Here is a 55,234-nt window from a genome sequence, read left to right as displayed (position 1 = left end):
GCGGCCGGGCACTCGGCCGGCGGGGTGACCACGATCGGCCTGTTCACCGCCGGTCGGGACGAGCGGCTGGACGCCGGGGTGGTGTTCGCCGGCACCGCCCTCGGGGTGGGCACCGGCTTCGCCGGGGCGGCGGCCCCGCAGCTGTTCGTGCACGGCGAGGCCGACGAGGTGGTCGGGTACGCGGCCGGCAAGGCGGTCTACGACGCCGTGCCGTGGCCGAAGGCGATGCTCAGCCTGCCGAAGGGCGACCACGGCCGGGCGCTGCTCACCGACGGCGCCGCGCTGCGGGTGGTCGCCGACACGACGACGGAGTTCCTCCGCTGGACGCTCTACGGCGACGCGACGGCAAAGCGGCGGCTGCCCGCCGAGGCCACCCGGGACGCCATCGCCACCCTCGACGACCACCTCTGACCGGCCCGCGCGCCCGCTCAGGCGGTGTGGTCGAGCACCACCTTGCCGAAGACGTCACCGGAGTGCAGCCGGGCGAAGGCGTCCGCCACCTCGCCGAACGGCAGCACGCTGTCCACCACCGGGCGCACCTCGTGCTCGGCGCAGAAGGCCAGCAGTTCGGTCAGCTCGCCGGGGGTGCCCATCGAGGTGCCGAGGATCTCCAGCTGCATGGCGAAGACCCGACGCAGGTTGACCTTCGGCTCGTGCCCGGCGGTCGCGCCGGAGACCACGATCCGGGCCATCGGGGCGGCCGACTTGAGCGAGTGGTCGAAGGTGGCCGCGCCGACCGTCTCGATCACCACGTCGACCCGCTCGGGCAACCGCGCGCCGGGCTCCAGCGCGGTCGCCCCGAGCGCGGCGATCCGCTCCCGCTTACCGGCGTCGCGGCTGGTCGCGTACACCCGCTTGCCGAGCGCCACGCCGAGCGCGACGGCCGCGGTGGCCACGCCCCCGCCCGCGCCCTGGACCAGCACCGACTCGCCGTCGGCGATCCGGCCGCGGGTGGTCAGCATCCGCCAGGCGGTGAGCCAGGCGGTCGGCAGGCACGCCGCGTCGATCGGCGACAGGCCCACCGGCAACGGCACCAAATTCACCCGGGGTACGGCCACCCGCTCGGCGAACGTGCCGGCGTAGTGCTCGGAGAGAATGGTGACCCCGCGGGGATCGCCCGGGGTGGGCACCACCGGGTAGACCACCACCGGGTTGCCGTCCGGGTCGGTGCCGACCGCGTCGCAGCCCAGGATCATCGGCAGCTGCGCCTCGGTCAGGCCGATCCCGCGCAGCGACCACAGGTCGTGGTGGTTGAGCGAGCTGGCTGTCACCTGCACGGTCACCCAGCCCTCGTCCGGGGTCGGCTCGGGGCGGTCACCCACAGTGAGCGCGGCGAGCGGGGTGTCGGCGTCGAAGCGGGAGGCATAGGCGGCACGCATGCCCGGCACGGTAACAAGGACCGCGGCCGTCGAGACAGTGCCGGGCGGGCGGGGTCCCCGGTCACCGGGCACCCCGCCCGGCGGTCAGCGGCGGGCCACGCCGTCCCGGCGGGCCGCCTCGGCGACCGCCTCGGCCACCGCGGGGGCGACCCGCGGGTCCAGCGGGGACGGCACGATCGCGTCGGCGGTGAGCGACTCGGCGACCACCCCGGCGATCGCGTCGGCGGCGGCCACCTTCATCCCGTCGGTGATCCGGGTGGCCCGGGCGTCCAGCGCGCCCCGGAACACGCCGGGGAAGGCGAGCACGTTGTTGATCTGGTTGGGGTGGTCGCTGCGCCCGGTGGCGACCACCGCCACGTGCCGGCCGGCCACCTCCGGGTCCACCTCCGGGTTCGGGTTGGCCAGCGCGAACACGATGCCGCCGGGGGCCATCCCGGCCACCGCCGCCTCGGGGATCCGCCCGCCGGAGACGCCGACCAGCACGTCCGCGCCGCGCAGCGCCTCGGTGACGTCGCCCTCGCGCCCCTCGGCGTTGGTGGTTTCGGCCAGGTACGCCTTGGTCTCGGTGAGGTCGGGGCGGTGCCGGCCGATGATCCCCTTGGAGTCGCAGACCACCACCTGGCCCGGGTTCACCCCACCGGCCACCAGCATGTGGGTGACCGCCACGCCGGCCGCGCCGGCCCCGCTGACCGTCACCCGCAGGTCGCCCAGCTTGCGGTTGAGCAGCGTGGCGGCGTTCCGCAGCGCGGCCAGCACCACGATCGCGGTGCCGTGCTGGTCGTCGTGGAAGACCGGGATCGGCAGCGCCTCGTCCAGCCGGCGCTCCACCTCGAAGCAGCGCGGGGCGCTGATGTCCTCCAGGTTGATCCCGCCGAACGACGGGGCGAGCGCGGTGACCGTCGCGACGATCTCGTCGACGTCCTGGGTGTCCAGGCAGATCGGCACCGCGTCCACGCCGCCGAACTGCTTGAACAGCACCGCCTTGCCCTCCATCACCGGCAGCGCGGCGCGCGGGCCGATGTTGCCCAGCCCGAGCACGGCCGAGCCGTCGGTGACCACCGCGACGGCGTGCGACACCCAGGTGTACTCGTCGACCAGGGCCGGGTCGGCGGCGATCGCCTCGCACACCCGGGCCACCCCCGGGGTGTACGCCAGGGACAGGTCCTCCCGGCTGGTCAGCGGGACCGTCGAGGCGACGGCCATCTTGCCCCCGACGTGCAGCCGGAAGACGGGATCGTGGGGATCCACGGTGGACGCGGGCATGGTGACTCCAGGTCTCGTCGAAACGGACGGGGCAGGCCGGCGCGGGCGCGAGGTGGTGCGGCGGATCCGGCGGCGCGCGGTGCGGGGGTCACCCGGGCACAGGCCGAGCATAGTGCCGAGCCCGGCACCCGGATGTGAGCAGGCTCATAACCGTACGGGACGGATCGGGCCGGGGCGGGGCCAGTAGCGGGCCACCACCCGGCCGAGCACGTCGGCCACCCCGTACGCCCGGGAGTCGTCGGTGACCAGGTCGTTGTCCCCGCGTACCCACCAGCCGCCGTCCTGCGGGCGGACCGCGCGCTTGACCACGAGCAGCCCCGGGCGGGTGCGGAAGACCGCGACCACCACGTCGCCGGCGCGGACCGGGCGACCGCCGCGGCGGACCAGCAGCGCGTCGCCGTGCCGCAGGGTCGGCGACATGGACGGCCCGGTCACCCCGACGGCGGTGAACGGCCGGCGCAGCCGGACTTCCTCGACGGCCACCAGGTTTCCCCTCCGCCCCTGCCGGGGACCTCTCCAGGAGTAGTGTCGGGTTCGATCATCGCAAACATCCCGTGGAGGACACTGATGCGACTTCCCCGCATCCTCACGCCCCGTGTGACCGTCAGCGCCCACTGTGACCTGCCGTGCGGCGTCTACGACCCGGCGCAGGCCCGGATCGAGGCCGAGTCGGTCAAAATGATCTGCGAGAAGTACCAGTCGAACACCGACCCGGAGTTCCGTACCCGGGCGATCCTGATCAAGGAGCAGCGGGCCGACCTGGTCAAGCACCACCTCTGGGTGCTGTGGACCGACTACTTCAAGCCGGCCCACTTCGAGAAGTACCCGCACCTGCACCAGCTGTTCAACGAGGCCACCAAGGCCGCCGGCGCGGCCGGCGCCAAGGGCGCGACCGACCCGGCCAAGGCCGACGAGCTGCTGCAGAAGATCGACGAGATCTCGAAGATCTTCTGGGAGACCAAGAAGGCGTGACGCCTGTTCCTTCGGCGCCGACGATCCGGCCGGCACGTCCCGAGGACGTGCCGGCCGTCGTCGCGATGGTGCACGAGCTGGCCGACTACGAGCACGCCGCCGATCAGTGCGGGCTCACCGAGGCGCAGCTGACCGCCGCGCTGTTCGGCCCCGCGCCCGCGCTCTTCGGGCACGTGGCGGTGGACGGTCACGACGAGCCGGTCGGCTTCGCGCTGTGGTTCCTCAACTTCTCCACCTGGGCCGGTACGCACGGCATCTACCTGGAGGATCTCTACGTCCGCCCGGGCGCCCGCGGCACCGGGGCGGGCCGGCTGCTGCTGGCGGCGCTGGCCGACATCTGTGTGCGGCGGGGCTACCAGCGGCTCGACTGGTGGATGCTGAACTGGAACCCGGCCGCCGGCTTCTATGCCGCGATCGGCGCCGACCGGCTGGACGAGTGGGTCCCGTACCGGCTCACCGGGGCGGCGCTGCGCGACCTGGCCGGGCAGGCGGGGACCGTACCCACCCGGTCGGCGGCCCGTACGGGTAGAGTCCCCGACCGGAGGGGTGAGGCGTGACTCAACTGACCGGCCGGCCGACCACCGACGACGACGTGGTGCACCTGACGGTGCCCGCCGACGGCGGTTACCTCGGCGTGCTCCGCACCGCCACGGCGGGTCTCGCGGCCCGCCTCCAGTTCGCCCTCGACGAGATCGAGGACCTGCGGATCGCGGTCGACGAGGCCTGCGCCATGCTGCTCGCCATCGCCACCCGGGACGCGGAGCTGTCCTGCCGCTTCGCGGTCACCGAGGACGCGCTGTCGGTCGAGGTCACCGTGCCCACGGTGCGCGGCGCCACGCTGCCGTCCGAGTCGTCCTTCGCCTGGAAGGTGCTCACCGCGCTGACCACCGGCGCCGCCGCCCGGGCCACCGACGGCCGGGCGACCATCTCGCTGCTCACCCGCCGCTCCACCGGCTACTGAGCCACCGCCCGCCTCGGCCCGCCCGGCCGTGATCTCGGCCGGGCGACGCCGGTCGGTTCACTCGAAGCCGAGCGCCCTGGTGGTGGGCGGGCTGACCAGCAGCGCGCTCACCCCGACGCCGAGCAGGATCAGCGGCACCCCGAGCCAGCCCAGGCCGCCGGAGATCATGAACCAGCCCACCGGCAGCAGCAGCAGCTGGAGCACGATGGCCGGTGCCCGTGCGCCCGCGCGGCGACGGGCCAGCGCGCCGCCGAGGGCCCAGAGCGCGACCGCGCCGGCGACGGCGAAGCCGGTCACGAAGAGTGCGGACACCAGGTCGGTCCGGCGTGCGGTGAGATCCGCCCAGACCAGCCAGGCGGCGAGCAGGGCCACCGCCACCGCCTCGCCCCGCAGCAGCCGTACGGCCCAGCGGAGGGTGTCGGGAACCGGGCCGGAGTCGAACGTCACGGGCGACACGATACCGGGGTCGCCGCGCGGTACAGTGCCGCCCATGCGGGCCGTCCTGCTGGTCAATCCGAAGGCCACCACCACCAGCGAGCGCAGCCGGGACGTGTTGGTCCGGGCGCTGCGCAGCGAGGTGGAGCTGTCCGTGCGCTACACCCGTCGGCGCGGGCACGCGATGGACCTGGCGCGGGAGGCGGCCGAGGAGGGCGTCGACGTGGTCGTCACCCTCGGTGGTGACGGCACGGTCAACGAGGTGGTCAACGGGCTGATGGCGGCGCAGCCGCCGACGTTCCGCACCGGCGGCACCGCGGCGCAACGGCTGCCCGCCCTGGCGACCGTGCCGGGCGGCTCGACCAACGTGTTCGCCCGCGCCCTGGGCCTGCCCCGGGAGTGGCCCGAGGGCACCAGCATGATCCTGGAGGGGCTGCGGCTGGGCCGCTTCCGGACGATCGGGCTGGGCCGGGCGGACGACCGGTACTTCACCTTCTGCGCCGGCTTCGGGGTGGACGCGGCGGTGATCCACCGGGTGGAGCAGGCCCGGCGACGGGGTCGGGTCTCCACCCCGTCGCTCTACGTACGCTCGACCCTCGGTCAGTACTTCCTCGCCTCCGACCGCCGGCATCCCGCGATCACGCTGGAGCGGCCGGGTGAGGAGGGTGAGGGCAACCTGTCCACGGTCATCATCCAGAACACCGCGCCGTGGACGTACCTGGGCGACCGGGAGATCAATCCGAACCCGGAGGCGTCGTTCGACCTCGGGCTGGACGTGCTCGCCATGCGTCAACTGCGGGTCGCCAGCACCGCACGGACAGTGAGGCAGTCGCTGGCCCGACACGCCGACCCGCGCGGGAAGCAGGTGCTGCGGCTGCACGACGTGCCGGAGTTCACCCTGCTCTCGGCCCGTCCGCAGGCGTTCCAGCTGGACGGGGACTACCTCGGCGAGCGGGACAAAGTCAGATTCACCTCCGTACCCGACGCACTGAGAGTAATCTGCTGAGGTTCGGGTAACGCCCTAGGTCGAGCGGCTCCGGTCACCCCACGACGGTGACCGCGACACTGAGGGGAAGGTGCCGGAAATGTCAGCAATGTCACGCCGAGTGTACTATATTGATCCTCGGCTGTGGTACGGCGGGTAACCAGGGACGCCTGAAACCCGGACAAAAGGGTCGTGAGCTTGCTCACCGTCCGGAGTTTTTCCGAGCGGCACCCTTGACATCGACACCGTTCGTGAAAGTATTCACAAGCGAACTTGAGTTACCGGGACATTGCCTGGATATGCTCGTCAGGTTGAGCACTTCCAGGTGCGCCCCAGGTGCCAACAGAGCCTGCTCACGCACTGCCGAATAGTCGGACGCGAACCGTTACGACCGGCACTGCGGATGCGTATAAGAAAAAAGCACGAGCGTTATCTGCCACCCATCCAGAATGAGGAGTGTTGCCGCCATGGACTGGCGCCACGATGCCGTCTGCCGCGATGAGGACCCGGAGCTGTTCTTCCCGATCGGGACGTCCGGCCCGGCCCTCCTGCAGGTGGAACAGGCCAAGGCCGTCTGCAGGCGCTGCCCCGTGACCGACCAGTGCCTGCAGTGGGCGCTGGAGTCCGGGCAGGACGCCGGCGTCTGGGGCGGGATGAGCGAGGAGGAGCGCCGCGCGGTCAAGCGCCGCGGCGGTCTCCGGGTGTTGCGCGCTCACTCCGCCTGACCCATCACACAGCCGTACGCCCCGGTGGCCTCCCAGCCACCGGGGCGTCCTGCTGCCCGGCAGCGTCCGGCCCGGTCGACGACCGGCCCGCCCTGCGCCGCCGCTCAGTGCGCGCCGGTCAGCTCGGGGCCGCGTCGACCCGGTCTAGCACCAGGTCGACCAGTTCGGGCGCGTCGGTCAACGGCCCGCTGACCGCCACCGCCCCGGCCGCCCGCCCGGCCGCCAGCACCGCGTCGTGGAACCGCCCGGGCGCGAGGAAATACGCCGCCACCGCCACCCGCCGGGCGCCCGCCGCCCGCAGCCGGGCCACCGCCGCGCCGGCCGCCGGTGGGGCCGCCGAGGCGTACGCCACCCGGCAGGGCACCCCGAACCGCTCCCCCATCGCCGCGGCGACCCGCCCGACCGAGCCACGGGCCCGCGCGTCCCGGGTGCCCGCCGCGGCCAGCACCAACGCGTCCAGCTCGCCCGGGCCGGCCGGCTCGCCCGGATCGGCCTCGGCGAGCCGTCGGGCCAGGCCGGCCAGCAGCGCCGGGGCGACCGGCCTTCCGGCCGGGCCGAGCACGTCGGTGATCCGTACCGCCAGGTGTGGCGCGGCCTCCCGGGCGGCCCGGACCGCCGCCGGCACGTCGACCCGGCGGTGGTAGGCGGCGGTGAGCAGCAGTGGCACCACGACGGCGCCGGGGTGGCCGGCGGCGCCCAGCGCGCGCAGCACCTCCGCCGGTCCGGGCTCGGTGTGGTCCAGCCAGGACGGCAGCACCCGAGCGCCGGGACGGGCCGCCTCGACGGCCCGGGCGAGCGCCCGGGTCGCCTCGGCCGCCCGCGGGTCCCGGCTGCCGTGCGCGACCAGCACCACGGGCGGTGTCGGGCCGGGTGTCCCCGACCCGACCGCCGCGTCCGTCAGACGTGCAGCCCGCACTCGGTCTTCTCGAACATCGCCCACCGGCCGGCCCGCGGGTCCTCCCCCGCCTTCGTCCGGCGGGTGCACGGCCAGCAGCCGATCGAGCCGTAGCCCCGGCTGAACAGCTCGTTGACCGGGATGTCGTACCGGGAGATGTAGGAGTCGACATCGGACTGGGTCCATGCCGCGATCGGGTTGACCTTGACGCGGCCCCGCCGGGCGTCGAACGTGACCACCGGGGTGTTCGCCCGGGTCGGCGACTCGTCCCGGCGCAGCCCGGCGGCCCAGGCGTCGTAACCGGCCAGCGCCCGCTCCAGCGGCTCGACCTTGCGCAGCTGGCAGCACTCGTCCGGAGCGCGGTTGAACAGCCGCGGGCCGTACTCGCCGTCCTGCTGCCCGACGGTGAGCCGGGGCCGGATCGAGCGCACGTTGACCGGCAGCCGGCGGGCCACCTCGTCGCGGACCCGCAGCGTCTCGGGGAAGTGCAGCCCGGTGTCGAGGAACACCACGTCCACCCCTGGCGCGACCCGGGACACCAGGTGCGCCAGCACGGCGTCGGCCATCGAGCTGGTCACGCAGAACCGGTCACCGAAGGTCTCGGCCGCCCACCGGGCGATCTCCAGCGCCGGGGCGCCCTCCAGCTCACGGCCGGCCCGCTCGGCCAGCGCGCGCAGCTCCTCGGGGGTGCGGCGGGTCGGGTCGGCGGTCTGCGGGCCGTCGAGCCCGACCAGGCCCAGGTTGGCGGCAGAAGCCAGCGTCATCGGGTCCGCCTTTCGTTCGCGACTGCGGGGCTCGCAAGCTCACTCCTCGCGCTCACCGGGTCCGCCTTTCGTTCGCGACTGCGGGGCTCGCAAGCTCACTCCTCGCGCTCACCGGGTCACCGCCCGGGAGAGCAGGCCGGTGAACTTCACCGTGAAGACGCGGGCGCAGGCGTGGCACTCCCACGCCCCGTGCCCGGCCTCGCTCGGCCGCAGGTCCTCCTCGCCGCAGTACGGGCAGTACAGCGGCGCGGAACGGGTCTCGCTCATCGAAGCTCCTCCTCGTCGACCCGGACAACCCAGTTGGCGAACGTCTCGCCCTCGCTCCGGCCGGCCAGGTAGCGGCGGGCCAGTCGTTCCACGTACTCGGGAAGCTCGTCGGCGGTGGTCTTCAGACCGCGCAGCTTGCGACCGAAGCCGGCGGTCTGCCCCTGCGCCATGCCGAGACCACCACCCAGGTGCACCTGGAAGCCCTCCACCTGCCGGCCGTCCGGGCCCACCACCAGCTGACCCTTGAGCCCGATGTCGGCGACCTGGGTGCGGGCGCAGGCGTTCGGGCAGCCGTTGAGGTGGATGGAGATGTCCGCGTCGAAGTCGCGCAGCCGCTCCTCCAGCCGGGCCACCAGCTCCTCGCCGCGGCGCTTGGTCTCGACGATGGCCAGCTTGCAGAACTCGATGCCGGTGCAGGCCATCGTGCCCCGGCGCCAGGCCGACGGCCGGGCCTCCAGACCGATCCCGCGCAGCGCGTCCACCAGGGACTCCGTCCGCGCCGGCGGCACGTCGAGCACCAGCAGCTTCTGGTACGGGGTGAGCCGTACCCGGTCGCTGCCGTGCGCCTCGACCACGTCGGCGAGCTGCGCCAGCTGACCGCCGGAGACCCGCCCGACCACCGGCGCGGCGCCGACGTAGTGCCGGCCGTCGGCCTGCTCGTGCACGCCGATGTGGTCGACCGGCTTCGCCGGCAGCTGCGGGGCGGGCCCGTCCAGCAGGGTGCGGCCCAGGTACTCCTTCTCCAGCACCTCGCGGAACCTCTCCACCCCCCAGTCGGCGACCAGGAACTTCAGCCGGGCCCGGTTGCGCAGCCGGCGGTAGCCGTAGTCACGGAAGATGCCGACCACTCCGGCCCACACGTCCGGCACCTCGGCCAGCGGCACCCAGGCGCCCAGCCGCTGCGCCAGCATCGGGTTGGTGGACAGGCCGCCGCCGACCCAGAGGTCGAAGCCGGGGCCGTGCTCCGGATGGTCCACGCCGAGGAACGCGATGTCGTTCGCCTCGTACGGGGTGTCCACCAGCCACGAGATCGTCGACTTGAACTTGCGGGGGAGGTTCGAGTACGCCTTGTCGCCGACGTACCGGCGGACGATCTCGTCGATCGCCGGCGTCGGGTCGATCAGCTCGTCGCGGGCCACCCCGGCGACCGGGCTGCCCAGCACGATCCGCGGGCAGTCGCCGCACGCCTCGGTGGTCTGCAGGCCGACCGACTCCAGCCGGCGCCAGATCTCCGGCATGTCCTCGACCCGGATCCAGTGGTACTGGATGTTCTGCCGGTCGGTGATGTCGGCGGTGCCCCGGGCGAACTCCCGGGAGATGTCCGCGATCACCCGCAGCTGGGCCAGGCTGAGCTGGCCGCCGTCGACCCGGACCCGGAGCATGAAGAACTCGTCCTCGAGCTCGTGCGGCTCCAGTACCGCCGTGCGCCCGCCGTCGATGCCCGCCTTGCGCTGGGTGTAGAGGCCCCACCAGCGGAACCGGCCGCGCAGGTCCTGCGGGTCGATCGAGGCGAAGCCCCGGTGGGCGTAGATGTTCTCGATCCGGGCGCGGACGTTCAGCGGGTCGTCGTCCTTCTTGATCCGCTCGTTGGCGTTCAGCGGCTCGCGGTGGCCGAGCGCCCACTGCCCCTGCCCACGGGGACGGCGAGAGGCCGGCGGGTTGTCGGGCCGGGCCGGGGTGCTGCTGACCGCCATCGCGGCGTCCTCCGTTGTTCGCGGTACGTCGGGAGGTGCACGAACGCGGCAGCCGGCGGAGTTCAGGGGCCGTGCGGGGGTCGGAACGGCCGGCGCGGATCACGCACCCGAGACAGAATTGTCGGGCGTCGTCAGTGGGCCGGACAGATCGCGCTGCGCACGCGGCCGTAGTCGACGTGGCGACGGGCCACGAAGCGGCGGACGACGGCGGCGGTCATGGCAACCATGCTCCCACACGCCCGGTTGACCGGCCAATGACCGCGTGCCACATCCCACATCACGGGCCCCCTGATCCGTACCCTTCACGGATGTTGGTGGGCGCGGTACGGCGGCGAGCCACAGCCGCGGGAACGAGCGCGATCTCGACGGTGTGGCGCGCGGGCCCCGCACGGGACCGGGCTGTGACACGCTCCAGGTGTGCCCGAAATGTTTGGTTGGCGGCATTCGCCACGCCGGTGGGACTGGCTGGTCTGGGCGGTGCCGGCGCTCACCACGCTCGCCGTCGGGCTGGTCGGGATCGGGCACGCCCAGCCCTGGCGGGATGAACTCGCCACCTGGAGCGCCGCCACCCGCCCGGCCGGGGATCTGCTCCGCCTCATCGGCACGATCGACGCCACCACCGGCGCGTACTACCTGCTGCTGCATGGCTGGACCGCGCTCTTCGGGGATTCGCCCACGGCGCTGCGGCTGCCGTCGGCCCTGGCCATGGCCGCGACGGGCGGGCTGACCGCGGTGCTCGGCCGGCGGCTGATCGGCGCCCGGGCCGGTCTCTTCGCCGGCCTGCTGCTCGCGGTGCTCCCGGGCACCTCCCGGTACGCCCAGGAGGCCCGCCCGTACGCGATCGCCGCGCTGCTCGCGGTGCTCGCCAGCCTGCTGCTGGTACGGGCGCTGGACCGACCCGGCCCGCTGCGCTGGGCCGGCTACGCCGCCGCCGTGCTGGGGCTCGGGCTGGCTCACCTGCTCGCCCTGAGCCTGCTCGCCGCACACGCCGCGGTCGTGCTGGTGGCGTGGTGGCGCGGCCGACCGGCCGCCGGCCTGGCCGACGGTGACCGGGCCGACCCGACGGCGCCCGGCGAGATCGTGCGCCCGGGCCAGCAGCGGGGTCGGCAGCGCCCGATCCGGACGCCGCTGGGCTGGGTGCTCGCCCTGCTGAGCGCCGGCCTGCTGCTGCTGCCGCTGCTGCTGGCCGCCCGGGGGCAGCGATCCCACCAGCTCGACTGGATTACACCGGTCCGCCCGTCGGACCTGTCGGGGCTGCCGGGCGGGCTGGTGGAGAGCAGCACGGTGGGCGGCCTGCTGATCGGACTCGCCGCGCTCGGGGTCGGCCTGCTCGGTCGACGGGCGCTGCTGCCCGCGGCGGCCGTGCTGCTGCCGGTGCTGCTGCTCTACCTCGCCGCGCTCGTGGTGCCGCTCTGGGTGCCCCGCTACCTGTTCTTCACCGTTCCGTTCGCGTGCCTGCTCGCGGGCACGGCGCTGGCCGGTGTGCCGGCGCCCGCCGCGCTGGCGGTGCTGACCGTCGCCGGCCTGCTCGGCCTGCCGGACCAGGAGGCCCTGCGCCGCGCCCACCCGCCGCACGGAATGGTCGACTATCGCGGTGCGGCCCGGGTCGTCGCGGCCGGGCAGCGGCCGGGCGACACGGTCGTGTACTCCCCACGCGACGGCTGGCTCTTCCTCGACCTCGGCCTGGCGTACCAACTCGGTGACGCCCGCCCCAGGGACGCGCTGCTCCGAGCCGACCAGCGACAACGCGGCGACTTCTGGGCCGGCGAGTGCGCCCGGCCGGCTGAGTGCCTGGCCGGGGTGCCCCGGGTCTGGTTGGTGGTGGGCGGGCGGCGGCCCGATCCGCTGACTGCCGTCACCAGCGCCAAGGGCGCCGCACTGCGGGACGGCTTCACCGTCGAGCAGGTCTGGCCCCGCGCGGGGGTGACGGTGGCGTTGCTGGAGCGCCGCCGCTGAGCGGCGCCACCGCGCCGGTCAGGGCTTGCGCTCCAGCCGGACGACCCGGACCCGGTCGAATCGCGTGACCTCCTTGACCAGGAACCTCTGCCGCAGCAGCGCCTCCCGGGCGGGCGGCAGGCCGGCCAGGCTGTCGTTCAGGTGGCCCGTCTCGACCAGCCAGAGCCGTCGGGTGTCGCCCAGGCAGACCACCGGGTCCCGGCACTCCCGTGCGGTCAGCCAGCCGGTCTCCCGCGCGGGAACGGCGACGAAGACGTCCCGGGGTTCGAGCCGGTCGCGCAGGCCGTAGCCGATGGCCTTGCGGGCCACGTCGCTGGAGCCGCCGAACCCGTCGTTGTAGGCCACCCCGTCACCCGGTCGCACCCGCTCGCCGAGGTAGCGCACCGCGTCCAGGTAGCGGGGCTGTCCGTCCGCCTCGTTGGAACGCACCTTCTGCTGGGCGGGCGCGACCTGCCAGACGAGCCCGGGCAGCAGCAGAGCGCCGAGGAGCCAGGCCGCCGGCAGCCGGTCCCGGGTCACCAGGCGGGCCACCTGGCAGACCCCGAAGGCGGCGAGCAGCGCCCAGGCCGGGAGGGTGAAGAGGAAGTACCGGGCCAGGAAGAGGTGCAGCCAGGCGAAGGTCAGATAGCCGGCGACCGGGGGCAGCAGCGCCCAGACCAGAAGCATCAGCACCGCCGGCCGGTGGGCGCCGGCGGTGGCCGACGCGAGCCCGGCCAGCACCACCAGCACCGCCAGGGCGGGCGTCGTGCCGGCCAGGTTCTCGAGGAACTTCAGCACCGCGTCGCCGTCGTTCTCCACCCAGGAGATCTGGCCGGACTGCCGGCTGCCGAGGATCAGCAGGGGCAGCACGAAGAGGCCGGCGATGCCGACGCTGGCGGCCCACCGCCAGCGGCGCTCCGCGTCCGCCCCGGCCCGCCAGAGGTGGAGCAGGTGGGCGGCGGCCACCAGCAGCGCGACGAAGTGCAGCCAGCCGACCAGCACCAGCACCGCACCGTACGCCCAGCCCCGGGCCCGCGAGGGACGGTCGAGCAGCCGGAGGTAGAGCCAGGTCGCCGCGGTCGCCGCGAGGGTGACCAGCGCGTACGAGCGGGCCTCCTGGGCGTACCGGGAGACGGTGGGGAGCAGCGCGAGGAGCAGGCCGCCCAGCACCCCGACCCCGGTGTCGAAGAGTCGCCGCCCGATCAGCGTGACCAGCCCCGCGGTCAGTCCGATCGCGATCACCGACGGCAGCCGCAGGGCGACCGTCGAGTCGCCGGCGAGCGCGGTGAACCCCGACATGATCAGGTAGTAGCAGGCATGCACCAGGTCGATGTTGCCGATCAGCATGCGGAACTGTTCGAGCGAGAGCGAGGTCGCGTGCCAGGTGACCAGCTCGTCGTTCCACAGGTCGCGGGTGTCGAGCCGCCAGCCGCCGAGGGCCAGCGCGAGGGCGGCCGGCAGCAGCGCCCACCAGCCGTCGCGGGACCGCCCGTCGATCGCGGCGGCGGCCGCCGCCGTCTCGGCCGGGGTGGCCTGCCCGGTCCACTCGACGACCGGCGCGGTCACTTCGCGGTCCGCACGTCGAAGCCGAAGACGTCCCGCGCGGCGGCCCGGCGGAACGCGCGCAGCGCGGCGGCGTCCCGGTCGATGTTCCACTTACCGGAACCGTTGATGTCGAAGTACGCCACGCCCACCATGTCCTTGCGCCGGGCGACGTTGGTGAGCAGGTCGGTGATCTGCCCCGGGCGGCGGGAACCGGGCTCCGCGCCGGTCTCCACGATCAGCAGCGGCCGCCGGGTGAAGGCGCGGACCTGACTGATGGTCGGCCCGAAGAGGTCGGTGAAGGTCTTCTGGCCCTTGATCGTGTAGTAGCCGTCCATGCCCACCCAGTCGACGTACGCGTCACCGGGGTAGAGCGCCCTGATGCTCGTCTTGCGCAGGTAGTTGACCACGTTCGGGGTCCACGTCCAGATCACGTTGGTGGCGCCCTGCCGGGCGAAGATCTCGTGCAGGTGCCGCCAGGCGGCCACGTACTCCGCGGCGGTGTTCGACTTCGTGCCCCAGGAGTACCAGTGGCCGTTCATCTCGTGGGCGAAGGTGAGCGCGATGGGCAGGTTCAGCGTCCGCACGGCCGCCGCGAACTCGGTGACGTACGCGTCGTGCTTGCCGGCGGCGATGTCGCGCAGCGGGATGTCGAAGGGCTCCCAGCGGATCACCGGGAGCGCGCCGTACTGGTGCAGCTCGCGGACCTCGCTGGCGGCGAACTTGTCGTCGAAGCTCTCGAAGACCGCGACCAGGTTGGGGTTCTTGCCGGTCTCGGCGGCGAAGGCGCGGACCTGGGCGAGGTCGGCCCCGCCGCGCACCGTCACGCCGAGGTACTTGTCCTTCGGCGCGCGCAGCGCAGTGACGTCGTACGCGGGTGGCGCCTCCTCGACCGCGGCGGGCGCGGCGCCACCCGGCGCGGCCGGGCCGCTCTCGGCGACCGTGATGTCCACCTTGCGCAGCACGGCGACCTCGGTGAAGGCCAGCGTGAAGACCACCAGGAAGGTGATCAGGTACTTCGTCCTCACCGTACGACCTCGACGTCCTGCTCGGGCTTGACCAGCAGGGCCTGCCCCACCACGGCCAGGTAGAAGACGGCGCTGAACAGGGCCGGGGCGAAGACCAGCGGGTCGGGCTCGACGAGCATCCGCCAGCCCGCCAGGGCGGCCCAGACGATCCCGCTGCCGGCGGTCCAGTAGCGCATGCCGGTCCAGAGCCGCTTGGTCTTGCTCTTCTTGGCGGTGCCGCCGGTGGGCTGCCAGCCCATCCGCCGGCCCCGGATGATGTCGATGATCGCGTAGGCGTGCGCCCAGCCGTAGATCATCTTGACCGTCCAGCTCTCCAGGCCGTACCGGTTGTGGTGCCAGACCGGGAAGATGATCATGTTGTAGACGATGCTCGGCAGGATGAGCAGATAGTTCGCGATCGCGATGTGGTGCGCGAACGCGGTGAGCATCAGCACCGGGATGATCGGCGCGACGAAGGTGAACAGCCCGGTGTGCAGGTAGTAGCAGAACCCGGAGATGTAGCTCAGCCGGGCCCGCCAGCGCAGCTTCGTCGCCCAGAACTTCCGCGAGCCGAGCAGGCTCATCGAGCCGGCACACCAGCGGTACTGCTGGGTGAAGAACGAGTCGACGTCGGCCGGGCAGAGACCGGCGGCCAGCACCACCGGGATGTAGCGCAGGTTCCACCCCTTCATCCGCAGGTCGAAGCCGGTGTGCACGTCCTCGGAGTGCTCGATGAGGGTGGAGCCCCCGATGGAGAAGAGCGCGTCCCGCCGGTAGATCGCGCAGCTGCCGACGCAGATGGCCGAGTCGTGCGCCTGCCGGGACACCTGCACGGAGCGGTAGAACAGCTCCTGCACCGCGCCGGCGCCCCGCTCCACCCAGGTCTGCCCCAGGTGCACCCGGAAGTACTGCGGCGACTGGACGATGCCGGCCCGCGGCTCGGCGTCGAACCACGGCAGCATCTGGTCCAGCATGTCCTTGCGCGGGACGAAGTCGGCGTCGAGGACGAGGATGAACTCGCTCATCGTGCGCTCGAAGGCGTAGCGCATGTTGCCGGCCTTCTTGAACCAACCACGGTTGGGACGGCGCTGGTAGACGAAGCCGAAGGCCAGCGCCATCCGCTCCATCACGTCGTTGGGCGAGTCGTCGAGCACGTAGACCGTGACGTCGCCCCGGTAGTGCCGGCCCATCGCCCGCACGTGCTCCCAGGTGTTGCGCAGCACGTGCGGCGGCTCCCCGCAGACCGGCAGGAAGACGTCCACCGAGGGGTGGCGGGCCGGCTTCCAGGTGCGGACCAGCTCCTGGTGCCGGGCCAGGTCGAAGCCGGGGGTGAAGAGGTTCACACAGAGCGAGATCAGGTAGTAGGCGACGGTGAACAGCAGCAGCGGGGCGAGCAGCCAGAGCCACGGCGTGAGCCGCACGAAGAGCAGCTGGCTGGTGACCAGGCAGCCGAAGCTGACCAGCGAGGGCAGCATCAGCGCGGGCATCCGGCGCTTGCGGTAGGAGACCAGCTCCTCGTCGGTGGGCGGCAGGGGCACCGGGGCGTACGCGGGGCGGACCAGGGCCCCGCTCCGGCGCGGGCTCCACTTCGACAGCTGTCTCGGCACCCGGAACTCGGCGGTCGGCCCGGCCGGGGGCGCCACCGAGGCGGTCTCCTCCGCGGCGGCCGCGTCGGTCGCCGGTGGTGAGGTCATCGCTCCGTCTCCCCGCTGGTCGGACGGCACCGCGGGCGCCCGGCGGCCCGGGCGGGGGCTTGGCTGTCGCCGATCGCATCAGGGAGCCGGGCACGGCGGTACGCCGTGTCTACGTGATGGTCCGATGCTGAAAGCTATTCAGCCGCCAGCACCGCGTCAACCGGCACAAAACCCTGAAAAGCCGTGGGATGGGACGACTCTCGGCGTCTACCGCGTCACCATCGTCCGAGCAGCCCACCCCGATCGACCCGGAGAGCGGAGGGCGCCCGGCCGATCAGGCCCGGACCAGTGGGACCACCAGCACCGCCTCGGTGCCACCGGCGGCACCCTGCCGCAGCTCGATCGAGCCGCGCAGCTCGCCGGTGACCAGGGCCCGGACGATCTGCAGGCCCAGCCGTCCACCCCGGTCGGCGTCGAACTCGGCGGGCAGGCCACGGCCGTTGTCGGCGACCGAGACGTGCAGCTGCTTGCGGAACCGGTGGGCCGACACCAGCACCTCCGGCGGCGCCCCGGCCTCGCCGCCCGGCGCGGCCTCCTCCTCACCGGCCGGCGGGAAGCCGTGCTCGACGGCGTTGAGCAGCAGCTCGTTGAGGACCATCACCAGCGAGGTGGCGATCTCGGCGGGCAGCACGCCGAAGCTGCCGGTGCGCCGCATCCGCACCGACACCTCGGTCGCGGCGACCTCGGTCGCGGCGCTGGCCACCCGGTCGACGATGCCGTCGAACTCGACCGCCTCGTCGCTGGACATGGAGAGCGTCTCGTGCACCAGGGCGATCGAGGCGACCCGGCGTACCGACTCCTCCAGGGCGACCCGGGCCTCCGGCATGGCGACCCGGCGGGCCTGCAGGCGCAGCAGCGCCGCCACCGTCTGCAGGTTGTTCTTCACCCGGTGGTGGATCTCCCGGATGGTGGCGTCCTTGGTGATCAGGGCGCGGTCGCGGCGGCGTACCTCGGTGATGTCGCGGACCAGGACCAGGGCGCCGATCGGCACTCCGGCGGGCATCAGCGGCAGGGCGCGGGTGAGCATGGTGGCGCCGCGGGCGTCGATCTCCCGCCGGGGCGGGCCCTCGCCGCGCAGCGCGGCCAGGATGCCGTTGGCCGCCTCGGTGCCCTCCAGCGGGTCGCCGGCCAGCCGGCGGTGCAGCTTGGCCAGGTCCTCCCCCACCAGGTGCGAGGCGTAGCCCAGCCGGCGGTACGCGGACTGCGCGTTCGGGCTGGCGTAGGTCACCTTGCCGTTGGCGTCCAGCCGGACCAGCCCGTCGCCGACCCGGGGCGCGGAGGTGGTCTCGCCGGGGTGCCGGGGCGGCGGGAAGGTGCCGTCGGCGATCATCTGGGCCAGGTCGTCGGCGGTGGTGAGGTAGTTCAGCTCCAGCTGGCTCGGTGTCCGCGCGGTGGACAGGTTGGTGTCCCGGCCGACCACCGCGACCACCTCGCCGGCCTCCCCGTCGGCGGTCCGCAGCCGCACCGGGATCGCCTCGTGCCGGGCCGGCACGTCGCCGTACCAGACCGGGTCGCCCTCGCGCCAGATCCGGCCCTGCCGGTGGGCCACCTCCAGGTGCGCCACCTCGGGGCCGCCGACGATCCGGCCGACCTGGTCGTCCAGGTAGGCGGTCGGCGCGGTGGTCGGGCGCACCTGGGCCACGCAGAGGAACGTCCCGTCGCCGTCGACCGGCACCCAGAGCAGCAGGTCGGCGAAGGACAGGTCGGACAGCAGCTGCCAGTCGCCGGCGATCCGGTGCAGGTGGTCGATGTCGGAGGGGCGGAGCCGGGTGTGCTCCTCGGCCAGGTCGCGCAGCGTGGACACGCCCACCAGCCTGCCACGCCCCGGTCACATCGTCGCGGTGACCTTCTTCAGCCCGCGCGGCGCGTCCGGGTCCTCGCCCCGGGTCAGCGCCAGCGCCAGCGCGAGCCGCTGCAACGGCAGGATGTCCAGCAGCGGGGCGTGCCGCTCGTCCACCTCGGGGACGGCCAGCCGGGTGGCCCCCGCGACCTCGGCTGAGCCGACCACCAGCACGTCGGCGCGGCGCTCGCCGAGCCGGGGCAGCACCTCGCCCATGGCCCGACCGCCCGGGCCGGAGCCGACCACGGCCAGCACCGGCACGTCCGGGTCGGTCATCGCGAGCGGGCCGTGCAGCAGGTCCGCGCCGGAGAAGGCGAGGGCCGGCAGGTACGACGTCTCCATCAGCTTCAGCGCGGCCTCCCGGGCGGTCGGGTACGCGTACCCCCGACCGGTGGTGACCAGCTGGCCGGCGAAGCGGTAGCGCGGGGCGAGCTGCGCCGGGGTGGGGTCGGCCAGGGTCCGCTCGGCCAGCTCGGGCAGGGCCGCCAACGCCGCGCGCTCGTCGGCCGGCAGCACCCCGTCGCCGGCCCGGATCCCCTCGACCAGCATCAGCAGCGCGAGCAGCTCGGCGGTGTACGTCTTGGTGGCGGCGACCGCCCGCTCGTGGCCGGCGGCGATGTCGACGTTCAGCTCGGCCACCCCGGCCAGCGGCGAGTCGGGGGCGTTGGTCACCGCGAGGGTGAGCGCGCCGGAGGCCCGGGCGGCCCGCAGCACCTCGGTCAGGTCGGGCGAGCCGCCGCTCTGGCTGACCCCGACCACCAGCGCGTCGGACAGGTCGGGGCGGGCGCCGTAGACGGTGACCGTGCTCGGCGAGGCGAGGCCGGCGGGCAGCCCGAGCCGGATCTCGCTCAGGTATGCCCCGTAGAGGGCGGCGTGGTCGGAGGTGCCGCGGGCGGTGAACACCACGTGGCGCGGCCGGCGGGCGGCCACGGCGGCGGCCACCCGGGCGATGGCACCGGCGGCTTCGGCATCGAGCAGGCGGGCGTAGCCGGCCGGCTGCTCGTCGATGTCGGCGGCCATTCCGGCCCCTGCACGCGCCACGGAGACACCCCTTTCTGCGCGGTTCCCGCGCGTTTCATGTTCATTCTTGCACGGTTTGTCGTTCACCAGCAATGCAGCGCGCAAGAACGCGCAGTGGATCACCAAATCGACGCAACATCCCCTAGGCTTGCCCAGCCCCGAATCGACGAGCGAAAGGTCGACGTGTCCGAGGAGCGTGAAGAAGCCGCGCTGACCCCGGAGGAGGAACTCGCCCTCGCCAGACTGGCGCTGGACGAGGGTGAGCTGGCGCATGCCGCCGGCCACCTCGCCGCCGCCCTGGTCCAGGCGCCGACCCTGCCCGAGGTGCACGAGACGCTGGCCCGGATCGCGGCCGCCTCGGGCGGGGACCTCGAGCTGTTCCCGCTCGGGCGGAACGCCTTCGTCGGCGCCGTGGTGGCCCGCGCCCACCTGCTCGCCGCCGCCGGGCGCCCGGCCGAGGGACTCGACCTGCTGGTCGCCGCCACCGGGTACGCGCCCGGGGTGGACTGGGCCGGGGTGCCCTGGGTGACCGCGCCCGAGCTGGCCGCCGCCCTCGATCCGGACCGGACCGCCCGGATCCTGATGCAGGTGTGCGCGGCGGCGCCCGACCCGGTGCCCCGGGCCGAGCGGAGGCCACTGCGGCCGTACCTGCTGCTGGCCCGGCACGCGACCGCCGCGCACCCGCGCCACGGCCTGCTGCTCGGCGCGGCCTCCGCGCTGGCCCGGCGGCTCGGCGAGGCCGGCCTGTCCGTCGCGCTGGCCAGCCGCGGGGTACGCGCCGAGCCGTCCAAGATCGGCGAGGTCTGGCTCGGGTACGCCTACCGCAGCGCCGGCCGGACCCGGGAGGCCCTCGCCGCGCTGGAACGGGCCGTCCGGCACGACCCGGACGACCTCGCCGTGTACGCCGACATCGCCGGCACGCTCGCCGACACCGGCCGGCTGGATCAGGCGCTGGCCTGGGTGGACCGCGCGCTGGCCCGCGACCCGGAGTTCGACTGCGCGGTGCACACCGCGCACCGGCTGCGCTTCCTGCGCGACGGCGACGTCCGGCACCTGGTGGCGCTGGCCGACTTCGTCCGGGACCACCCGGACGACAGCCACCAGCACGGCGACCTGGCCGAGGCGTGCCGGGCCCGGCCCTGGCTGGGACAGGTCACCCCGGCCGTCGGCGTGATGGCCGAGGTGCTGCGCCGCAGCCTCGCCGCCGAGGGCACGCCCGACGCGGCGGTCCGCCTGGCGGCGCCGGAACCGCCCAGCGCCATGCGGACCGTGGCCGTCGCGGTTCCCGGGCTGGACGTGCAGGTCGCCGGGGTGGCCGAACCCGACCCGCGCGAGCCCCGCCGGGCCACCACCTGCCAGCTGTGGCGGTACGAGGGGACGACCCCGGCGCCGACCCTGCCGGTCCCGTCGGTGGTCGCCGCCGACCGGGTCCGCCAGCTCGCGCACCCCGCCTGGCCGCACCCGCCGGCCGCGTACGACATGGCGGTCGGGCTGGCCACCCTGGAGCTGACCGACCTGCTCGGGCTGCTGGTGCACCCGCCCGCCACGCCGGCCTCCGCGCTCGGCCGGGTGCTCAGCGGGCAGGACCCGTCGCTCTGGGTGCGCTGCGTGCAGGTGTGGGCCTGCCTCGGCCTGCTGCACCACCGCACCGACGAGACGTGGGCCGGCTCGACCCGCCGCCGGGTGCTGCTGGAGCTGGTCTGGGGGGTGGAGGACTGGATCACCGAGGCGGCCCTGTTCGCGCTGGTCACCGCCGCCTGGGTGGACCCGGCGGTGCGCCCCGACGTGGCCGGCGTGGTCGCCGAGCGGCTCTCCGACGTGGCGGCGGTGGCCCGGGTCCGGCCGGTGCCGATCGCCGTCTCGGTGGCCCACCTGGCGCTGGCCACCCCGGCGCTGGACCCGGCCGCCACCACGCTGGCCGGCGAGCTGATCAACGCCGCGGCGGCGACACCGGGCGGCCGGCCGGGCCCGCTGACCCGGCTCTGGCGCCGGCTGACCGGCCCGTTCCGGCGCTGACCGCGCCTCGGCGAGGGGGCGTCCGTCGCGGTGGAGCGTGACCACGCCGGGGCCGGGCGAAAATGACGGCGCGGCGGCGGCGTACCCGGTGACGGGACGACGCGGCCGCGGGGGAACGGATCCGCTCAGACCACCGGGGCCTTGCCGAACGCGACCTCGGCCTGCTCCTCGGCGGTGGCGTCGGCACGCGGGGCGTCGTTGGACGACCGCAGCGGCACCTCCTTGATGAACCAGGCCAGCACCGGCACCAGCACCGTGAACAGCACCGCCCACAGGAAGACGTGCGAGATCGCGTCGGCGAGCCCGCCGAGGACCAGCTCACGCGCCTGCGCCGGCAGCTGCTTGAGCTGCCCCAGGTCCATTCCGCGGCCCTCACCGCCACCGCCGCTGAACGCGCCACCGGCGGGCGAGTCGGCGAGCCGGTTGGCGAAGATCGCGCCGAACATCGAGATGCCGAACGAGCCGCCGATCGACCGGAAGAAGGTGGCCCCACCGCTGGCCGCGCCGAGGTCCTTCTGCTCGACGCTGTTCTGTGCGATCAGCATCGAGGTCTGCATCAGGAAGCCCATGCCGGCGCCGAGCACCACCATGTAGAGCGAGGACTCCAGCTTGCCGGTGTCCACCTCCAGGCGGCTGAGCAGGAACATGCCGGTGGTCATCATCACGCCACCGACGATCGGGAAGATCCGGTACCGGCCGGTCTTCGTGATCGCCCGGCCGACCACCAGCGAGACCACCAGCATGCCGAACATCAGCGGCAGCAGCAGCAGGCCGCTGTTGGTGGCCGAGGCGCCCTGCACCGTCTGCTGGTAGAGCGGCAGGAAGTTCATCGCGCCGAACATCGCGAAGCCGAGCAGGAAGCCAATCGCCGAGATCAGCGCGAAGTTGCGGTTGGCGAACAGGCTCAGCGGCAGGATCGGCTCGGGGACCCGGCGCTCGACCAGGCCGAAGGCGACCAGCGCCAGCACCCCCACGGCGGCCAGCCCGAGGATCTGCGGCGAGATCCAGTCGTACTCGTTGCCGCCCCAGGTGGTGATGAGCACGATCGCGGTGATGCCGACCGAGAGCAGCCCGGCGCCCAGCCAGTCGATCTTGTGCTCGGTGCGGTACTTCGGCAGGTGCATGGTGGTCGCCAGGACCAGCAGCGCAAGGCCGCCGAGCGGCAGGTTGACGTAGAACGCCCAGCGCCAGGAGAGGTTGTCGGTGATGAACCCACCGACCAGCGGGCCGGCCACCATGGCGATGGCCATGATGCCGGCGATCATGCCCTGGTAGCGGCCACGCTCGCGGGGCGGCACCAGGTCACCGATGATCGCCATCACGCCGACCATCAGGCCGCCGGCGCCGAGGCCCTGCACCGCCCGGAACGCGATCAGCTCGACCATGCCGTCGGACGTGCCGCCCAGCAGGTCCGAGCCGGACATGCCGCAGAGCGCCGAGCCGACCAGGAAGACCACCACGGAGGTCAGGAAGACCGCCTTACGGCCGTAGAGGTCGCCGAGCTTGCCCCAGATGGGGGTGGAGACGGTGGTGCCCAGCACGTACGCGGTGACCACCCAGGTGAAGTGGTCGACCCCGCCGAACTCGCCGACGATCCGCGGCAGCGCGGTGCTGACGATCATGTTGTCGAGCATCGCGAGCATCATCGCGATCATGAGGCCGAAGAGCACCATGCGGATGTTCGGTCTGGGCCCGGCCTCGGCCTGCTGAACTGCCTGGGCTTCCTGAGTCATGGGTAAGCTCCCCCGGAGATGTGATGCACTTACTTGCCGACCGGCTAGTCAACCTTACTAGCCGGACGGTAAGTTGGACGGCAGGAACCGTCAAGAGAATTGGGTGATAAGGGTGAGGGAGAGCACAGGCGGCACGCGGGAACGCATCCAGGCCGTCGCGCTGGAGCTCTTCACCGAGCAGGGGTACGAGAAGACCTCGCTGCGGGAGATCGCCGAGCGGCTGAACGTCACCAAGGCCGCACTTTACTACCACTTCAAGAGCAAGGACGAGATCGTCAACAGCTTCGTCGAGGACCGGCTGCGCCGGATGGACGAGCTGATCGCCTGGGCGGGCACGCAGCCGGCCACCCTGGCCACCCGCCGGACGCTGATCAACCGGTACGCGGACGCGATGTTCGCCAGCGAACAGCCCTCGGTGATGCGCTTCTTCGAGCAGAACCAGACGGTGCTCAAGAGCCTCTCCGCCGGCGTGCAGATGCGGAAGCGGATGCTCGGGCTGGCCGACCAGCTCTGCCGCGGTGACGACTCGCCGGCCGCCCAGCTGCGCGCGGCGTTGACCCTGTTCGCCGTGCACAGCAGCTGGTTCGCGGTGCGCACCCCGCACATCACCGACGACGAGCGGAAGAAGCTCGCTCTGGAGGTCGCCGACGAGCTGCTCGCCCGCATCGGCGAGCAGGCTCCCGGGGACCCGGCCGCCCCCCGCTGATCGCCCGCGGCCGGCGGCCGGCGGCCGGTCAGGAGACGGTCAGCTCCCGGCGCAGGCCGAGCAGGTCCACCCCGGGCGCGGGTGACCAGTCCTTCGCCGGCAGCCGGACGAAGCCGAGCCGCCGGTACAGCCGGTGCGCGGCGTCGGCCATGCCGGCGCGTACGCAGATGACCACCGCTGCGCAGCCCAGCTCGGCGGCCCGGTCCAGGCAGGCCCGCGCGAGCGCCGCGCCGACCCCACGAGCCTGCGCCGCCGGGTCGACCGCGAGCATCCGGAACTCGGCCTCGCCCGGGCCGGCGAGCTCGGCGTAGCGGGTGCCGGGCAGCACGAAGGTCACCGAGCCGAGCACCGCGCCGGTGGCGTCTTCCACCGCGACCAGCACCTCGCCGTGCGCCGCCCGGGTGGCCACGTCGGCCAGCGTGGCGCCGTACCCGTGCTCGCCCTTGAGCTGCCCGTCCGCCTCGTACGCGGCGACCGTGAGCCGGGCGACCGCGGCGTGGTCGGCCGGCCCGGCCGAACGGATCGACAGGCCGGTCAACCGATCACCGCGATCAGGTCGCCGTCCTGCACCACGTCGCCCTCGTGGACCACGAGCTGCTGCACCACGCCGTCGGACTCGGCGATCACCGGGATCTCCATCTTCATCGACTCCAGGATCACCAGGGTGTCCCCCTCGGACACGGTGTCCCCGGTCGACGCGACGACCTTCCAGACGTTGGCCACCATCTCGGCCCGGATCTCCTCGGCCATCTCCGGCCCTCCCTCTCGCGGTTGCCTGCCGACGTATCCAATCATGCGGCGGCCCCGCGCGGGGCGGTGCGCGACGGTCGGGTGTCGGCCCCGGCGCACGGCGGTCCCGGCCGGCCGCACTAGCATCAGCGGGTCGGACCCCGGCGCCGGGCGGACCGGTGCGTGCCCCGGCGACCGAGGGTCGAGCGCGGCAGGGATCCGGCCAGTCACGAGGAGGTCAGCATGGCGAAGAAGGCCCGTAAGAAGAAGGCCCGCAAGAAGAGCGGCGCGAACCACGGCAAGCGCCCCAACTCCTGAACGGGTACGAGGACGGCCCGGGTCCAGTGGGACCCGGGCCGTTCGTCGTCCGTCGGCAGGTTCAGTCGGCGAGCTCGCGCTCCTCGAAGACCACCAGCTCGGTGAGGCGTACCCGGAGCCGCTCGCGCAGCTGGTCGGGCGCGGTCTCGTTGCCGCAGCAGCGCGCCACCAGCGCCTTCACCTCCTGCTCGATGCCGTACTCGCGCAGGCACGGCCCGCACTCCTCGAGGTGGTGCCGGATCAGGCCACGGCGCTCGTCGGCGCACTCCAGATCCAGGTAGAGGTACATCTCCGCGAGCACCTCGCGGCAGTCCGTCTCGTGCGGTTTCCCACAGCTCACGTCACACCTCCCGGCCGGCGGCGGCGGTCGAGCCCTTCGCGGACTGCGCGGCGCTGAAGCCACGCTCCGCGGCGTACCCCTCGAGCAGCTTGCGCAGGTTGCGACGGCCGCGGTGCAGGCGCGACATCACGGTGCCGATGGGCGTACCCATGATGTCGGCGACCTCCTTGTACGAGAAACCCTCGACGTCGGTCAGGTAGACCGCGAGGCGGAACTCCTCCGGCAACTGCTGGAGGGCCTCCTTGACGTCGCTGTCCGGCAGCCGGTCGAGCGCCTCGGTCTCGGCCGAGCGCAGCCCGCTGGAGGTGTGCGACTCCGCCTCGGCGAGCTGCCAGTCGGTGATCTCCTCGGTGGGCGCCTGGATCGGCTGCCGCTGCCGCTTGCGGTAGGAGTTGATGTACGTGTTGGTCAGGATCCGGTAGAGCCAGGCCTTCAGGTTCGTACCCTGCTCGAACTGGTGGAAGGCGGCGTACGCCTTCAGGTACGTCTCCTGGACCAGGTCCTCGGCATCCGCCGGGTTACGGGTCATCCGCAGCCCGGCAGCGTAGAGCTGATCGACGAAGGGCATCGCGTCCCGCTCGAAGCGGGCCCTGCGCTCGTCCGTCTTCTCGGTGGTCAACCGCAGATCCCCTCGCGTCGGATGCTTTCCCGCCGAGGATACGCGGAACGCGCGGCCCACAGATTCACTTTCACCGGGTGTGCTGGTGCTCACCACGCCCGGGCCGTCAATGGTCGCGGGCCAGTCCGGTCCGCCCAGCAGCTGTCTCACCTGCCGGACGCCCCGTTCGTCCCGCTCCCGGCTGCGTGTCTCGGTCGGCACCGGTCACCCCTCTCGCCAGATTCGTCGTCCGGGGGTTGTAACGCCCGGTCGAGGGGCGGACATTCCACCGGCCGCCCCCGTTCCTGGTCCCGGCCGCGATCGGCTACCGGGGCTGGGACCAGGAAGGGCCTGGGAGGGACGGTCCCGACCACCCGAACCGGGCGGCCGACACCATTCGATGCAACGAGGCGCGTCCGGGGCCGGAAACGGTCCGTCGGCCGCGTCGCAGCGCCCGCCGGGCCGTTTCCGGCGGGTCAGCCGGCCGCCCAACCCCGGGCCCGCAGCCAATCGAGCACCGCCGCCGCCACCCCCGCCGGGTCGCGGCGCAGGTCGTGCCGCTCGCTGGGCCGGACCAGCACGGTCACCGAGCCGCCGCCGGCGGGCACGCCGAAGGGATCCCGGTCCCCGTTGACCACCAGCGTCGGCAGCCCGGTGCGCAGCTCGTCCGCCCGGGAGCGCTCCGGCCGACCCGGCGGGTGCAGCGGGAACGCCAGCGCCACCACCCCGGCCGCGCCGACCGCACGTGCCGTCCGGCAGGCGACCCGGGCGCCGCTGGACCGGCCGCCGACGATCAGCGGCAGGCCCGGGTGCCGGGCGCGCAGCACGCCCAGCACCGCCGTCCACGCCTCGTCGAGGTGCCCGGCCGGGGCCGGCGCCCGACGCCCGGCCACCCGGTACGGCTGGGTCACCCGGGCCACCGCGACAACGGCGGCGAGCGCGGCGTCGCGGACCGCCAGCAGATCGGGCGCGTCGACGTCACCGCCGGCGCCGTGCCCGAGCACCAGCAGGGCGGCCGCCGGGCCGGCCGGCAGGTCGGTCACCAGCCGGGCCGGCCCGCGCGGGGTCTCCAGGTCGTCGGTATGCGCCACCGCGCCATTCTGCGCGCCGACGCCACCACCCAGGCGACGTGCCGCGCGGACGGGCGATCAGCTCGGGCGCGCCGGAGCGGTCAGCTCAGCGGCACCAGGGTGAGCAGGCGGTCCCGCACCGGCGGGCCGGCGTCGCTGGCCGCGTCCGGGTCGGGCTCCACCTCGCTGCGCCAGGCCACCAGCATGGCCCGCCGCTCGCGTGGCGTGGTGCCGCCCCACACGCCGTGGCAGTCGCCCACCTCCAGCGCCCAGGCCAGGCAGGAGCCCTGCACGTCGCAGCCGCGGCACAGGGCCACCGCCGCGTCGGCCGGCTCGTTCGGCGCCGGAAAGAAGGTCTCCGGATCGACGCTCTGACAGGTTCCTCTGGTCCGCCAGGCGTCGTCGTGCCGACGCTCGCGCAACGCCCGCAACAGTCGCGGATCCCGTCGTGCGGCGGCCACCTCGTGCGGACGGGGCAAACGTGCCCGGGTCATCACACCCACCTCCCCCGTGGGACCGGCAAGATCGACGGGCGTCGCTCGCCCCGCGCGAAGACGCTCCCAGTGCCGGCGCTGTGTTCTATCGCACCGGCGCTGTCGGAGACAAGGGGGTGCCAGAAAGATGACCGAAGGTCCGGGAGACGTTTCCCCCGGAACTCTGGCAATTGGTACGCGACAATGTCGCCCGAGTCGTCCTCAGAAAAGCGTCAGCTCCTCCTCGTCGCGCCGCGCCGGCAGCGGCACCCGGCGCACCAACTCCGGCCCGTCGTTGCGGACGTCGCCGACGCCCCGACCGACCGGGCGGATCTCCAGCCCCGCCAACCAGCCCGGTGACGGCGGCGCCAGCAGCGCCCCCGGTTCCTCGGCCGGGGCGAGCCAGTCGGCCCAGCGCTCCCGGGGCAGCAGCAGCGGCATCCGGTCGTGCACCTGCGCCAACTCACCCGTCGCCGCGGTGGTCAGCACGCTGAAGGTGAGCAGCGACTCCCAGGACGACCAGATGCCGGCGAACGCCAGCACCGAGCCGTCCCGCGGGGTCATGAAGTAGGGCTGCCGGCCGCCGTCGGGCAGCCGCACCCACTCGTACCAGCCGTCGGCCGGCACCAGGCAGCGGCGCCGGGCGAACGAGCCGGCGTACGCCCGGCTGGTGGCGACCGTCTCGGCGCGCGCGTTGATCATCCGGGCGGCACCCGCGGCGGAGCGGGACCAGTGCGGCAGCAACCCCCACCGGCCCGTCGAGAGCACCCGGCCGCGCTCGGGATCGACCCGGACCAGCGGCACCGGGTCGGTGGGCGCGACGTTGTGGTCCGGGCCCAGCCGGCCGTCGGTCTCGTCGTACGACTCGAACAGGGCGCTCAGGTCGCCCGCGCTCCGGGTCGTCGCGTACCTCCCGCACATGGCGTCCACGCTAACGCCCCGCGGGCCCCCCGGCTGTCCCGCCAACCGGGAGTCCGGCGGGCGGACGGTCCGCCGACCGGAGAACTTGGCAGAATGTCATCGTGGGGAATCCGAGCGCGACCCGGCCGCCACTGCCGTGGACCGCACCGACCGCCAGCGATCCGGTGGCGGCGACGCTGCGCCTGCCGGGCTCCAAGTCGATGACCGCCCGCGCGCTCGTGCTCAGCGCCCTGGCCGGCGGCCCGTCGACCCTGCACGGGCCGCTGCGCGCCCGGGACACCGAGCTGATGGCCGGCGGCCTGCGCGCGCTGGGGGCACACGTCTCCGTCTCCGACGACGAGCGCTGGCTGCTCCGACCGCACCCGCTGGTCGGCCCCGCGCACGTCGACGTCGGGCTGGCCGGCACGGTGATGCGCTTCGTGCCGCCGGTCGCCGGCCTGGCCTCCGGCCGGGTCACCTTCGACGGCGACCCGCAGGCCCGGGTCCGCCCGCTGGGCCCGCTCATCGGCGCGCTGCGCGCGCTCGGCGTCCGGATCGACGCCCCGGCCACCGGCAGCCTGCCGCTGGTGGTGCTCGGCGAGGGCCGGATCACCGGCGGCGAGGTGGTGATCGACGCCTCCGCCTCCAGCCAGCTGGTCTCCGGGCTGCTGCTCGCCGGGGCACGCTTCGACCGCGGCTTGGTGGTCCGGCACCAGGGGCCGCCGGTGCCCTCGGCGCCCCACCTGCGGATGACCGTGCAGATGCTCCGGGCCGCCGGCGCCGCGGTCGACGACAGCGAGCCCGACGTGTGGACGGTGGAGCCCGGCCGGCTCGCCGGCCGCGGTTGGGAGATCGAGCCGGATCTCTCCGGCGCCGTCCCGTTCTTCGCCGCCGCGCTGGTCACCGGGGGCGAGGTAACGCTGCAGGGCTGGCCGCGCAGCAGCGCCCAGCCGGTCGAGCAGCTGCGCTCGCTGCTGCACCGGATGGGCGGCGAGGTCACCCTCGGCACCGCCGGGCTGACCGTCCGCGGCACCGGCACGGTGCACGGGCTGACCGCCGACCTCTCCGACGTCAGCGAGCTGACCCCGGCGCTGACCGCGCTGGCCATGCTGGCCGACTCGCCGTCGGTGTTCACCGGCATCGCGCACATCCGCGGCCACGAGACCGACCGGATCGCCGCGCTGGCCCGGGAGTTCACCGCGCTCGGCGCCGACCTCACCGAGACCGCCGACGGGCTGGAGATCCGGCCCCGCCCGCTGCGCGGCGGCACCTTCCGCACGTACGCCGACCACCGGATGGCGCACGCCGCCGCGGTGGCCGGGCTGGCCGTCCCCGGCATCGAGGTGGACGACGTGTCGTGCACCGCGAAGACCATGCCGGAGTTTCCGGCACTATGGTCGGCGATGGTGACCGGCAAGAGCTGACGGACGAGGGGGCGGTCCTGGCGACCAAGCGGCGGGAGTACGACGAGGACGACGTACGGGTCCGGCCCGGCAGGTCCTCGCGGCCACGCACCCGGACCAGGCCGCGGCACGCCGACGCGGTGGACGGCTTCGTGATCGCCGTCGACCGGGGGCGCTACACCTGCGTCCGACCCGACTCCGGCCCCGACGACCCGACGATCACCGCGATGCGCGCCCGCGAGCTGGGGCGCAAGTCGGTGGTGGTCGGCGACCGGGTCGGGCTGGTCGGCGACACCTCCGGTGCGGAGGGCGCGCTGGCCCGGATCGTCCGGATCGCCGAGCGCCGCTCGGTGCTGCGGCGCACCGCCGACGACGACGAGACCACCGCCGAGGGGCGGCTGGAACGGGTGGTGGTCGCCAACGCCGACCAGCTGGTGATCGTCAGCGCGCTGGCCGACCCGCCGCCGCGCACCGGGTTCATCGACCGCTGCCTGGTGGCCGCGTACGACGCCGGCGTCGAGCCGCTGCTCTGCCTGACCAAGGCCGACCTGGCCGGCCCGGAGGCGGTGGTCGGCTACTACGCGGAGCTGGAGCTGCCGTACGTGCTGATCCGGCCGGGCGCCGACCTGGAGGCGCTGCGGGCGCTGCTCGCCGGGCGGATCTCCGTCCTGGTCGGGCACTCCGGGGTGGGCAAGTCGACGCTGGTCAACCGGCTGGTCCCGGAGGCCGCCCGGGCGGTCGGCGTGGTCAGCGCGATCGGCCGCGGCCGGCACACCTCCACCAGCGCGGTGGCGCTGCGGCTGCCGGCCACGCCGGGGGCGGACGGCGACCCGGGCTGGATCATCGACACCCCGGGGATCCGCAGCTTCGGGCTGGCCCACGTCTCCGCCGACAGCCTGCTGCACGGCTTCCCCGACCTGGTCGAGGGGACGGTGGACTGCCCGCCGAACTGCCCGCACACCGCCGACGAGGCGGACTGCGCGCTGGACGCCTGGGTGACCGCGGGCCGGGCCGACCAGCGCCGGCTGGCGTCGTACCGGCGGCTGCTGGCCTCCCGGGCCGGCGAGGGCGACCCGCACGGGGAGCCGGAGCGCAACCCCGGCGACCCGCTCGCCGGCTCGTGACAACCGGCCGGTGCCCGACCACCCGGCCTCGCCGCGGGGCCGGCGCGGTGCCGGGCGGCCGGGGCGGCCCTTCGACGCGGGCCGCCGGTGGGTGGCCCGGCCGGCGTCGCTACCGTTTGCTGCCATGACCGGGTACGCCGACGACATCGCCCTCGCCCACCGGCTCGCCGACGCCGCCGACGCCATCTCGACGGCCCGCTTCCGGGCGCTGGACCTGCGGGTGGAGGCCAAGCCGGACCTGACCCCGGTCTCCGACGCGGACACCGCGGTGGAGCGTGGGATCCGTGCCCTGCTGGCCACCCACCGGCCGGACGACGGGCTGCTCGGCGAGGAGTACGGCGCGCAGCCGGCCGCCGGGCCCGGTGGCCGCCGCTGGATCGTCGACCCGATCGACGGCACGAAGAACTTCGTCCGTGGCGTCCCGGTCTGGGCCACCCTGATCGCCCTGCTCGAGGGCGACCGCCCGGTGGTCGGCCTGGTGTCCGCCCCGGCGCTCGGCCGGCGCTGGTGGGGAGCGGTCGACGGGGACGCGTACGCCGGGCCGGACGCCGCCTCCGGCGAGCCGATCCGGGTGTCCGCGGTGCGCGACCTGGCGGACGCCAGCCTCTGCTACTCCTCGCTCACCGGCTGGGAGGCGGCCGGCCGGCTGGACGCGATGCTCCAGCTGATGCGGGACACCTGGCGCAGCCGGGCGTACGGCGACTTCTACGGCTACATGCTGCTGGCGGAGGGCGCACTCGACGTGATGGTGGAGCCGGAGCTGTCCCTGTGGGACGTGGCCGCGCTGGTGCCGATCGTCACCGCGGCGGGCGGCTCGTTCACCGATCTGGCCGGTCGTCCCGCCCCTGGCGGGGACGGCTCGACGGAGGTCAGCGCGGTCGCCACCAACGGTCCGCTGCACCCCGACATCCTGGCCCGGCTGGGTCGGCCGACCGCGCGCTGAACCCCCGACACCCTCTATCCTCGCCACGTGGTGTCCTCCGGCTGGTGCTTCCTCGCGGCGATGATCGTCGCGTACGGCGTGGCCAACATGCTGCAGTCGGTCGCCGCCGCGCGGACCACCGTGCACCACACCTTCGATCCGGGCCTGCTGCTGCGGCTGGCCGGCCACCGGACGTACCTGATCGGGCTGCTCTGCCAGGTCACCGGCTTCGTGCTGGCCTTCCTGGCCCGCCGGGACCTGCCGTTGTTCCTGGTCCAGGCCAGCGTGGCCGCCGGGCTCGGGGTGACCGCGCTGCTCGGGGTGGTGGTGCTCAAGTGGCGGCTGCCGGCCGCCGAGGTGGCGCTGCTGGCGCTGCTGTTCGGCGGGATCACCGCGCTGGTGCTCTCGGCCGAGCCGGCCCCGTCCAAGGCCCTGGGCCTGGCCGGCGTGATCACCCTGGCCGCCGCGCTGGTCGGCATCGCGGTGCTCGGCTGCTTCGCGGTGCGCCTGCACGGCTCACCCGGCTCGGTGGCGCTCGGCTCGCTCGCCGGGCTGGCCTTCTCGGCGGCCGCGGTGGCGGCCCGGCCGCTCGCCTCGGTCGGGTCGATCGAGGCGCTGGTCCGGGACCCGCTGCTCTACCTGCTGATCGCCCACTCGATCGTCGGGCAGCTGCTGCTCGGCCTGGCCATGCAGCGCGGCTCCACGACCGCGGCGGTCGCCGCGATGGACGCCGCCGGGGCGGTGCCCGCGGCGATCGTCGGGCTGCTGCTGCTCAACGACAAGATCTGGCCCGGCCGGGAGTGGCTCGCCGCGGTTGGCTTCCTGGTCACCCTGACCGCGGTGATCGGGCTGACCCGGTACGCCGAGCCGCAGCACCACCACACCCGGGCCCGAGCCCGGGAACGCGCGGCCCTGGCCGCCACCGCGGCCGCCCAGCGGAGCTGACCCGCCGCCCGACCGGCGGCCCGCCCGCGCTCAGGCCGCCTCGACCGGCTTGCGCCGGAGCACCACCCGCTCGTAGAGGCGCTCCAGGGCGCCCGCCGTCCGCTCCCAGGTGTAGCTGCACCGGACCCGGTCCACCGCGGCGTGCCCGTACGCGAACCGGCCCGCGTTGTCGGCCAGCAGCCGGCGCAGCGTCACACCCAGCGTCCGAACGTCGCCCGGCGGCACCAGCTTGCCGGTCACCTCGTCCACCACCGCGTCGGCGATCCCGCCCATCGCGTAGCCGACCACCGGCACGCCGCAGGCCATCGCCTCCAGCGACACCCGGCCGGCCGCCGCGTAGTGCGGGGTGCAGGCGACCACGTCCGCGGAGCGGTACCAGGTGGCCATCTGGTCGTGCGGCACCGCCCCGACCAGCCGCACCTGACCGGCCACCCCGGTCCGCTCGGCCAGCTCGCGCAGCCGGCGGGCCTCCGCGTGGGTGCCGAGCTGCTCCGGGGGCGGCCCGCCGGCGATCACCAGCTCGGCGTCCCCGACCAGGCGCATCGCCCGGATCAGGTCCTCCTGGCCGTGCGCGGGCGAGAGCCCGCCGACGGAGAGGATCCGGGCCCGCCGATCGCGCGGGGCGGCCTCGCCGTCGGGGTGGAACTGCGCGGTGTCCACGCCGGTCGGCACCATCGCCACCGAGGTGCGTTGCAGACCCATCCGGGTCAGCTCGTCGACCTCGTCGTTGCACTGGGCCACCGCGATGTCCACCGCCCGGGTCAACGCCCGCTCCAGCGGGATCCGCTCGCCCGGGCCGTCGTACTCGCGGCCGAGGTGGCGCAGCTGCTCGACGCCGAGCGAGTGGAAGGTCTGCACCACCGGGATGTCCGTCTCGCGAACCGCGTGCGCGGCGGCCAGGCCACCGATCCAGTAGTGCCCGTGGACCACGTCCGGCGTCCACTCCCCCGCCCAGCGCTCGGCCAGCCAGCGGCCGTACTCGGCGACGTAGGCGACCAGCTCGGCGGTGGGCGTCGGTCGCGCCGGCCCGACCGGCACGCGCAGGACCTGGTAGCCGTCCACCGCGACGCTCTCCGGCAGGGCCGGGTCGTCGCGGCGCTCGTACACGCGGACGTCGTGGCCGCGGCCGGCCAGCTCCGCGGCGACCCGGGCGATGTGCTCGTGGGTGCCGACTGCTGAACTTTCCGCGTACCGGGACGGGCCGGCGTGCGCGCAGACGAGGCCGACGCGCATGGTGCACCTCCATGCGATCTGCGAGGGAAGGTCCTCCGCTCAGAGCGTCCCATTAACCGCGCTCCGACGAGCCGAAACCTGACACCTTGGCGGCACCCGGCCGCGGACCGGCCGATGCCGTCGCCTCGGCGGTGTGCCGGACGACACCCCCTCGCTGGGGTGCCGCCCGCCGATTGGGCCGGGCCCGCCGGCATGACCGCACCCGCCCGGGGGTACCGCTGGAGAATGCCGATGACCCGCAGCCTGACCGATGCCACCGTGGTGGTCACCGGCGCCTCCAGCGGGATCGGCACCGCGACCGCGTACGCCCTGGCCCGCCACGGCACCGCGGTGGTGCTCGCCGCCCGCAGCGAGGCCGCCCTGGAGGAGGTCGCCCGGCGCTGCCGGGAGTTGGGCGGGCGGGCCCTGGCGGTGCCCACCGACGTCACCGACCCGGCGTCCCTGGAGGCGCTGGCCGCCCGGGCGGCGGCCGAGTTCGGGCACCTGGACGGCTGGGTGAACAACGCCGCGGTGAGCGCGGTGGGGCTCTTCGACGAGATCCCGGTGGCGGAGTTCCGCCGGGTGGTCGAGGTCAACCTGCTCGGCACGGCGTACGCGACCCGGGCGGCGCTGCCCTGGCTGAGCGCGTCCGGCGGCGGGGTGCTGGTCAACAACGCGTCGGTGCTGGCCGAGGTGGCGATGCCCTACCAGTCGGCGTACAACGCGACCAAGCACGGCATCCGCGGGCTGACCGACACGGTCCGCCAGGAGCTGCGGGTGACCGGTCGGGGCAACGTCTCCATCTGCACCGTGCTGCCGGCCACCATCGACACCCCGTTCTTCCGGCACACCGGCAACCACACGGGGCGGGAACTCGTCCCGCCCCCGCCGGTCTACCCGCCGGAGGTGGTGGCCGAGACGATCGTCCGGCTGCTGCGCCGGCCCCGGCGGGAGGCGTACGCGGGCGGCGCGGCGCGGCTGATCGGCCTGCAGTGGCGGCTCGCCCCGGCGGTGGCCGAGCGGGTGCTCGGCTGGTACGCGCACCGCACCCAGTTCGGCCCGGGCGGCGCGGCGGACAGCGTGGGGAACGTGTTCGCCGGGGACGCCGCGGCACCGGGAGCGGGCGACTGGCACGGCCGGCGGCGGCAACTGGTCCGGGTGACCGCCGCCTTCGGGTTGGCCGCCGCCGGCACCGCGGTGGGCACGATGGCCGCGATGACCCGGCGGTCCCGGACGGACCGGCGATGAGTGGCCCGGAGCGGCCGGATGCGCGCCCGGCGCCCGGCAGGCACAATGGGACGATCATGCCGACGGATGCCCGGTACCTGCTGGCGGCGGACGACTCCTCCGCGGTCGTCCGGCTGAGCGGGGTGCTCGACGACGCCGCCGCCGACCGGGTCCGGGACGCGCTGCTCGAACGGCTCTGCGACCGGCCCGGCCCGATCGTGGTGGACGTGTCCCGGCTGCGCCCGGCCGGCCCCGCCGCCGGCCGGATGCTGGCGCAGGTGCGGCGCACCGTCGCCGACTGGCCCGCCGCGGACCTGCTGGTGGTCGATCCGGCCGGCGCGCTCACCGGGGTCGGGGCGGACGAGCTGTCGATCCTGCCGGGCACCGAGGAGGCGACCGCCGCGTTGGCACGTACGCCGATGGCGGCGGTGCTCATCGCGGACCTCGCGCCGGCGGTCGGCGCGGCCCGGACGGCCCGCGAGCTGGTGGCCTCCGGTTGCGCCCGGTGGGGCGTGCCGGAGCTGGCCGAGCCGGGCGCGATCGCGGTGACCGAGATGGTGAACAACGTGGTGGCGCACGCCCGGACACCGATGACCGTCCGGCTGGCGCCGCGGGGCTCCGGGCTGCACATCGCGGTTCGCGACCACTCCCCCCGGCAGCCGGCGTACGCCGGGCTGGCCCCGCTGAACTCGGCCGGCGGCCGTGGCCTGCTGTTGATCGACACGGTGGCCCGCCGCTGGGGCAGCACGCCGGTGCCGGACGGCAAGGTGGTCTGGTGCGTGCTGTACGCCGCGGACGAGACCGCCCAATCGGGCTGACTCGTCCCGTTTCCTCCCGATCGCGGGCCCCGGCTCCGGTTACCCCGCCCCGCGCAGTGGGTAGTGCTCAGCCATGCGCGACGACGAGTTCCCGACCCCCGTTTCCGACCCCGAGTCCCTCGGCCTGCCCGACACCGCCGACGACGACTCGACCGCCAACGACGACGTGCTGACCGGCCGCGAGGCCGACGGTCCGGATCCGGCCCAGCTGCCGGGCGACCGGACGCCGGTGGCCGTGGACGACTTCGGCACCACCGCCGACGAGCAGCTCGACGGCGAGTCGCTGGACTACAAGCTCGACCGCGAGCAGTACGAGCGGGCCGCCGACGACCCGCTGGCCGGCCCGGTCGACCCGGAGATCGCGGCCGAGGCGGACAACGAGGAGGCCGCCGCCCAGGCGCAGCTCGACGCCGACGTGCTCGACCCGGGCCCCACCTCGGACCCGAACTCCCCGGTCTCCATCTACGACCACGGTCAGCTCGGCACGGTCGCCGACGCCACCGTCGGCCGGCTGGTCGAGCCGGACGAGGGCGCGCACACCGACGTGGAGACCGACAACGTCGCGTACGACGCGGGCGCGGCCGGCGGCGGGGCCACCGCCGAGGAGCTGGCCATCCACGAGACGGAGCCGCCGGCGGCACGCTGAGCTCAGCCGTCCAGCCCGCGCTCGATCGCGTACCGGGTCAGCTCGACCCGGTTGTGCAGCTGGAGCTTGCCCAGCGTGTTCTGCACGTGGTTCTGCACCGTGCGGTGGGACAGCTCGAGCCGCTCGGCGATCTGCCGGTACGACAGCCCCTTCGCGACCAGACGCAGCACCTCGGTCTCCCGCTCGGTGAGCCGGGGTGCGCCGTCGTTCCGGGCCGGCGCGCCGGGCGCCGGAGCGGCTGCCAGCCGCCGGTACTCGCCGAGCAGCAGCCCGGCCAGGCCCGGCGTGAAGACCGGCTCACCGGCGGCGGTCCGGCGCACCGCGTCCAGGAACTCCGCGGGGGCGGCCGACTTCACCAGGTAGCCGGTGGCGCCGGCCTTCACCGCGTCCAGCACGCCCTGCTGCTCGCCGCTGGCCGACAGCATCAGCACCCGCACCTCGGGCAGCGCCGCGCGCAGGCCGTGGATCACCTCCACCCCGGACACGTCCGGCAGTTGCAGGTCGAGCACCACCACGTCGGGGCGCGCGGCGGCGGCCACCCGGACCGCCTGCCGCCCCTCGCCGCTGGTGGCCACCACCTGGTGGCCGGCCTCGGTGAGATCCCGGGCCACCCCCTCGCGCCACATCGGGTGGTCGTCCACCACCATCACCCGGATCACCGGCCGCTCCTGCCCGGTCACCGCGATCCCTCCCGCCCCGCCGGCCGCGGGCGGGGCACCACCAGCTCGACCTCGGTGCCCTCGCCCGGCGCCGAGACCACCCGGACCCGACCGCCGAGATCGGCGACCCGGCCGCGGATGGACTGGGCGACGCCGAGCCGCCCCTGCCGGGCCGCCTCGGCCAGCCGTCCCGCGGTCATCCCCGGGCCGTCGTCCCGCACCGACACCGTCACCGAGTCCCCCTCGTCCTCCACCAGCACCCAGGCCCGGCCGCCGCCGTGCCGGTCCACGTTGTCCAGCGCCGCCGCCACCGCCGCGGCCAGCTCCCGGGCGGTCCCCGCGGGCAGCGGCACCGGGGTGGCCGGCGCGGAGACCTGCACCCCGGGGCGCGGGGCGAGCAGGGATCGCAGGTCCAGCGTGCCCGCCGCCGGCCCCGGACCGGCCCCGGCGATCAGCGCCCGCAGCGCCGCCTCCTGCTCGCCGGCGAGCCGGGCCAGCTCACCGGCCTCGCCGTCCAGGTCGGCGCCGCGCCGCTGCACCAGCGCCAGCACCTGCAGCACCGAGTCGTGGATACCGCGGGCCAGCCGGTCCCGCTCCCGGGCCGCCGCCTCCAGCTGCACCGCGCGCTGCAGCCGCTCCTCGGCGGTCACCGCCAGTCGCGCCACGTGCCCCACCACCACCCCGGCGAGCAGCAGCAGGATCAGCCCGGTCAGCGAGGAGGTGCCGAGCCGGCCCCGGCTGGCCAGGTCGGCCAGGCCGACCACCAGCGCGGCGATCGCCCCCCGCCGCCGGCCGCCGGAGACCGCCCAGGCCAGCACCGGCCCGCCCTCCCAGACCACCGCCAGGGTCGGCGCCCCGCCGGCCAGCGCCGCCCGGCCGACCACCCAGGGCGTGACGGCGAGCACGGCGAGCACGACGCCCAGGTCGACCAGGAGCAGCGGCCAGCGGCGGGTGGCGGGGCGGGGATAGCCGGCGGCGGTCACCCCGGACCAGGCCAGCATGGCCAGCAGCACCGCCCCGGCGGCGAGCGGGTGAGCGTACCGGCCGGCGTCGCGGACCACCACCAGCCCGACGTACGCCAGGGAGGCGAAGCGGAACACCGCGACCGAGCGCCAGAGCGGCACCTCGAACCCACCCGGCGGCGACGGCATGGCGGTCACCATGCCACAGTCGCCCGGTGGGGCGGGGGTCCGCCGGGTGCGCTCCGGAGAACCCTGACGTACGGTGGAAATGGCGCGAATAACCCCGAGACGCGCTGTCGGGACAGGGCCATGACAAACGCCGAACTGCCAACACCGCGTACGGTTGTGCCCATCGAACCTTCCCTCCTCATCGCCGAGGCCTTCGACCAGGCCCAGGTGACCGAGCTACGGCACTCGGTCACCTCGTGCGCGCACTCCTCGGGGTTGAGGGGCCAACGGCTGGACGACTTCGTGCTCGCGGTCAACGAGCTGATCACCAACGCGGTGCGGCACGGCGGCGGCCGGGGCTGGCTGCGCCTCTGGAACCGGCCCGGGAAGCTGGTCTGCGAGGTCTCCGACCACGGCAACGGGATCAGCACCTCCCGGCTGAGCGACCGGGCCCGACCGGCCCCGGACACCGCCGGCGGCTGGGGCCTCTGGCTGGCCCGGGAGCTCAGCGACGCGATGGAGGTGGACAGCGGCGCGGCCGGCACCACCGTCCGGATCAGCGCGACGGTCCACTGAGCGCGACGATCAGCCGAACAGGGCGCTGACCGACTCGCCGTTGTGGATCCGGCGCATCGCCTCGGCCAGCGCCGGCGCCACCGACAGCACCTCCAGCTTGGGCACCCGCTTCTCCTGCGGGATCGGCACGGTGTTGGTGCAGATGATCTCCAGCACCCCCTCCTCGGCGCTGAGCCGCTCCAGCGCGTCGCCGGAGAAGAGGCCGTGCGTGCAGGCCAGCCGGATCGACCGGACCTCCCGCTTGCGCAGGTGCCCCATCAGCTCGATAACCGTGCTGCCCTTGGCGATCTCGTCGTCCAGCACGATCACGTCCCGGTCGGCGACCTCACCGATCACCGTGCTGATGGTGACCCGGTCGTCGCTGAACCGCTGCTTCGCCCCGGCCGCGACCGGGGTGCCCAGCAACCGGGCGAACGCCGCCGCCTCCTTGGCGTTGCCCAGGTCCGGCGAGACCACCACGGTGTTGCTCAGGTCGTGGCCCCGGAAGTGCCGGGCCAGCTCGCGCAGCGCGTGCAGATGGTCGACCGGGACGCTGAAGAAGCCGTGCACCTGCGGCGAGTGCAGGGTCATCGCCAGCACCCGGTGGGCTCCCGCCGAGGTGAGCAGGTCGGCCACCAGCCGGGCGCCGATCGAGATCCGCGGCGCGTCCTTCTTGTCCGAGCGGGCGTACGCGTAGTGCGGCAGCACCACCGTGATCCGGCCGGCCGACGCGCCCCGGGCGGCGTCGATCATCAGCAGCAGCTCGACCAGGTGCTCCTGCACCGGCGGCACCAGCGGCTGGATCAGGAAGACGTCCCGCTCCCGGCAGTTCGCCCGCAGCTGCACCTCCAGGCAGTCGTTGGCGAACCGGGAGACCCGTACCGGGTGCAGCGGGACGTCGAGGTGGGCACAGATCTCGGCGGCCAGCTCGGGATGGGCGGTTCCGCTGAACACGGCGATGTCGCGCACGGTGCCGATGGTAGGCGAAGCGGCACGGTTCTCGGGGCGCGCCCGGGCCGGGTACGGTGCCGCCATGACCGGAGAGTACGTCGCCGCCATCGACCAGGGCACCACCTCCTCGCGGTGCATCGTCTTCGACCGGGCGGGTGAGATCGTCTCGGTGGCGCAGCGGGAGCACCGGCAGGTCTTTCCCCGGCCCGGCTGGGTGGAGCACGACGCCGAGGAGATCTGGGAGAACGTCCAGCAGGTGGTGCGGGACGCGCTGGCCGACGCCGGCACCGACCCGCGGGGACTGGCCGCGGTCGGCATCACCAACCAGCGGGAGACGACCGTGGTCTGGGACCGCGCCACCGGGCGTCCGGTGGCCCCGGCGATCGTCTGGCAGGACACCCGCACCGGGCCGCTGCTGCGCGAGCTGGCCGAGTCGTACGGCGAGGAGGGGCTGCGCGCCCGCACCGGCCTGACCCTGGCCACCTACTTCGCCGGCCCCAAGCTGCGCTGGCTGCTGGACCACACCGACGGCCTGCGCGAGCGGGCCGAGCGGGGCGAGGTGCTCTTCGGCACCATGGACAGCTGGCTGATCTGGAAGCTGACCGGCCGGCACGTCACCGACGTGACCAACGCCAGCCGCACCATGCTGATGGACCTGGAGACCCTGGACTGGTCCCCCGAGCTGCTCGACGCGCTGCGCGTGCCGGCCGCGATGCTGCCGGAGATCCGCTCCTCGGCCGAGGTCTACGGCACCGCCGGCGGGGTGCTCGACGGGGTGCCGGTGGCCAGCGCGCTCGGCGACCAGCAGGCTGCCCTGTTCGGGCAGACCTGCTTCCGCCCGGGCGAGGCGAAGTGCACCTACGGCACCGGCAGCTTCCTGCTGCTCAACACCGGCGCCAGCCCGGTGGTGTCCCGGCACGGGCTGCTCACCACCGTCGCGTACCGGATCGACGGGCAGCCCGCCGCGTACGCCCTGGAGGGGGCGATCGCGGTCACCGGCTCGCTGGTGCAGTGGCTGCGGGACAATCTCGGGCTGATCGCCAGCGCCGCCGAGGTGGAGGAGCTGGCGGCCACCGTGGACGACAACGGCGGCTGCTACGTCGTACCGGCCTTCTCCGGGTTGTTCGCGCCGCACTGGCGCAGCGACGCCCGGGGGGTGATCGCCGGGCTGACCGGCTACATCACCAAGGGGCACCTGGCCCGCGCGGTGCTGGAGGCGTCCGCCTGGCAGACCCGCGAGGTGGTCGACGCGATGGACGCCGACTCGGACGTGGCGCTGCGCCGGCTGCGGGTGGACGGCGGGATGACCGCGAACGGGCTGCTGATGCAGTTCCTCGCCGACGTGCTGGACGTGCCGGTGGTCCGCTCCCGGATCACCGAGACCACCTGCCTCGGCGCCGCGTACGCCGCCGGCCTGGCGGTCGGCTTCTGGCCGGATCTGGACACCCTGCGGGAGCAGTGGCGCTCCGACGCGCACTGGACGTCCCGGATGGACCCGGAACACCGCGAGCGGGAGCTGCGCCAGTGGCGCAAGGCGGTGGCGCGCACCCTGGACTGGGTGGAGTGACCGGCCCGGGCGTGAGCCGGGCCGGCCCGGTCACGCCCAGCGGTCGCCGGTGAGCCTCTGGTAGACGTCGACGTACCGGGCCCGGGTGGCCTCGACCACCTCGGCCGGCACCTCCGGCGCCGGCGACCGCTTGTCCCAGCCGCTGGCGGTGGCCCAGTCCCGGACGTACTGCTTGTCGTAGGAGAACTGCGTGCGGCCGGGCTGGTACGACTCCGCCGGCCAGTACCGGGACGAGTCCGAGGTGAGCACCTCGTCGCCGAGGACAAGTGTGCCGTCCGGCGCCCAACCCAGCTCGATCTTGGTGTCGGCGACCAGGATGCCCCGGTCCGCGGCGATCTCGGCGCCCCGCCGGTAGACGTCGATGGTGATCCGCCGCAGCCGTTCGGCGGTCTCGGCACCCACCTTGTCCACCACGTCGGCGTAGGTGATCGGCTCGTCGTGCTCGCCCACCGGCGCCTTGGTCGACGGGGTGAAGATCGGCTCCGGCAGGATCGACGCCTCGACCAGGCCGCGCGGCAGCTCGACACCGGACACCGCGCCGGTGCGCTGGTACTCCGTCAGGCCGCCCCCGGTCAGGTAGCCGCGGGCCACGCACTCGACCGGCACCATGTCCAGCCGGCGGCAGCGGATGGCCCGCCCGGCGAACTCGGCCGGCACGTCGGTGGCCGACACGACGTGGTTCGGCACCAGGTCGGCCAGCTGCTCGAACCACCACAGGGACAGGGCGGTGAGCAGCCGGCCCTTGTCCGGGATCGGGGTCGGCAGCACCACGTCGTAGACGGAGATCCGGTCCGACGCGACGAGGATCAGCTCGTCACCGTCCGCGTAGACGTCCCGGACCTTGCCCGAGTGCAGAAGTTCCACGCGCGCTAGTACACCACGCGGCACACCGGGCCCCGGTGGGACCACCGGGCCGTCCCGCCCCGCGCGACCGCGGGTCGCACCGGCCGCCGCGCCGCTCCCGAACGCGGGCCCCCTCCGGTCCCCCCACCGCACCCCGCCCCCCGGGTACGCGGACAGCCGCACGGCCCGGGGCCACGCGGGCGGTGCGGCCCGGCGTTGACACCCGCCCGGGTCGCCTGCGTGAATGGTCCGACCCGTCCGTCGCCCGCTGGAGCGCCCGTTGTCCGCCGCCCGTCCCCCGCTGTCCCGGCCCGTCGACCCGGCCCGGCGGCGGCTGCTCGGCGCCGTGCTGGCCGTCCCGGTGCTGGCCGCCGGTGGGCTCACCGGGTGCAGCGAGGACCGGACGGCGCCGGAAGGCACCGACCCGATCGAGTTGTCCGTCTTCTGGTGGGGCGGCACCCGGCGGGCGCAGGCCACCGAGCGGGCGCTGCGGCTCTACTCCAGCCGTAACCCCCGGGTCCGGTTCCGGATCACCTGGCAGGCCGCCGGCGGCTACTACGACCGGCTCGCCACCCAGGCCGCCGGTGGCAACGTGCCGGACATGTTTCAGCTCGACGACGCGGTGCTCGCCGAGTACGCCCAGCGCGGCATCGCGTTGGACCTCACCGACTTCGTCACCGACGGCCGGCTCGACCTGAGCGGCCTGCCGACCGGGCTGGCCGACTACGGCCGGCTGGACGGCCGCACCTTCGCCGTCGCCGCCGGGCAGACCCACCCGGTGGTGGTCTACAACCGGGATCTGCTGCGCCGGCTGGACGTCCGGGCGCCGGTCACCGGGATGCCCTGGGCGGACTACCTCGACTGGGCGGCCCGGGTGACCCGGGCCAGCCGGGGCCGGGTGGCCGGCACCATGGACCCGTCGGGAGACCAGCGCGCGCTGTGGTTGTGGCTGCGCGGCCTGGGCGCCAAGTTCTACCAGGGGCGCCAGTTGGGCTTCGGTTCCGCCGCGCTGCTGGACTGGTTCGAGACGTGGCAGCAGGCGCGCTCGGAGCGGGCCACCCCGGCTACCGCGCTGGTGGACCGGGCCGACGGCGGCGAGCTGAACCGCCAGCTGGTGGTGACCGGTCACACCGCCGCCTCGTTCGCCTGGTCGCACCAGCTTCCGGAGCTGCAGCGGTACACCGAGGACGAGCTGGCCCTGGCCGGTTTCCCCGGCCCACCGGCCGCCCAGTGGGACCACGCCGCGATGTACTGGGCCGGCTTCCGCGGCACCCGGCACCCGGAGGTGGTGGCCGACGTGATCAGGTTCCTGACCACCGACACCGAGGCGGGCCGGATCCTGGGCACCGAGCGGGGCCTGCCGCCCAGCCTGATCGTGCGGCGGGCGGTCACCCAGACCATCGACGACCCGGTGCTGGCCCGGGTGGTCGCGCTCGGCGAGTCGCTCGCCACCCAGCTGGGCCCGGCGCCGGCGCCCCCGCCGAAGGGCCACGAGCAGGTCCGCAAGCTGCTCGTCGGGGCGGCCCGCAACGTCCGGTCCGGGCGGGCCGGCGCGCGGGCGAGCACCTCGGTGTTCATGGCCCAGGCGCAGGCCGCGCTGGCCCGCTGACCGACACCGGCCGGCGGTCGACGCCGGGGAGTCGGTCGGCGCCGCCCGGCGGGTGCCGGGCGGCGCCGCACGGGTCAGCGCGGCGGGCCGCCGCGTCGGTTACGCATCAGCCGCAGCACCAGCAGGACGATGATCACCACCACCGCAAGGCAGCAGAGCAGGCCGAGGAAGCCCACTCCCCCACCCCGCGAACGCCGCCGCGCCGCCTCCACCACCAGCTCGCCGGTGTCCGTGGACGCCCAGGCCGCCACCGGCACGAAGACCGAGAGCGCGACCGCACCGAGGACCGTGCTGAGCCGGCCCCACCACCTGTTCCAAGAAGACATGACCTCATCCTCGCCGAGCGGGGCAAGTTCGGCGCGCCGGATCGGTCGTGATCGTCCCGGCCCGACGCGTCGGCGTGGCCCGTGAGGGCGCCCCCACCGGCCCGGAAACGGCGCGAGGCCCCGGAGTGAACTCCGGGGCCTCGTCGGCGAGTAGCGGGGACAGGATTTGAACCTGCGACCTCTGGGTTATGAGCCCAGCGAGCTACCGAGCTGCTCCACCCCGCGTCGACTTCGTAAGCCTATCTCATCCTCGCGGCGATGATCAGCCGGGTCGGCCGATCCGGCGAACGGCCAGCTCAGGCGGCCCGTCAGGGGGCACGCTCCGGCCGCCCTACCGCCGCACCGCCGGGGCGGGACTGCGGGCGCGGCGGCCGCGCCCGGCCCGGCCGCCGCGCCCGGAACGAGCAACGGCCCCGAGGATCAGATCCTCGGGGCCGTTCCGTTTCGTAGCGGGGACAGGATTTGAACCTGCGACCTCTGGGTTATGAGCCCAGCGAGCTACCGAGCTGCTCCACCCCGCGTCGGCTCGTTAACCGTAGCCTACCGACCCCCGGACCCGCAAAACGGCACCGCACACCGTTGCTGGCGGACGGCCGGTCGGCAAACCGACGGAGCCCGCGACCGGGACACGGTCGCGGGCTCCGTCGGGAGGACCGAGGATCAGCCGCCGGGCGAGGGCGCCGGCGATCCGGCCGGGCCGCCGCCGGACGTGCCGGTCCCCTGGGCCTGCTGGAACGCGGTGATCGCCTCGTCCAGTGACTTCAGCGCCCGGCCGTACCGCTCGAAGTCGCCGGAGGCCTGTGCGGCCTTGACCTCGGTGATCGCCGACTGGACCCGCTGCGCGGCGGCGGACAGCTCACCCGAGGGTGGGGAGGTGGCCGTCGCGGAGGGCGTCGGCGTGGGCGAGGCTCCGCCGGACGGCGGCGGGTTCGTGCCACCGGACGGCGGCGGTGTCCCCTGGCCGCCCTGCTTGCCCTTCTCGACGAGCTGCTTGATGCCGTCGCTGAGGTTGCCGGCCAGCGCCACGTAGTTGCCCTCGCCGTACGACACCAGCACCTGCTGCAGCAGCGGGAAGGCGTCCTTGTTGTTGCTCTTCACGTAGACCGGCTCGACGTAGAGCATGCCGTTGCCGAAGGGCAACGAGAGCAGGTTGCCGTACTGCACCTGGTTCTGCCCGCCCACGGAGAGCACGTTGAGCCGTTCCCGGATGTCCGGGGCGTTGGTCATCTGCTGGTGCACCTGCACCGGGCCGCCCACCCGGGACTGGTCCGGCAGCTCCAGCACCTCCAGCGTCGGCCGGCCCTCGACGTACGAGCCGGAGATCAGCGCGGCGAGGTTCTGCCGCCCGTTCGGGGTGACCGCCGAGGTGAGCTGGAACCGGGGCTCGTCCTGCCCGGGCATCTGGGTGAACAGGTAGTACGGCGGCTGCTTCTGGCCGCTGTCCGGCGCGTCCGGCGCGTTCGGCACCTGCCAGAAGTCCTGGCCGGAGTAGAAGTCGCCGGGGTCGGTGACGTGGAACTTGGCCAGCAGGTTGCGCTGCACCTTGAACATGTCGGCCGGGTAGCGGAAGTGGTCGGCCAGCTCGGCCGGGATGGCGCTCTTCGGCTGCACCAGGTCACCGCCGAAGGCCTTGTTCCACGCCTTCAGCACCGGGTCGGTGTCGTCGAACTCGTAGAGCCGGACCGTCCCGTCGTACGCGTCCACGGTGGCCTTCACCGAGTTGCGCATGTAGTTGACGTTCTCTCGGGCCAGCTGGAAGGTGCCCCGGTTGGTCAGCTCGTCGGTGGTCTCCTGCTGCAGGTTGACCCGCTCGGCGTACGGGTAGGTCGCCGCCGTGGTGTAGCCGTCGACGATCCACTGGACCCGACCGCCGACCACCGCCGGGTACGGGTCGCCGTCCAGGGTGAGGAACGGCGCGACCTTCTCCACCCGGTCCCGCGGGTTGCGGACGTACAGCAGCTTGGAGTTCTCGTTCACCGCCCCGGAGAGCAGGAAGTTCGACTCCTGCTCCTTGATCGCGAAGAGCAGCCGGCGGGGAAAGGAGCCGATGTCGACGCCACCCTCGCCGGTGTAGGTGTAGTACTGCTCGCCGCCGGTCGACGTGGGGCGGTCGAACTCGACGTTGCGCTCGCCGGTCCGCCCGACGATCGCGTAGTCGTCGGCCCCCATCCGCTCGCCGTAGTAGATCCGCGGCTGCTTGGCCGGGATCTGCTCGGTCTGTGCGGTGCAGCCCTGCGCCTCCTTGGCGGTGTCGCCGAGGAAGCCGGAGACGAAGTACGGCACGCCGTTGCCGCAGACCTGGTTGGCCGGCGCCCCGACCAGCCCGTAGCCGTGGGTGTAGACGGTGTGCCGGTTGATCCAGTTGTTGTTGGGCAGCTCGCCGTAGTTGATCTCGCGGACGCCGACCACGTAGTCGGAGGTCTTGTTCGCCACCGAGTACCGGTCGATGTCCAGCTTCGGGCCGAAGTCGTAGAAGCCGCGGACCTGCTGCAGCTGGGTGTACGTCTCGGAGACCAGCTGCGGGTCGAGCAGCCGGACGTTCGGCACCACCGAGGTGTCGGTGGCCAGGCTCCCCGGCGGGGTGAGGTTGCTCGCCGCGTACCCGGTGGTCTTGGTGCCGGCCAGACTGAACGCGGACCTGGTCGCCTCGATGCTGCGCTGGATGTACGGCGCCTCCTTGTCCCGGGCGCTCGGCTTGACCTCGAAGGTCTGCACCGCCCAGGGGTAGATGCCACCGATCGCGACGGCGGAGACGCCGAGCAGGGCCAGTGCGATGCCCGGCCAGACCAGGTTCCGCATCACCGCGTTGGAGAACACGATGATGGCGATCGCCACCACGATCGAGATGTAGGCCAGGATCTCCTTGGCCGGCAGCAGCGCGTTGACGTCGGCGTAACCGGCGCCGTAGAGCTTCGCGCTCTCGTTGTACTCCAGCAGCATGGCCCGCCGGTCCAGCACGTACGCGACGGCCTTGAGCAGGACGAAGATCGCGACCAGCGTGCTCAGGTGGGCCCGGGCGGCGTTGGTCATCCGGTCGCCGACGCCCTGCAGCCGCACCCCGCCGAACAGGTAGTGCACGGCCAACGCGCCGAGCAGGGCGAGCACCACGGCGGTGAAGCCGACCCCGAGCAGGTAGCGCCAGAACGGCAGCTGGAAGACGTAGAAGCCGACGTCGACGCCGAACTCCGGGTCCTTCACCCCGAAGTCGCCGCCGTTGCGGAACAGCAGCCACTGGGTCCAGTGGTTCTGCGCCGACAGGCCGGCGAAGAGGCCGAGGACCGCGGCGGTGACCCCGATCCAGGTGCCGATCCGGGGGATGAGCAGCATCCGGTAGCGCTCGAGGGTGGCCTGTTCCAGTGAGTGCGGCCGCAGCGCCGGGCGCAGCCGGTAGGCCAGCCACAGGTTCAGGCCGACGAAGGCCGCCATCCCGAGGCCGACGGCGAGGAAGAGCAGCAACCGGGTGACCAGCACCCCGGTGAAGACCTCGGTGTACCGGACCTCGGAGAACCAGAGCCAGTCGGTCCACGCCTGCACACCCCAGCCCAGCAGGATGAACAGCACGAACACCCCGACCAGGACCCCGATGGTGACGCGCCCGCGCCGGCTCATCCTCGGCAGGGGGCTGCTACGCATGGCCACTGTTCAGCTCCGCACACTCGGTGTGATCCGCTCCGGACAGGAGCCCAGAGTACGGGGTGTTCCTGAACGTGTCGGGGCACGGTCGCGCGGCGTTCCCGCCCAGACCGGCGGCCGGCTCGCCGGTCCGGTGGACCGGGTACCGGGCGGTCGTCGTCCGGTCCGGCTCAGCAGCGGGTCGGCTGCCCGCCGGAGCGCAGCGTGGCGAGCGCGGTCAGCGCGTCGTCCAGCGAGCCGACCCGCAGCAGCGGCAGGTCGGGCTGCGGGTTGCGGACCGCCTCGGCGCAGTTGTCCGCTGGCACCAGGAAGACCTTCGCGCCGGCGTCCTTCGCCCCGACCAGCTTCTGGGCGATCCCGCCGATCGGGCCGACCCGGCCCTCGTCGTCGATGGTGCCGGTGCCGGCGATCACCCTGCCACCGGTCAGGTCGGCCGGTTCCAGCTTGTCGACGATGCCGAGGGCGAACATCAGGCCGGCGCTCGGGCCGCCGATGTCGGCCAGGTCGATCTTCAGCGTGAACGGATGCGGCTGGCGCTGCTCGGGCACCAGCCCGATCCGCGGCCGGCCGTCCTGCTCCCGGGTGGTCACGGTGGCCGTGCCGGAGACGCCGTCGCGCAGGTACCCGATCCGCAGCGCGGTGCCGGCCGGCTTGGCCCGGACCAGCTCGACCAGCCTGGTCGCCGTGGTGACGGCGGTCCCGTCCACCGTGGTGATCACGTCGCCGGGCTTGAGCAGGCCGTTCGCCGGGCCGTCGGTGGCGACCTCCTTGGCCACCACCTGCACCGGGTAGCCCAGCTTCACCAGCGCGGCGGTCTCGGCGCTGGTCTGCGAGTTCTGGAAGTCCTCGGCGTTGCGCTTCTCGACCTCCTGCTGGCTCTCCCCCGGCGGGTAGACCAGCTCGCGCGGCACCACCGCCTCGTCCGGGGAGAGCCAACCGGCGAGCGCGGCGCGCAGCTTGACCGTGGGCTGCACCCCCACGGTGGTCATCCGCAGCTGACCGGCGGAGGTGCTCGTCGCCCGGCCGGTGACCTGGATGACCTCCTTGCCGTCGGAGGTGCCGAGGGTGTTCACCGTCGGGCCGGGGCCGAGCACCACGTACGGGATGGGCGCGCCGAGCACGCCGATGCTCAGCACGAGGGTGAGCAGAGCACCGAGGAGGACGGTCACGCCGCGACGTCTCATGCGGCAGAGCGTACCGACCGGGTGGGGAGGGTACGGCCGGCCGACCGCGACTTCGCCCTCAGCGCAACGCCAGCGGCGGCCACCAGGGGCGCAGCCCGCGTACCGTAGACGTCGTGCCTGATATTCCGTTCGGTTTCGCGCTTCCGGGTGGGCAACCACCAGACCCCAACGATCCCGCGCAGATGCAGCAGTTCATGTCGCAGTTGCAGCACCTGCTCTCCGCGCCGGGCAGCGGGCCGGTGAACTGGGACCTGGCCCGGCAGGTGGCCGCCAGTCAGCTGGCCGCCACGGGCGACCCGATGCCGTCGCCGTACGAGCGGCACGCGGTGGAGGAGGCGCTGCGCCTGGCCGACCTGTGGCTGGAGCCGGTGTCAGCCTGGCCGACCGGCATCCGCACCTCGATCGCGTGGAACCGCAACGAGTGGATCTACAAGACGCTGGACGTCTGGCGCAAGCTCTGCGACCCGGTGGCCAGCCGGATGGTCGGCGCGATGGGCGACCTGGTCCCGCCGGAGGCGCGCGCCCAGCTCGGCCCGATGCAGTCGATGGTCGCCACCCTGGGCGGCGCGCTCTTCGGCGGCCAGCTCGGTCAGGCGCTCGGTCAGCTCGCCGCGGAGGTGCTCTCCGCCGGTGACATCGGCCTGCCGCTCGGCCCGGCCGGCACCGCCGCGCTGGTCCCGGCCAACATCCGGGCGTACGGCCAGGGCCTGGAGCTGCCCGAGGACGAGGTACGCCTCTACGTCGCCCTGCGCGAGGCCGCCCACCAGCGTCTGTTCGAGCACGTCCCGTGGCTGCGCGGGCACGTGCTGACCGCGGTGGAGAACTACGCCTCGGGCATCCGGGTCAACCGGGAGGCGATCGAGGAGGCGATGGGCCGGGTCGACCCGACCGACCCGGAGTCGATGCAGGCGATCGCCCTGGAGGGCATCTTCACGCCGGAGGACACCCCGGCGCAGAAGGCCTCGTTGGCCCGACTGGAGACGGTGCTCGCGCTGGTCGAGGGCTGGGTCTGCCACGTGGTGGACAACGCCGCCGGCGAGCGGCTGCCCAACGTGGTGAGCCTCGGTGAGGCGTTCCGGCGCCGCCGGGCGGCCGGCGGGCCGGCCGAGCAGACCTTCGCCGCGCTGGTGGGGCTGGAGCTGCGGCCGCGCCGGCTGCGCGAGGCGTCCGCGCTGTGGGCGGCGCTGACCGAGCACCGGGGCATCGCCGGGCGGGACGCGGTCTGGGGCCACCCCGACCTGCTCCCCTCGGACGAGGACTTCGCCGACCCGGTGGCCTTCGCCACCGTCCGGGCGGATCTCGACGACGAGCTGGCCACGTTCGACTTCACCGCTCCCGGCGCCCCCGAGGAGCAGGCCCCCGGCGAGACCCCGCGCACCGACAGGGACGAGCCGGGCGACACCCCCGACAAGCCCTGACGCCCGCCGCCGGCCTGCCACGTTGATCGTCTGAGCCTCAGCCACCCGACACGCCGTGTCGCTTGCGGCTGAGGCATAGACGATCACGCGGCCCCGCGCGGGGTGGGTCAGGTGGGGCGGCCGGTGAGCAGGGCGCGGGTCGCCTCCCAGCCCTCCACGGCCGGGTCCAGCGCGGCCAGGTCGGCCGGGCCGCGCAGCCGGTGCCAGCCGGCGGTCACCGCCACGTCCCCCGGTGCGGGCGCCGCCCGGCGGACGTCCGCGGGCACGGTGGCCTCCAGGTCCACCGGCGGCAGCCAGCCGGGTACGGGCAGTCGGGCGGCCGCGCCGAGCAGGCCGGGGCGGTCGCCCTCGACCGGCGCGAGCGCGACGGGCCGGCTGGTCAGCGGGCGGAGCAGCTTGCCGAGGGTGAGGCCGGGCAGGTCCGGGGCGTCGGCGACGACGACGGCGGCCTGGTCGTACCCGGTGAGGCCGGCCAGCACGGCGTTCACGGTCGGCTCGGCCACCTCGTGCACGATGGTGCCCGGCCAGACCACCGCGTCGGCGAGCCAGCGATCGGCCGGGGTCACCGCGACGGCGGTCTCGACCTCCTGGAGGGTGGCCAGCAGATCGACGGTGTCCTCGGCCAGCGCGGTACGCCAGGACACCGGATCGACGCCGGGCGGCGACCAGGTCACCGGCCCGAGCAACGCCACCACCACACGTCGGGTCACCCTGGCGACCCTAGTGCGCCGGGACTCCTCCCGCCCGATCCGCCCGATCCGCCGGCTCTCGGCGGCGACCCGTGCCGCGGTGAGCCGCCCGGCCCCGTCGGCCCGTGGCAAGTGTGGGCCGGCCGGGCGGCGGTCAGCCGGCGACCGGTACGGCGGAGGCGGCGGCCACGCCCTCCAGGTAGCCGCGGGCGCGCTCGGTCTTCGGGTACCGCCCCACCAGCGCCCAGAAAGCGGAGTTGTGGCTGGGCACGATGAGGTGGGCCAACTCGTGCAGCAGCACGTAGTCGAGCACCCAGTCGGGCATGTCCTGCAGCCGGTGCGAGATCCGGATGGTCCGGTCGGCCGGGGTGCAGGAACCCCAGCGGCCGTTCTGGTTGTTGACCCAGCGGACGCTGCTCGGCATCGCCCTGGCGCCCTGGTCGGCGAGGTGCAGGTCGATCAGGCGCGACGCCCGGTCGAGCAGTTCGGCGTCGGAGCGGGCGAGCCGCCCCTCGCGCGCGGCGAGCCGGGCGAGCATCCGGTCGACCCACTCGCTCTCCTCCGCGCGGGAGAACTGGTCCGGGATGAGCACCACGACCCGCTCGCCGTCGCGGTAGGCGGACACCGTGCGTCGCCGACGCTGACTGCGCCGCACCTCGACGACCGGCTTCCGCGTCGCCGCCATCAGCGGGCCGCGCAGCCGTGCATTCCTGTCACGAAGGAAAGCTAATGCGTACTGACCAGGGGTCCGCAAGGGTCAACACCGCGACACGCGCCCAGAATATGGTGATTGGTTGCGTAGCGTCCCGAAAAAATCTGCGGGTGACCAAGAACCACCGGTCCGGTCACCCTTCGTGGCCGCCCACGGGCGGTCCCGCGCCGGCCCGGCCACCGGTAGGTGATCATCGCGGGTGACCCCCGCTCGGGGTCGGTTGAACGGGTTTACCCGGCGTGTCCCCGGCAAACTTACTAATCCCACGCTTTCCGGGATGCACACTCTCGACGTCGACTTGCTCACAGTGTCGATGCACAGCTGACATGGAACCGCCCAGAGCTGGGTAGGGTCCGCCAACCGGTGGTCACGTGGGTGGCCGCCGAGAAGGACCCGGCGCCGCCGCCTGACTGGCGCGCCGCCGGGGCACCCCGTCGGGCCGGCAGGCCGGGCGGACGAGACGAGGAGGCTACCGTGGCCGACCAGGCCCAGACCTACAACGGTTACTGCGTGAAGTGCAAGGAGAAGCGGGACTTCGAGGGCCACGTCGAGGTCTCGAAGACCGGGATGAACATGGCCAAGGGCAAGTGTCCGGTATGCGGCACAACAGTGAACCGCATCCTGGGCAAGGCCAAGGTCTGACCCGTACGGATCTGGGGGAGGGGTGGCCACCGCGCCGCCCCTCCCCCGCTCCGTTTCCGGGCCGCCGGCACTGTCGGTTGCGCGACACCGGCTACCGGGCGGTTGTGGATAACTCGCGGTTTCCTGTGGACAACGCTGGACAGGCCGCCGCGCACCTGTGGACAACGATCGACGGACAGCGCGGACTCGGTCACGATTCGTCGTCATGAGCCGCCCGACGACGTCTCCCGCCGCGCTCCCCCGACCCACCCTGCTCCCCGGGCTGGCCCGCCTCTGGCGGGACCGGCACACCCTGCAGCTCGGCCTGGAACCGGGCCGCGCCGTCCTGCTGGAGGTGGCCGATCCCCGGGCCGCCCGGCTGCTCGACCTGCTCGACGGCAGTCGCAGCGAACGGCGGGTGCTGGCCGACGCGGCCCGCGCCGAGGTACGCCCCGAGCAGGCCCGCGGCCTGCTCGACACGCTGCGGGACGCCGGCCTGGTGGTACCAGCGCACGCCCTGCTCCCGCGCGACCTGACCGGCCCGGCCCGGGCCCGACTGGCCGCCGAGGCCGGGGCGCTCGCCCTGAAGGGGGCCGCGTTGCCCGGCACCCCGGCCCAGGTGCTGCGCCGCCGGCGGGCCGCCCGGGTGGCGGTGACCGGCGCGGGCCGGCTCGGCGCCCCGGTCGCGGTCGCGCTCGCCCAGTCCGGGGTGGGGCACGTGGCACCGGACCTGACCGGCCAGGTCCGGGCGTCGGACCTGATCGGCACCGGTCTCGGGGCGGCCGACGTCGGGCAGCCGCTGGCCGCCGCCGTCCGGGCCGCGATCGACCGGGCCGTGCCGGGCACCCAGACCGGTCCGCTGCGGCGGAAGCGGGCGGACCTGGTGCTCCACCTGGGTACGGACCGGCCACCGGCCCTGATCGCCGCCGGCTACGCCCAGCGCCGGCAACCGCACCTGCTGCTCGCGCTGCGCGAGGGCGTACCGGTGATCGGGCCGTTGGTCCGGCCGCCCGTCGGCCCGTGCCTGCACTGCCTGCACCTGCACCGCACCGACCGTGACCCGGCGTGGCCGGCGCTCGCCGCCCAGCTCGCGGCGGACCCCGCCGACCAGGCCTGCGCGGCCGCCACCCTGCTGGCCGCCGTCGGCTACTCGGTCGCCGAGGCGCTGGCCCAGCTCGACGGCGGCACCCCGGAGACGCTCGGCTGCGCGGTGGAGGTCGGCGCTGCCAGCCGGCTGCGGCGCCGGGTCTGGCCGCCCCACCCGTCCTGCGCCTGCGGCGGACGGCGGCGGTGAGGCACCGAAGTCGGTAACAATGGCCGGGTGACCGACATCCCGCGCCGGGCCGCGTCCCGGACCGCCAAGCTCGCCGCCCTGCCGCTCGGCTTCGCCGGGCGGACCGTCCTCGGCATGGGAAAGCGCGTCACCGGGCTCGCCTCCGACGTCATCGCCGCCGAGATCCAGCAGCGCACCGCCGAGCAGCTGTTCAGCGTCCTCGGGCAGCTCAAGGGCGGTGCGATGAAGTTCGGCCAGGCGCTGTCCGTGTTCGAGGCGGCGCTGCCCGACGAGATCGCCGCGCCCTACCGGCAGGCGTTGACCAAGCTCCAGGAGGCGGCGCCGCCGCTGCCGGTGGCGAGCGTGCACAAGGTGCTCGCCGAGCAGCTCGGTCCCGCCTGGCGGGACCGGTTCGTGGAGTTCGACGACAGTCCGGCCGCCGCGGCGAGCATCGGCCAGGTGCATCGGGCGATCTGGCGGGACCCGGAGACCGGCGCCGGCCGCGCGGTGGCCGTCAAGATCCAGTATCCGGGGGCCGGCGACGCCCTGCTCGCCGACCTGAAGCAGCTGTCCCGGCTGGCCGGGATGTTCCGCGCCATCCAACCCGGCCTGGACGTCAAGCCGTTGCTGGCCGAGCTGCGGGAGCGGATCACCGAGGAGCTGGACTACGAGCTGGAGGCCGAGTCGCAGCGCGCCTTCGGGGCCGCGTACGCCGACGACCCGGAGATCTACATCCCGGCGGTGTTCTCCTCCTCGCCCCGGGTGCTGGTGACCGAGTGGATCGAGGGAACGCCGCTGGCGGACATCATCCGGGACGGCACCGAGCAGCAGCGCGACCGGGCCGGTCGACTGATGGCCGTGCTGCACCTGTCGGCGCCGCCCCGGGCCGGCCTGCTACACGCCGACCCGCACCCGGGCAACTTCCGGCTGTTGCCGGACGGCCGGCTCGGCGTGATCGACTTCGGGGCGGTGGCCCGGATGCCGGAGGGCACCCCCGAGCCGATCGGACGGATCGCCGGCCTCGCGCTGCGCGGCGACGCGGACGCGGTGGTGGCCGGGCTGCGTGAGGAGGGCTTCGTCGCCGCCGGGGAGCAGATCGACGCCCCGGCGGTGCTGGACTTCCTCCGGCCGATGCTGGAACCGATCTCCACCGAGGAGTTCCGGTTCAGCCGGGCCTGGCTGCGCGCCGAGGCGGCCCGGCTGGCCAATCCGAAGTCGCCGACCTACCAGCTCAGCCGGAAGCTCAACCTGCCGCCGTCGTACCTGATGATCCACCGGGTGACGCTGGGCTCGATCGGGGTGCTCTGCCAGCTCGAGGCGAAGGCGCCGTACCGGACGATCCTGGAGCGCTGGCTGCCAGGCTTCGCGCCGGTGGCCTGACGACGCGACGCCGCGGGGGGGGGGGGGCGGGGTGGGGGGGGCCCCCCCCCCCGGGGGGGGGGGGGGGGTGGGGGGGGCCCCCCCGGGGGCCCCCCCCCCCGGGGGGGCCCGGCGCCCCCCGCGGGG

General features: G+C 74.1%; 54 protein-coding genes, 2 tRNA genes and 1 pseudogene (1 of these 57 cut by a window edge). 24 read left to right on the top strand and 33 right to left on the bottom strand.

All coding sequences use genetic code 11. The features are described from left to right. On the top strand, window positions 1–411 hold the final stretch of the coding sequence (locus ACFY3U_RS23075) for an alpha/beta hydrolase family protein (protein ID WP_387205223.1). 573 nt of this gene lie to the left of the window's left edge; only the last 411 of its 984 coding nucleotides appear in the window; its start codon lies beyond the left edge, outside the window; its stop codon occupies window positions 409–411. A 17-nt stretch (window positions 412–428) separates the two neighbouring features. On the opposite strand, the gene ACFY3U_RS23070 is transcribed toward ACFY3U_RS23075, so the two are convergent. From ACFY3U_RS23070 to ACFY3U_RS23060, 3 genes are all read right to left on the bottom strand, one after another. Next, window positions 429–1,388: a zinc-binding dehydrogenase gene (locus ACFY3U_RS23070; protein WP_387205221.1), complete on the bottom strand. Its 960-nt coding sequence runs from the start codon at window positions 1,386–1,388 to the stop codon at window positions 429–431. Window positions 1,389–1,463: 75 nt separating this feature from the next. Next, on the bottom strand, window positions 1,464–2,642 hold the full coding sequence (locus tag ACFY3U_RS23065; protein ID WP_387205219.1) for an NADP-dependent malic enzyme: 1,179 nt from the start codon (window positions 2,640–2,642) through the stop codon (window positions 1,464–1,466). A gap of 144 nt (window positions 2,643–2,786) precedes the next feature. Continuing rightward, window positions 2,787–3,125 (bottom strand): S26 family signal peptidase, encoded by a 339-nt coding sequence (locus tag ACFY3U_RS23060; protein ID WP_387205217.1) that lies wholly within the window; start codon window positions 3,123–3,125, stop codon window positions 2,787–2,789. Window positions 3,126–3,209: 84 nt separating this feature from the next. On the opposite strand from ACFY3U_RS23060, the gene sodN reads away from it, so the two are divergent. The 3 genes from sodN (at window position 3,210) to ACFY3U_RS23045 (ending at window position 4,575) form a co-directional block, all read left to right on the top strand. After that, window positions 3,210–3,614, top strand: coding sequence for a superoxide dismutase, Ni (gene sodN / locus ACFY3U_RS23055; protein ID WP_387205215.1), 405 nt, complete (start codon window positions 3,210–3,212; stop codon window positions 3,612–3,614). Window positions 3,615–3,679: 65 nt separating this feature from the next. Then, the gene (locus tag ACFY3U_RS23050) at window positions 3,680–4,171 is read left to right on the top strand and encodes a GNAT family N-acetyltransferase (RefSeq protein WP_387205340.1); all 492 of its coding nucleotides are present in this window, start codon (window positions 3,680–3,682) and stop codon (window positions 4,169–4,171) included. After that, a complete protein-coding gene (locus ACFY3U_RS23045) occupies window positions 4,168–4,575 on the top strand; it encodes an anti-sigma regulatory factor (RefSeq protein ID WP_387205213.1) in 408 nt (135 codons plus the stop codon). The genes ACFY3U_RS23050 and ACFY3U_RS23045 overlap by 4 nt, the downstream gene beginning before the upstream one ends. 57 nt (window positions 4,576–4,632) lie before the next feature. Here the strand turns inward: ACFY3U_RS23045 and ACFY3U_RS23040 are convergent, their stop codons facing one another. Beyond that, entirely contained in the window at window positions 4,633–5,067 is a 435-nt protein-coding gene (locus ACFY3U_RS23040) for a hypothetical protein (RefSeq protein ID WP_387205211.1), read from the bottom strand. On the opposite strand from ACFY3U_RS23040, the gene ACFY3U_RS23035 reads away from it, so the two are divergent. Both ACFY3U_RS23035 and ACFY3U_RS23030 read left to right on the top strand, forming a co-directional pair. Beyond that, a complete protein-coding gene (locus ACFY3U_RS23035) occupies window positions 5,066–6,016 on the top strand; it encodes a diacylglycerol/lipid kinase family protein (RefSeq protein ID WP_387205209.1) in 951 nt (316 codons plus the stop codon). The genes ACFY3U_RS23040 and ACFY3U_RS23035 overlap by 2 nt on opposite strands. A 446-nt stretch (window positions 6,017–6,462) precedes the next feature. After that, window positions 6,463–6,720, top strand: a complete 258-nt coding sequence (locus ACFY3U_RS23030; RefSeq protein WP_073834718.1) for a WhiB family transcriptional regulator — start codon at window positions 6,463–6,465, stop codon at window positions 6,718–6,720. A 118-nt stretch (window positions 6,721–6,838) separates the two neighbouring features. Here the strand turns inward: ACFY3U_RS23030 and ACFY3U_RS23025 are convergent, their stop codons facing one another. From ACFY3U_RS23025 to ACFY3U_RS23010, 4 genes are all read right to left on the bottom strand, one after another. Next, window positions 6,839–7,636 carry a sirohydrochlorin chelatase gene (locus tag ACFY3U_RS23025; RefSeq protein ID WP_387205207.1) on the bottom strand — a complete coding sequence of 266 codons (798 nt, stop codon included), beginning with the start codon at window positions 7,634–7,636 and terminating at the stop codon, window positions 6,839–6,841. Next, entirely contained in the window at window positions 7,618–8,379 is a 762-nt protein-coding gene (locus ACFY3U_RS23020; protein WP_387205205.1) for a phosphoadenylyl-sulfate reductase, read from the bottom strand. Before ACFY3U_RS23020 ends, ACFY3U_RS23025 begins: the two co-directional genes overlap by 19 nt. A 108-nt stretch (window positions 8,380–8,487) precedes the next feature. Then, complete coding sequence (locus ACFY3U_RS23015) at window positions 8,488–8,646, bottom strand: hypothetical protein (RefSeq protein WP_387205203.1); 159 nt, start codon at window positions 8,644–8,646, stop codon at window positions 8,488–8,490. Continuing rightward, window positions 8,643–10,340 carry a nitrite/sulfite reductase gene (locus ACFY3U_RS23010; protein WP_387205201.1) on the bottom strand — a complete coding sequence of 566 codons (1,698 nt, stop codon included), beginning with the start codon at window positions 10,338–10,340 and terminating at the stop codon, window positions 8,643–8,645. Before ACFY3U_RS23010 ends, ACFY3U_RS23015 begins: the two co-directional genes overlap by 4 nt. 426 nt (window positions 10,341–10,766) lie before the next feature. Here ACFY3U_RS23010 and ACFY3U_RS23005 point away from each other — a divergent pair, with 426 nt between their 5' ends. Next, entirely contained in the window at window positions 10,767–12,296 is a 1,530-nt protein-coding gene (locus tag ACFY3U_RS23005) for a glycosyltransferase family 39 protein (protein ID WP_387205338.1), read from the top strand. 18 nt (window positions 12,297–12,314) lie between these two features. Here the strand turns inward: ACFY3U_RS23005 and ACFY3U_RS23000 are convergent, their stop codons facing one another. The 5 genes from ACFY3U_RS23000 to ACFY3U_RS22980 form a co-directional block, all read right to left on the bottom strand. After that, the gene (locus tag ACFY3U_RS23000) at window positions 12,315–13,841 is read right to left on the bottom strand and encodes a glycosyltransferase family 39 protein (RefSeq protein ID WP_387205199.1); all 1,527 of its coding nucleotides are present in this window, start codon (window positions 13,839–13,841) and stop codon (window positions 12,315–12,317) included. Then, complete coding sequence (locus ACFY3U_RS22995; protein WP_387205197.1) at window positions 13,838–14,845, bottom strand: glycoside hydrolase family 26 protein; 1,008 nt, start codon at window positions 14,843–14,845, stop codon at window positions 13,838–13,840. The genes ACFY3U_RS23000 and ACFY3U_RS22995 overlap by 4 nt, the downstream gene beginning before the upstream one ends. Beyond that, complete coding sequence (locus ACFY3U_RS22990) at window positions 14,842–16,518, bottom strand: glycosyltransferase family 2 protein (protein WP_387205195.1); 1,677 nt, start codon at window positions 16,516–16,518, stop codon at window positions 14,842–14,844. The genes ACFY3U_RS22995 and ACFY3U_RS22990 overlap by 4 nt, the downstream gene beginning before the upstream one ends. A 274-nt stretch (window positions 16,519–16,792) precedes the next feature. Continuing rightward, entirely contained in the window at window positions 16,793–18,322 is a 1,530-nt protein-coding gene (locus tag ACFY3U_RS22985) for a histidine kinase N-terminal domain-containing protein (protein ID WP_387205193.1), read from the bottom strand. Between the two features lie 24 nt (window positions 18,323–18,346). Then, the gene (locus ACFY3U_RS22980) at window positions 18,347–19,378 is read right to left on the bottom strand and encodes an SIS domain-containing protein (protein WP_387205336.1); all 1,032 of its coding nucleotides are present in this window, start codon (window positions 19,376–19,378) and stop codon (window positions 18,347–18,349) included. A 183-nt stretch (window positions 19,379–19,561) separates the two neighbouring features. Here ACFY3U_RS22980 and ACFY3U_RS22975 point away from each other — a divergent pair, with 183 nt between their 5' ends. Then, window positions 19,562–21,394 (top strand): tetratricopeptide repeat protein, encoded by a 1,833-nt coding sequence (locus tag ACFY3U_RS22975; protein WP_387205191.1) that lies wholly within the window; start codon window positions 19,562–19,564, stop codon window positions 21,392–21,394. A gap of 125 nt (window positions 21,395–21,519) precedes the next feature. Here ACFY3U_RS22975 and ACFY3U_RS22970 read toward each other — a convergent pair whose 3' ends face one another. After that, entirely contained in the window at window positions 21,520–23,127 is a 1,608-nt protein-coding gene (locus ACFY3U_RS22970; protein WP_387205189.1) for an MDR family MFS transporter, read from the bottom strand. A gap of 106 nt (window positions 23,128–23,233) precedes the next feature. Here ACFY3U_RS22970 and ACFY3U_RS22965 point away from each other — a divergent pair, with 106 nt between their 5' ends. Next, window positions 23,234–23,833: a TetR/AcrR family transcriptional regulator gene (locus tag ACFY3U_RS22965; protein WP_387205334.1), complete on the top strand. Its 600-nt coding sequence runs from the start codon at window positions 23,234–23,236 to the stop codon at window positions 23,831–23,833. Window positions 23,834–23,861: 28 nt separating this feature from the next. On the opposite strand, the gene ACFY3U_RS22960 is transcribed toward ACFY3U_RS22965, so the two are convergent. Both ACFY3U_RS22960 and ACFY3U_RS22955 read right to left on the bottom strand, forming a co-directional pair. Beyond that, window positions 23,862–24,371: a GNAT family N-acetyltransferase gene (locus ACFY3U_RS22960; protein ID WP_387205187.1), complete on the bottom strand. Its 510-nt coding sequence runs from the start codon at window positions 24,369–24,371 to the stop codon at window positions 23,862–23,864. Next, on the bottom strand, window positions 24,368–24,583 hold the full coding sequence (locus ACFY3U_RS22955; protein ID WP_387205185.1) for a biotin/lipoyl-binding carrier protein: 216 nt from the start codon (window positions 24,581–24,583) through the stop codon (window positions 24,368–24,370). The genes ACFY3U_RS22960 and ACFY3U_RS22955 overlap by 4 nt, the downstream gene beginning before the upstream one ends. A gap of 222 nt (window positions 24,584–24,805) precedes the next feature. Between ACFY3U_RS22955 and ACFY3U_RS22950 the strand changes: the two genes are divergently transcribed. After that, window positions 24,806–24,880 carry a 50S ribosomal protein bL37 gene (locus tag ACFY3U_RS22950; protein WP_369700219.1) on the top strand — a complete coding sequence of 25 codons (75 nt, stop codon included), beginning with the start codon at window positions 24,806–24,808 and terminating at the stop codon, window positions 24,878–24,880. 61 nt (window positions 24,881–24,941) lie between these two features. On the opposite strand, the gene rsrA is transcribed toward ACFY3U_RS22950, so the two are convergent. The 5 genes from rsrA to ACFY3U_RS22925 form a co-directional block, all read right to left on the bottom strand. Further along, a complete protein-coding gene (gene rsrA, locus ACFY3U_RS22945) occupies window positions 24,942–25,220 on the bottom strand; it encodes a mycothiol system anti-sigma-R factor (protein ID WP_387205184.1) in 279 nt (92 codons plus the stop codon). A 1-nt stretch (window position 25,221) separates the two neighbouring features. Beyond that, window positions 25,222–26,040: a sigma-70 family RNA polymerase sigma factor gene (locus ACFY3U_RS22940; protein ID WP_387205182.1), complete on the bottom strand. Its 819-nt coding sequence runs from the start codon at window positions 26,038–26,040 to the stop codon at window positions 25,222–25,224. Window positions 26,041–26,294: 254 nt separating this feature from the next. Further along, window positions 26,295–26,909 carry an alpha/beta family hydrolase gene (locus tag ACFY3U_RS22935; protein WP_387205180.1) on the bottom strand — a complete coding sequence of 205 codons (615 nt, stop codon included), beginning with the start codon at window positions 26,907–26,909 and terminating at the stop codon, window positions 26,295–26,297. 80 nt (window positions 26,910–26,989) lie between these two features. After that, window positions 26,990–27,382, bottom strand: coding sequence for a WhiB family transcriptional regulator (locus tag ACFY3U_RS22930; protein ID WP_387205178.1), 393 nt, complete (start codon window positions 27,380–27,382; stop codon window positions 26,990–26,992). 201 nt (window positions 27,383–27,583) lie between these two features. Continuing rightward, on the bottom strand, window positions 27,584–28,282 hold the full coding sequence (locus tag ACFY3U_RS22925; RefSeq protein ID WP_387205175.1) for an SOS response-associated peptidase: 699 nt from the start codon (window positions 28,280–28,282) through the stop codon (window positions 27,584–27,586). A gap of 101 nt (window positions 28,283–28,383) precedes the next feature. On the opposite strand from ACFY3U_RS22925, the gene aroA reads away from it, so the two are divergent. From aroA to ACFY3U_RS22905, 4 genes and pseudogenes are all read left to right on the top strand, one after another. Beyond that, the gene (gene aroA, locus ACFY3U_RS22920; RefSeq protein ID WP_387205172.1) at window positions 28,384–29,685 is read left to right on the top strand and encodes a 3-phosphoshikimate 1-carboxyvinyltransferase; all 1,302 of its coding nucleotides are present in this window, start codon (window positions 28,384–28,386) and stop codon (window positions 29,683–29,685) included. Continuing rightward, window positions 29,655–30,788 (top strand): ribosome small subunit-dependent GTPase A, encoded by a 1,134-nt coding sequence (gene rsgA / locus ACFY3U_RS22915; RefSeq protein ID WP_387205169.1) that lies wholly within the window; start codon window positions 29,655–29,657, stop codon window positions 30,786–30,788. Before aroA ends, rsgA begins: the two co-directional genes overlap by 31 nt. Before the next feature lie 124 nt (window positions 30,789–30,912). Beyond that, on the top strand, window positions 30,913–31,731 hold the full coding sequence (gene hisN / locus ACFY3U_RS22910; RefSeq protein ID WP_387205166.1) for a histidinol-phosphatase: 819 nt from the start codon (window positions 30,913–30,915) through the stop codon (window positions 31,729–31,731). Window positions 31,732–31,791: 60 nt separating this feature from the next. Continuing rightward, window positions 31,792–32,731, top strand: a pseudogene (locus tag ACFY3U_RS22905) (hypothetical protein). Here ACFY3U_RS22905 and ACFY3U_RS22900 read toward each other — a convergent pair. Beyond that, on the bottom strand, window positions 32,686–33,888 hold the full coding sequence (locus tag ACFY3U_RS22900; RefSeq protein ID WP_387205163.1) for a glycosyltransferase: 1,203 nt from the start codon (window positions 33,886–33,888) through the stop codon (window positions 32,686–32,688). The pseudogene ACFY3U_RS22905 and the gene ACFY3U_RS22900 sit on opposite strands and share 46 nt — an antisense overlap. Before the next feature lie 231 nt (window positions 33,889–34,119). Here ACFY3U_RS22900 and ACFY3U_RS22895 point away from each other — a divergent pair, with 231 nt between their 5' ends. From ACFY3U_RS22895 to ACFY3U_RS22885, 3 genes are all read left to right on the top strand, one after another. After that, window positions 34,120–35,115: an SDR family oxidoreductase gene (locus ACFY3U_RS22895; protein WP_387205160.1), complete on the top strand. Its 996-nt coding sequence runs from the start codon at window positions 34,120–34,122 to the stop codon at window positions 35,113–35,115. A 56-nt stretch (window positions 35,116–35,171) separates the two neighbouring features. After that, on the top strand, window positions 35,172–35,912 hold the full coding sequence (locus ACFY3U_RS22890; RefSeq protein ID WP_387205157.1) for an ATP-binding protein: 741 nt from the start codon (window positions 35,172–35,174) through the stop codon (window positions 35,910–35,912). Window positions 35,913–35,985: 73 nt separating this feature from the next. Next, window positions 35,986–36,558 carry a DUF5709 domain-containing protein gene (locus ACFY3U_RS22885; protein ID WP_387205154.1) on the top strand — a complete coding sequence of 191 codons (573 nt, stop codon included), beginning with the start codon at window positions 35,986–35,988 and terminating at the stop codon, window positions 36,556–36,558. Window positions 36,559–36,560: 2 nt separating this feature from the next. Here ACFY3U_RS22885 and ACFY3U_RS22880 read toward each other — a convergent pair whose 3' ends face one another. Both ACFY3U_RS22880 and macS read right to left on the bottom strand, forming a co-directional pair. Next, window positions 36,561–37,205, bottom strand: coding sequence for a response regulator (locus ACFY3U_RS22880; protein ID WP_387205332.1), 645 nt, complete (start codon window positions 37,203–37,205; stop codon window positions 36,561–36,563). Window positions 37,206–37,234: 29 nt separating this feature from the next. Beyond that, window positions 37,235–38,368, bottom strand: a complete 1,134-nt coding sequence (gene macS / locus ACFY3U_RS22875) for a MacS family sensor histidine kinase (RefSeq protein ID WP_387205151.1) — start codon at window positions 38,366–38,368, stop codon at window positions 37,235–37,237. A gap of 120 nt (window positions 38,369–38,488) precedes the next feature. Between macS and ACFY3U_RS22870 the strand changes: the two genes are divergently transcribed. Beyond that, window positions 38,489–38,923, top strand: coding sequence for an ATP-binding protein (locus ACFY3U_RS22870; RefSeq protein WP_387205148.1), 435 nt, complete (start codon window positions 38,489–38,491; stop codon window positions 38,921–38,923). 9 nt (window positions 38,924–38,932) lie between these two features. Here the strand turns inward: ACFY3U_RS22870 and ACFY3U_RS22865 are convergent, their stop codons facing one another. Beyond that, complete coding sequence (locus ACFY3U_RS22865; RefSeq protein ID WP_387205145.1) at window positions 38,933–39,871, bottom strand: ribose-phosphate diphosphokinase; 939 nt, start codon at window positions 39,869–39,871, stop codon at window positions 38,933–38,935. A gap of 64 nt (window positions 39,872–39,935) precedes the next feature. Between ACFY3U_RS22865 and glpK the strand changes: the two genes are divergently transcribed. Next, window positions 39,936–41,420: a glycerol kinase GlpK gene (glpK, locus tag ACFY3U_RS22860; protein ID WP_387205142.1), complete on the top strand. Its 1,485-nt coding sequence runs from the start codon at window positions 39,936–39,938 to the stop codon at window positions 41,418–41,420. A gap of 30 nt (window positions 41,421–41,450) precedes the next feature. Here the strand turns inward: glpK and ACFY3U_RS22855 are convergent, their stop codons facing one another. Then, on the bottom strand, window positions 41,451–42,284 hold the full coding sequence (locus ACFY3U_RS22855; RefSeq protein WP_387205139.1) for a phosphoribosylaminoimidazolesuccinocarboxamide synthase: 834 nt from the start codon (window positions 42,282–42,284) through the stop codon (window positions 41,451–41,453). A 223-nt stretch (window positions 42,285–42,507) separates the two neighbouring features. Here ACFY3U_RS22855 and ACFY3U_RS22850 point away from each other — a divergent pair, with 223 nt between their 5' ends. Beyond that, complete coding sequence (locus ACFY3U_RS22850) at window positions 42,508–43,872, top strand: ABC transporter substrate-binding protein (RefSeq protein WP_387205136.1); 1,365 nt, start codon at window positions 42,508–42,510, stop codon at window positions 43,870–43,872. A gap of 74 nt (window positions 43,873–43,946) precedes the next feature. Here ACFY3U_RS22850 and ACFY3U_RS22845 read toward each other — a convergent pair whose 3' ends face one another. The 5 genes from ACFY3U_RS22845 to ACFY3U_RS22825 all read right to left on the bottom strand — a co-directional run bounded on the left by ACFY3U_RS22845 (window position 43,947) and on the right by ACFY3U_RS22825 (window position 49,015). Further along, window positions 43,947–44,198 (bottom strand): hypothetical protein, encoded by a 252-nt coding sequence (locus ACFY3U_RS22845; protein WP_387205132.1) that lies wholly within the window; start codon window positions 44,196–44,198, stop codon window positions 43,947–43,949. Window positions 44,199–44,349: 151 nt separating this feature from the next. Further along, window positions 44,350–44,423 (bottom strand) — tRNA-Met (locus ACFY3U_RS22840). 222 nt (window positions 44,424–44,645) lie between these two features. Then, a tRNA-Met gene (locus ACFY3U_RS22835) sits at window positions 44,646–44,719 on the bottom strand. A gap of 139 nt (window positions 44,720–44,858) precedes the next feature. Continuing rightward, window positions 44,859–47,831, bottom strand: coding sequence for a UPF0182 family protein (locus tag ACFY3U_RS22830; RefSeq protein WP_387205129.1), 2,973 nt, complete (start codon window positions 47,829–47,831; stop codon window positions 44,859–44,861). 170 nt (window positions 47,832–48,001) lie between these two features. Beyond that, entirely contained in the window at window positions 48,002–49,015 is a 1,014-nt protein-coding gene (locus ACFY3U_RS22825; RefSeq protein ID WP_387205125.1) for a PDZ domain-containing protein, read from the bottom strand. A gap of 113 nt (window positions 49,016–49,128) precedes the next feature. On the opposite strand from ACFY3U_RS22825, the gene ACFY3U_RS22820 reads away from it, so the two are divergent. Then, a complete protein-coding gene (locus ACFY3U_RS22820) occupies window positions 49,129–50,433 on the top strand; it encodes a zinc-dependent metalloprotease (protein ID WP_387205122.1) in 1,305 nt (434 codons plus the stop codon). Between the two features lie 107 nt (window positions 50,434–50,540). On the opposite strand, the gene ACFY3U_RS22815 is transcribed toward ACFY3U_RS22820, so the two are convergent. Both ACFY3U_RS22815 and ACFY3U_RS22810 read right to left on the bottom strand, forming a co-directional pair. Continuing rightward, a complete protein-coding gene (locus ACFY3U_RS22815; protein ID WP_387205119.1) occupies window positions 50,541–51,143 on the bottom strand; it encodes a hypothetical protein in 603 nt (200 codons plus the stop codon). Between the two features lie 133 nt (window positions 51,144–51,276). After that, window positions 51,277–51,807, bottom strand: a complete 531-nt coding sequence (locus ACFY3U_RS22810) for a M48 family metallopeptidase (RefSeq protein ID WP_387205116.1) — start codon at window positions 51,805–51,807, stop codon at window positions 51,277–51,279. A 501-nt stretch (window positions 51,808–52,308) separates the two neighbouring features. Between ACFY3U_RS22810 and ACFY3U_RS22805 the strand changes: the two genes are divergently transcribed. From ACFY3U_RS22805 to ACFY3U_RS22795, 3 genes are all read left to right on the top strand, one after another. Continuing rightward, window positions 52,309–52,476 carry a DUF5679 domain-containing protein gene (locus ACFY3U_RS22805; protein ID WP_007464795.1) on the top strand — a complete coding sequence of 56 codons (168 nt, stop codon included), beginning with the start codon at window positions 52,309–52,311 and terminating at the stop codon, window positions 52,474–52,476. A 205-nt stretch (window positions 52,477–52,681) separates the two neighbouring features. Beyond that, window positions 52,682–53,749: a hypothetical protein gene (locus ACFY3U_RS22800; RefSeq protein ID WP_387205113.1), complete on the top strand. Its 1,068-nt coding sequence runs from the start codon at window positions 52,682–52,684 to the stop codon at window positions 53,747–53,749. Window positions 53,750–53,776: 27 nt separating this feature from the next. Then, window positions 53,777–55,108 (top strand): ABC1 kinase family protein, encoded by a 1,332-nt coding sequence (locus ACFY3U_RS22795; protein ID WP_387205111.1) that lies wholly within the window; start codon window positions 53,777–53,779, stop codon window positions 55,106–55,108. Window positions 55,109–55,234: the final 126 nt, after the last annotated feature.

Origin of the sequence: Micromonospora sp. NPDC000089, from assembly GCF_042899365.1 — a bacterium.
Classification (GTDB): domain Bacteria; phylum Actinomycetota; class Actinomycetes; order Mycobacteriales; family Micromonosporaceae; genus Micromonospora.
Note: the sequence above shows the minus strand (reverse complement) of the source record. Positions and strands in the feature narration are given on the sequence as shown.

Excerpts from the sequence above, each read along its gene's own strand:
- ACFY3U_RS23065 (WP_387205219.1), bottom strand. The coding sequence starts at position 2,642 with ATGCCCGCGTCCACCGTGGATCCCCACGATCCCGTCTTCCGGCTGCAC.
- sodN (WP_387205215.1), top strand. The coding sequence starts at position 3,210 with ATGCGACTTCCCCGCATCCTCACGCCCCGTGTGACCGTCAGCGCCCAC.
- ACFY3U_RS23050 (WP_387205340.1), top strand. The coding sequence starts at position 3,680 with ATGGTGCACGAGCTGGCCGACTACGAGCACGCCGCCGATCAGTGCGGG.
- ACFY3U_RS23035 (WP_387205209.1), top strand. The coding sequence starts at position 5,066 with ATGCGGGCCGTCCTGCTGGTCAATCCGAAGGCCACCACCACCAGCGAG.
- ACFY3U_RS23040 (WP_387205211.1), bottom strand. The coding sequence starts at position 5,067 with ATGGGCGGCACTGTACCGCGCGGCGACCCCGGTATCGTGTCGCCCGTG.
- ACFY3U_RS23030 (WP_073834718.1), top strand. The coding sequence starts at position 6,463 with ATGGACTGGCGCCACGATGCCGTCTGCCGCGATGAGGACCCGGAGCTG.
- ACFY3U_RS23020 (WP_387205205.1), bottom strand. The coding sequence starts at position 8,379 with ATGACGCTGGCTTCTGCCGCCAACCTGGGCCTGGTCGGGCTCGACGGC.
- ACFY3U_RS23015 (WP_387205203.1), bottom strand. The coding sequence starts at position 8,646 with ATGAGCGAGACCCGTTCCGCGCCGCTGTACTGCCCGTACTGCGGCGAG.
- ACFY3U_RS23010 (WP_387205201.1), bottom strand. The coding sequence starts at position 10,340 with ATGGCGGTCAGCAGCACCCCGGCCCGGCCCGACAACCCGCCGGCCTCT.
- ACFY3U_RS23005 (WP_387205338.1), top strand. The coding sequence starts at position 10,767 with ATGTTTGGTTGGCGGCATTCGCCACGCCGGTGGGACTGGCTGGTCTGG.
- ACFY3U_RS22990 (WP_387205195.1), bottom strand. The coding sequence starts at position 16,518 with ATGACCTCACCACCGGCGACCGACGCGGCCGCCGCGGAGGAGACCGCC.
- ACFY3U_RS22980 (WP_387205336.1), bottom strand. The coding sequence starts at position 19,378 with ATGGCCGCCGACATCGACGAGCAGCCGGCCGGCTACGCCCGCCTGCTC.
- ACFY3U_RS22970 (WP_387205189.1), bottom strand. The coding sequence starts at position 23,127 with ATGACTCAGGAAGCCCAGGCAGTTCAGCAGGCCGAGGCCGGGCCCAGA.
- ACFY3U_RS22955 (WP_387205185.1), bottom strand. The coding sequence starts at position 24,583 with ATGGCCGAGGAGATCCGGGCCGAGATGGTGGCCAACGTCTGGAAGGTC.
- ACFY3U_RS22930 (WP_387205178.1), bottom strand. The coding sequence starts at position 27,382 with ATGACCCGGGCACGTTTGCCCCGTCCGCACGAGGTGGCCGCCGCACGA.
- ACFY3U_RS22925 (WP_387205175.1), bottom strand. The coding sequence starts at position 28,282 with ATGTGCGGGAGGTACGCGACGACCCGGAGCGCGGGCGACCTGAGCGCC.
- rsgA (WP_387205169.1), top strand. The coding sequence starts at position 29,655 with ATGGTCGGCGATGGTGACCGGCAAGAGCTGACGGACGAGGGGGCGGTC.
- hisN (WP_387205166.1), top strand. The coding sequence starts at position 30,913 with ATGACCGGGTACGCCGACGACATCGCCCTCGCCCACCGGCTCGCCGAC.
- ACFY3U_RS22900 (WP_387205163.1), bottom strand. The coding sequence starts at position 33,888 with ATGCGCGTCGGCCTCGTCTGCGCGCACGCCGGCCCGTCCCGGTACGCG.
- ACFY3U_RS22895 (WP_387205160.1), top strand. The coding sequence starts at position 34,120 with ATGACCCGCAGCCTGACCGATGCCACCGTGGTGGTCACCGGCGCCTCC.
- ACFY3U_RS22890 (WP_387205157.1), top strand. The coding sequence starts at position 35,172 with ATGCCGACGGATGCCCGGTACCTGCTGGCGGCGGACGACTCCTCCGCG.
- ACFY3U_RS22885 (WP_387205154.1), top strand. The coding sequence starts at position 35,986 with ATGCGCGACGACGAGTTCCCGACCCCCGTTTCCGACCCCGAGTCCCTC.
- ACFY3U_RS22880 (WP_387205332.1), bottom strand. The coding sequence starts at position 37,205 with ATGGTGGTGGACGACCACCCGATGTGGCGCGAGGGGGTGGCCCGGGAT.
- macS (WP_387205151.1), bottom strand. The coding sequence starts at position 38,368 with ATGCCGTCGCCGCCGGGTGGGTTCGAGGTGCCGCTCTGGCGCTCGGTC.
- ACFY3U_RS22870 (WP_387205148.1), top strand. The coding sequence starts at position 38,489 with ATGACAAACGCCGAACTGCCAACACCGCGTACGGTTGTGCCCATCGAA.
- glpK (WP_387205142.1), top strand. The coding sequence starts at position 39,936 with ATGACCGGAGAGTACGTCGCCGCCATCGACCAGGGCACCACCTCCTCG.
- ACFY3U_RS22850 (WP_387205136.1), top strand. The coding sequence starts at position 42,508 with ATGGTCCGACCCGTCCGTCGCCCGCTGGAGCGCCCGTTGTCCGCCGCC.
- ACFY3U_RS22845 (WP_387205132.1), bottom strand. The coding sequence starts at position 44,198 with ATGTCTTCTTGGAACAGGTGGTGGGGCCGGCTCAGCACGGTCCTCGGT.
- ACFY3U_RS22830 (WP_387205129.1), bottom strand. The coding sequence starts at position 47,831 with ATGCGTAGCAGCCCCCTGCCGAGGATGAGCCGGCGCGGGCGCGTCACC.
- ACFY3U_RS22825 (WP_387205125.1), bottom strand. The coding sequence starts at position 49,015 with ATGAGACGTCGCGGCGTGACCGTCCTCCTCGGTGCTCTGCTCACCCTC.
- ACFY3U_RS22810 (WP_387205116.1), bottom strand. The coding sequence starts at position 51,807 with ATGGCGGCGACGCGGAAGCCGGTCGTCGAGGTGCGGCGCAGTCAGCGT.
- ACFY3U_RS22800 (WP_387205113.1), top strand. The coding sequence starts at position 52,682 with ATGAGCCGCCCGACGACGTCTCCCGCCGCGCTCCCCCGACCCACCCTG.